46 protein-coding genes and 4 tRNA genes are annotated in these 56829 nt (G+C 57.6%); 25 read left to right on the top strand and 25 right to left on the bottom strand.

Going from position 1 to position 56829, the window contains the following annotated elements:
* Positions 1–183: 183 nt before the first annotated feature.
* Complete coding sequence (locus ACSQ87_RS23630; protein WP_223433101.1) at positions 184–1143, top strand: DMT family transporter; 960 nt, start codon at positions 184–186, stop codon at positions 1141–1143.
* A gap of 122 nt (positions 1144–1265) precedes the next feature.
* Here the strand turns inward: ACSQ87_RS23630 and ACSQ87_RS23625 are convergent, their stop codons facing one another.
* Complete coding sequence (locus ACSQ87_RS23625; RefSeq protein ID WP_123368995.1) at positions 1266–2660, bottom strand: class II fumarate hydratase; 1395 nt, start codon at positions 2658–2660, stop codon at positions 1266–1268.
* A gap of 192 nt (positions 2661–2852) precedes the next feature.
* Here ACSQ87_RS23625 and ACSQ87_RS23620 point away from each other — a divergent pair, with 192 nt between their 5' ends.
* From ACSQ87_RS23620 to ACSQ87_RS23600, 5 genes are all read left to right on the top strand, one after another.
* Positions 2853–3377, top strand: a complete 525-nt coding sequence (locus ACSQ87_RS23620; protein WP_134419115.1) for a DUF2059 domain-containing protein — start codon at positions 2853–2855, stop codon at positions 3375–3377.
* Positions 3378–3389: 12 nt separating this feature from the next.
* On the top strand, positions 3390–3689 hold the full coding sequence (locus tag ACSQ87_RS23615; RefSeq protein WP_008151216.1) for a BolA family protein: 300 nt from the start codon (positions 3390–3392) through the stop codon (positions 3687–3689).
* 102 nt (positions 3690–3791) lie between these two features.
* A complete protein-coding gene (gene trhO / locus ACSQ87_RS23610) occupies positions 3792–4733 on the top strand; it encodes an oxygen-dependent tRNA uridine(34) hydroxylase TrhO (RefSeq protein ID WP_436274502.1) in 942 nt (313 codons plus the stop codon).
* 39 nt (positions 4734–4772) lie between these two features.
* Positions 4773–5375: a DsbA family protein gene (locus tag ACSQ87_RS23605; protein ID WP_191623581.1), complete on the top strand. Its 603-nt coding sequence runs from the start codon at positions 4773–4775 to the stop codon at positions 5373–5375.
* Positions 5368–7185, top strand: a complete 1818-nt coding sequence (locus ACSQ87_RS23600; protein WP_223433099.1) for an ABC transporter ATP-binding protein — start codon at positions 5368–5370, stop codon at positions 7183–7185. The genes ACSQ87_RS23605 and ACSQ87_RS23600 overlap by 8 nt, the downstream gene beginning before the upstream one ends.
* Before the next feature lie 66 nt (positions 7186–7251).
* Here the strand turns inward: ACSQ87_RS23600 and ACSQ87_RS23595 are convergent, their stop codons facing one another.
* Positions 7252–11946 (bottom strand): deaminase domain-containing protein, encoded by a 4695-nt coding sequence (locus tag ACSQ87_RS23595; RefSeq protein ID WP_436274501.1) that lies wholly within the window; start codon positions 11944–11946, stop codon positions 7252–7254.
* 224 nt (positions 11947–12170) lie between these two features.
* Between ACSQ87_RS23595 and ACSQ87_RS23590 the strand changes: the two genes are divergently transcribed.
* Entirely contained in the window at positions 12171–14630 is a 2460-nt protein-coding gene (locus tag ACSQ87_RS23590) for an EAL domain-containing protein (RefSeq protein ID WP_436274500.1), read from the top strand.
* Between the two features lie 78 nt (positions 14631–14708).
* Positions 14709–15470, top strand: coding sequence for a TenA family transcriptional regulator (locus ACSQ87_RS23585; RefSeq protein WP_436274499.1), 762 nt, complete (start codon positions 14709–14711; stop codon positions 15468–15470).
* Positions 15471–15555: 85 nt separating this feature from the next.
* Here ACSQ87_RS23585 and sugE read toward each other — a convergent pair whose 3' ends face one another.
* From sugE to rdgC, 3 genes are all read right to left on the bottom strand, one after another.
* Entirely contained in the window at positions 15556–15870 is a 315-nt protein-coding gene (sugE, locus tag ACSQ87_RS23580) for a quaternary ammonium compound efflux SMR transporter SugE (RefSeq protein WP_008151200.1), read from the bottom strand.
* Between the two features lie 119 nt (positions 15871–15989).
* Positions 15990–16955 (bottom strand): bile acid:sodium symporter family protein, encoded by a 966-nt coding sequence (locus tag ACSQ87_RS23575; RefSeq protein WP_223433095.1) that lies wholly within the window; start codon positions 16953–16955, stop codon positions 15990–15992.
* Positions 16956–17029: 74 nt separating this feature from the next.
* Entirely contained in the window at positions 17030–17950 is a 921-nt protein-coding gene (gene rdgC / locus ACSQ87_RS23570) for a recombination-associated protein RdgC (protein WP_008151195.1), read from the bottom strand.
* A gap of 160 nt (positions 17951–18110) precedes the next feature.
* On the opposite strand from rdgC, the gene ACSQ87_RS23565 reads away from it, so the two are divergent.
* The 4 genes from ACSQ87_RS23565 to ACSQ87_RS23550 all read left to right on the top strand — a co-directional run bounded on the left by ACSQ87_RS23565 (position 18111) and on the right by ACSQ87_RS23550 (position 18654).
* Positions 18111–18186 (top strand) — tRNA-Val (locus ACSQ87_RS23565).
* A gap of 19 nt (positions 18187–18205) precedes the next feature.
* A tRNA-Asp gene (locus tag ACSQ87_RS23560) sits at positions 18206–18282 on the top strand.
* A gap of 200 nt (positions 18283–18482) precedes the next feature.
* Positions 18483–18558 (top strand) — tRNA-Val (locus ACSQ87_RS23555).
* Between the two features lie 19 nt (positions 18559–18577).
* Positions 18578–18654, top strand: a tRNA-Asp gene (locus tag ACSQ87_RS23550).
* 92 nt (positions 18655–18746) lie between these two features.
* Here ACSQ87_RS23550 and ACSQ87_RS23545 read toward each other — a convergent pair.
* Together ACSQ87_RS23545 and ACSQ87_RS23540 are read right to left on the bottom strand one after the other, a co-directional pair.
* On the bottom strand, positions 18747–19880 hold the full coding sequence (locus tag ACSQ87_RS23545; protein WP_436274498.1) for a catalase family protein: 1134 nt from the start codon (positions 19878–19880) through the stop codon (positions 18747–18749).
* Positions 19877–21685: a di-heme-cytochrome C peroxidase gene (locus ACSQ87_RS23540; RefSeq protein ID WP_436274497.1), complete on the bottom strand. Its 1809-nt coding sequence runs from the start codon at positions 21683–21685 to the stop codon at positions 19877–19879. Before ACSQ87_RS23540 ends, ACSQ87_RS23545 begins: the two co-directional genes overlap by 4 nt.
* Positions 21686–21954: 269 nt before the next feature.
* Between ACSQ87_RS23540 and ACSQ87_RS23535 the strand changes: the two genes are divergently transcribed.
* The 5 genes from ACSQ87_RS23535 (at position 21955) to ACSQ87_RS23515 (ending at position 24663) form a co-directional block, all read left to right on the top strand.
* The gene (locus ACSQ87_RS23535; protein ID WP_046049137.1) at positions 21955–22671 is read left to right on the top strand and encodes an FKBP-type peptidyl-prolyl cis-trans isomerase; all 717 of its coding nucleotides are present in this window, start codon (positions 21955–21957) and stop codon (positions 22669–22671) included.
* 293 nt (positions 22672–22964) lie between these two features.
* On the top strand, positions 22965–23420 hold the full coding sequence (locus ACSQ87_RS23530; RefSeq protein ID WP_223433092.1) for a YkvA family protein: 456 nt from the start codon (positions 22965–22967) through the stop codon (positions 23418–23420).
* Positions 23421–23533: 113 nt separating this feature from the next.
* Complete coding sequence (locus ACSQ87_RS23525) at positions 23534–23875, top strand: helix-turn-helix domain-containing protein (RefSeq protein WP_150657001.1); 342 nt, start codon at positions 23534–23536, stop codon at positions 23873–23875.
* Positions 23872–24243, top strand: coding sequence for a hypothetical protein (locus tag ACSQ87_RS23520; RefSeq protein ID WP_046049139.1), 372 nt, complete (start codon positions 23872–23874; stop codon positions 24241–24243). Before ACSQ87_RS23525 ends, ACSQ87_RS23520 begins: the two co-directional genes overlap by 4 nt.
* The gene (locus ACSQ87_RS23515; RefSeq protein ID WP_436274496.1) at positions 24244–24663 is read left to right on the top strand and encodes a sel1 repeat family protein; all 420 of its coding nucleotides are present in this window, start codon (positions 24244–24246) and stop codon (positions 24661–24663) included.
* Between the two features lie 35 nt (positions 24664–24698).
* On the opposite strand, the gene ACSQ87_RS23510 is transcribed toward ACSQ87_RS23515, so the two are convergent.
* Positions 24699–26483 carry a bifunctional diguanylate cyclase/phosphodiesterase gene (locus ACSQ87_RS23510; protein ID WP_436274495.1) on the bottom strand — a complete coding sequence of 595 codons (1785 nt, stop codon included), beginning with the start codon at positions 26481–26483 and terminating at the stop codon, positions 24699–24701.
* 149 nt (positions 26484–26632) lie between these two features.
* A complete protein-coding gene (locus ACSQ87_RS23505) occupies positions 26633–28714 on the bottom strand; it encodes a carboxy terminal-processing peptidase (protein WP_436274494.1) in 2082 nt (693 codons plus the stop codon).
* Positions 28715–28896: 182 nt separating this feature from the next.
* On the opposite strand from ACSQ87_RS23505, the gene ACSQ87_RS23500 reads away from it, so the two are divergent.
* On the top strand, positions 28897–29859 hold the full coding sequence (locus ACSQ87_RS23500; RefSeq protein WP_436274493.1) for a zinc-binding dehydrogenase: 963 nt from the start codon (positions 28897–28899) through the stop codon (positions 29857–29859).
* 113 nt (positions 29860–29972) lie between these two features.
* On the opposite strand, the gene ACSQ87_RS23495 is transcribed toward ACSQ87_RS23500, so the two are convergent.
* The 6 genes from ACSQ87_RS23495 to ACSQ87_RS23470 form a co-directional block, all read right to left on the bottom strand.
* Complete coding sequence (locus ACSQ87_RS23495) at positions 29973–30626, bottom strand: HAD family hydrolase (RefSeq protein ID WP_436274492.1); 654 nt, start codon at positions 30624–30626, stop codon at positions 29973–29975.
* Positions 30627–30660: 34 nt separating this feature from the next.
* The gene (locus ACSQ87_RS23490) at positions 30661–31650 is read right to left on the bottom strand and encodes an ABC transporter ATP-binding protein (RefSeq protein WP_223431693.1); all 990 of its coding nucleotides are present in this window, start codon (positions 31648–31650) and stop codon (positions 30661–30663) included.
* Positions 31647–32447 (bottom strand): ABC transporter permease, encoded by an 801-nt coding sequence (locus ACSQ87_RS23485; RefSeq protein ID WP_436274491.1) that lies wholly within the window; start codon positions 32445–32447, stop codon positions 31647–31649. Before ACSQ87_RS23485 ends, ACSQ87_RS23490 begins: the two co-directional genes overlap by 4 nt.
* Positions 32434–33270, bottom strand: coding sequence for an ABC transporter permease (locus ACSQ87_RS23480; protein WP_162247448.1), 837 nt, complete (start codon positions 33268–33270; stop codon positions 32434–32436). Before ACSQ87_RS23480 ends, ACSQ87_RS23485 begins: the two co-directional genes overlap by 14 nt.
* Positions 33271–33275: 5 nt before the next feature.
* Positions 33276–34082 carry an alkaline phosphatase family protein gene (locus ACSQ87_RS23475; protein ID WP_223431695.1) on the bottom strand — a complete coding sequence of 269 codons (807 nt, stop codon included), beginning with the start codon at positions 34080–34082 and terminating at the stop codon, positions 33276–33278.
* 176 nt (positions 34083–34258) lie between these two features.
* On the bottom strand, positions 34259–35329 hold the full coding sequence (locus tag ACSQ87_RS23470; RefSeq protein WP_046049149.1) for an ABC transporter substrate-binding protein: 1071 nt from the start codon (positions 35327–35329) through the stop codon (positions 34259–34261).
* A 349-nt stretch (positions 35330–35678) separates the two neighbouring features.
* Between ACSQ87_RS23470 and ACSQ87_RS23465 the strand changes: the two genes are divergently transcribed.
* Positions 35679–36392, top strand: coding sequence for a UTRA domain-containing protein (locus tag ACSQ87_RS23465; RefSeq protein WP_223431696.1), 714 nt, complete (start codon positions 35679–35681; stop codon positions 36390–36392).
* Positions 36393–36423: 31 nt separating this feature from the next.
* Here the strand turns inward: ACSQ87_RS23465 and ACSQ87_RS23460 are convergent, their stop codons facing one another.
* A complete protein-coding gene (locus tag ACSQ87_RS23460; RefSeq protein ID WP_436274490.1) occupies positions 36424–37191 on the bottom strand; it encodes a DODA-type extradiol aromatic ring-opening family dioxygenase in 768 nt (255 codons plus the stop codon).
* Positions 37192–37294: 103 nt separating this feature from the next.
* Here ACSQ87_RS23460 and ACSQ87_RS23455 point away from each other — a divergent pair, with 103 nt between their 5' ends.
* A complete protein-coding gene (locus ACSQ87_RS23455; RefSeq protein ID WP_436274489.1) occupies positions 37295–37948 on the top strand; it encodes a thiopurine S-methyltransferase in 654 nt (217 codons plus the stop codon).
* A 175-nt stretch (positions 37949–38123) separates the two neighbouring features.
* On the opposite strand, the gene htpX is transcribed toward ACSQ87_RS23455, so the two are convergent.
* Entirely contained in the window at positions 38124–39011 is an 888-nt protein-coding gene (htpX, locus tag ACSQ87_RS23450) for a protease HtpX (protein WP_436274488.1), read from the bottom strand.
* A 315-nt stretch (positions 39012–39326) separates the two neighbouring features.
* Positions 39327–40538 carry a pyridoxal phosphate-dependent aminotransferase gene (locus ACSQ87_RS23445; RefSeq protein WP_046056560.1) on the bottom strand — a complete coding sequence of 404 codons (1212 nt, stop codon included), beginning with the start codon at positions 40536–40538 and terminating at the stop codon, positions 39327–39329.
* Between the two features lie 225 nt (positions 40539–40763).
* Here ACSQ87_RS23445 and msrB point away from each other — a divergent pair, with 225 nt between their 5' ends.
* The 3 genes from msrB to ACSQ87_RS23430 all read left to right on the top strand — a co-directional run bounded on the left by msrB (position 40764) and on the right by ACSQ87_RS23430 (position 42207).
* Positions 40764–41162 carry a peptide-methionine (R)-S-oxide reductase MsrB gene (msrB, locus tag ACSQ87_RS23440; RefSeq protein WP_223431699.1) on the top strand — a complete coding sequence of 133 codons (399 nt, stop codon included), beginning with the start codon at positions 40764–40766 and terminating at the stop codon, positions 41160–41162.
* Positions 41163–41263: 101 nt separating this feature from the next.
* Positions 41264–41749 (top strand): glutathione peroxidase, encoded by a 486-nt coding sequence (locus tag ACSQ87_RS23435; protein ID WP_007983498.1) that lies wholly within the window; start codon positions 41264–41266, stop codon positions 41747–41749.
* Positions 41746–42207 carry a MarR family winged helix-turn-helix transcriptional regulator gene (locus ACSQ87_RS23430; RefSeq protein ID WP_008145868.1) on the top strand — a complete coding sequence of 154 codons (462 nt, stop codon included), beginning with the start codon at positions 41746–41748 and terminating at the stop codon, positions 42205–42207. The genes ACSQ87_RS23435 and ACSQ87_RS23430 overlap by 4 nt, the downstream gene beginning before the upstream one ends.
* On the opposite strand, the gene ACSQ87_RS23425 is transcribed toward ACSQ87_RS23430, so the two are convergent.
* Positions 42191–44512 carry a response regulator gene (locus ACSQ87_RS23425; protein WP_436274487.1) on the bottom strand — a complete coding sequence of 774 codons (2322 nt, stop codon included), beginning with the start codon at positions 44510–44512 and terminating at the stop codon, positions 42191–42193. The genes ACSQ87_RS23430 and ACSQ87_RS23425 overlap by 17 nt on opposite strands.
* Positions 44513–44678: 166 nt before the next feature.
* Here ACSQ87_RS23425 and ACSQ87_RS23420 point away from each other — a divergent pair, with 166 nt between their 5' ends.
* Complete coding sequence (locus ACSQ87_RS23420; protein WP_436274486.1) at positions 44679–45569, top strand: ATP-binding protein; 891 nt, start codon at positions 44679–44681, stop codon at positions 45567–45569.
* Positions 45566–46048, top strand: a complete 483-nt coding sequence (locus ACSQ87_RS23415; protein ID WP_436274485.1) for a GAF domain-containing protein — start codon at positions 45566–45568, stop codon at positions 46046–46048. The genes ACSQ87_RS23420 and ACSQ87_RS23415 overlap by 4 nt, the downstream gene beginning before the upstream one ends.
* Here ACSQ87_RS23415 and ACSQ87_RS23410 read toward each other — a convergent pair whose 3' ends face one another.
* The 6 genes from ACSQ87_RS23410 to ACSQ87_RS23385 form a co-directional block, all read right to left on the bottom strand.
* Positions 46049–48994 carry an HD domain-containing phosphohydrolase gene (locus tag ACSQ87_RS23410; RefSeq protein WP_436274484.1) on the bottom strand — a complete coding sequence of 982 codons (2946 nt, stop codon included), beginning with the start codon at positions 48992–48994 and terminating at the stop codon, positions 46049–46051. It lies immediately after the preceding gene.
* A gap of 49 nt (positions 48995–49043) precedes the next feature.
* A complete protein-coding gene (locus ACSQ87_RS23405) occupies positions 49044–52688 on the bottom strand; it encodes a transporter substrate-binding domain-containing protein (protein WP_436274483.1) in 3645 nt (1214 codons plus the stop codon).
* 8 nt (positions 52689–52696) lie between these two features.
* Positions 52697–53323 (bottom strand): response regulator transcription factor, encoded by a 627-nt coding sequence (locus ACSQ87_RS23400; RefSeq protein ID WP_150656985.1) that lies wholly within the window; start codon positions 53321–53323, stop codon positions 52697–52699.
* A gap of 255 nt (positions 53324–53578) precedes the next feature.
* Positions 53579–53971: a response regulator gene (locus ACSQ87_RS23395; RefSeq protein ID WP_223431704.1), complete on the bottom strand. Its 393-nt coding sequence runs from the start codon at positions 53969–53971 to the stop codon at positions 53579–53581.
* 183 nt (positions 53972–54154) lie between these two features.
* A complete protein-coding gene (locus ACSQ87_RS23390; protein ID WP_150656983.1) occupies positions 54155–55483 on the bottom strand; it encodes a deoxyguanosinetriphosphate triphosphohydrolase in 1329 nt (442 codons plus the stop codon).
* A 69-nt stretch (positions 55484–55552) separates the two neighbouring features.
* A complete protein-coding gene (locus ACSQ87_RS23385) occupies positions 55553–56716 on the bottom strand; it encodes an EAL domain-containing protein (protein WP_223431705.1) in 1164 nt (387 codons plus the stop codon).
* Positions 56717–56829 lie beyond the last annotated feature (113 nt).

Raw genomic sequence — 56829 nt, 5'->3', positions numbered from 1 at the left:
GCGAATCCCATGAGCTTATGCATGAACCACTTGCAACGCCTGGCCAACCGATCGACGGCAGAGCGCCAATTTAATGGTGCGACCTGCACAGTTTCATTCGCGGCCAGCGCCCAACTGTCCCTGTGTGCCGAACGGCTCTAAGCCTAGAATGACCGTTCTCGCCACTTGGCTTCGGGGTTCGCAATGCACATTTCATCGGGTCGCTGGGTTTACGGTCTGTTCCTGGCCTTGGTGACCGCGCTGCTGTGGGGAATCCTGCCGATCAAACTCAAGCAAGTGCTGCTGGTGATGGACCCGGTGACAGTGACCTGGTTTCGCCTGATCGTATCCGGCGGGTGCCTGTTCATTTATCTGGCGGCGACCAAACGCCTGCCGAGCCGCAAGGTACTCGGGCCGCGTGGTGGCTGGTTGGTGTTGATGGCGGTGCTCGGTCTGGTGGGCAACTACGTACTGTACCTGATGGGCCTGAACCTGCTTAGCCCCGGCACCGCGCAACTGGTGGTGCAGATGGGCCCGATCATGTTGCTGATCGCCAGTCTGTTTGTGTTCAAGGAACGGTTCAGCGTGGGGCAGGGGATCGGCCTGCTGGTGCTGTTGATCGGCTTTGCCCTGTTTTTCAATCAGCGGCTGGCCGAGTTGCTGACCTCGCTGACCGAGTACACCACCGGCGTGCTGTTGGTGCTGTTGGCGTCCACGGTCTGGACGTTCTACGCCTTGGGCCAGAAGCAATTGCTCACGGTGTGGAATTCGCTGCAGGTGATGATGGTGATCTACCTGTTCTGCGCGCTGTTGCTGACGCCGTGGGTGCATCCGCTGGAAGCGCTGCAACTGAGTCCGCTGCAAGGCTGGCTCCTGCTGGCGTGCTGCATGAACACCCTGATCGCCTATGGCGCGTTTGCTGAGGCTTTGGCGCATTGGGAGGCGTCGCGGGTCAGTGCGACGCTGGCGATTACGCCGTTGGTGACGTTCGCTGCGGTGGCCGTGGCTGCGTGGTTGTGGCCGGAGTATGTGCATGCCGAGACGATCAATGGTCTGGGGTATGGCGGGGCGGTGCTGGTGGTGCTGGGGTCGGCGCTGGTGGCGTTGGGGCCGTCGCTGATTGCCGGGCTCAGGGCCCGAAAGGTGCGGATGGCGGCAGGTTAGACCGCGTCATCGTTCTTCGCGAGCAAGCCCGCTCCCACATTTAACCGAGTTCTATCAGAAGAATGCGGTCCCCTGTGGGAGCGGGCTTGCTCGCGAAGACGGAGTGTCAGGCGCTACAAAACTCAGCCCTTGGCACCGGCCTCCAGCATATTCTCCGGCCTTACCCACGCATCGAACTCTTCATCCGTCAGATACCCCAATTGCAACGCCGCCTCACGCAAGGTCAGCCCTTCGGCATAAGCCTTCTTGGCAATCTCCGCCGATTTGTCGTAGCCGATGTGCGGATTCAGCGCTGTCACCAACATCAACCCACGCTCCAGATGCTCAGCCATTTTCTCTGCATCCGGTTCCAGGCCGGCGATGCAATGCTGCTGGAAGTTGCTGCAGCCATCGCCCAGCAGGCGGATCGATTGCAGCAGGTTGTGGATGATCACCGGTTTGAACACGTTCAATTGCAAATGGCCCTGACTCGCTGCAAACCCGATGGCGACGTCGTTGCCCAAGACCTGACAAGCAAGCATCGATAGCGCTTCGCACTGAGTCGGATTGACCTTGCCCGGCATGATCGAGCTGCCCGGCTCGTTGGCCGGCAGTTTGACTTCGGCGAAGCCTGCTCGCGGCCCGGAGCCCAGCAGGCGCAGGTCGTTGGCGATTTTCATCAGGGTCACGGCGAGGGTTTTCAGCGCGCCGGACAGCGTGGTCAGCGGCTCATGGCCAGCCAGGGCGGCGAATTTGTTGGGTGCGGTGACGAACGGCAGGCCGGAGAGGGCGGCCAGCTCGGCAGCGATGGCTTCGCCAAAACCGTGGGGCGAGTTCAGCCCGGTGCCGACCGCAGTGCCGCCCTGGGCCAGTTCACAGACGGCCGGCAGCGCGCTGCGGATCGCCCGCTCGGCGTAATCCAGTTGCGCGATAAATGCGGACAGTTCCTGACCGAAGGTAATCGGCGTCGCGTCCATCATGTGGGTGCGGCCGGTCTTGACCAGTTTCATGTGCCGCGCGGACAGCTCGGCCAATCCGCCCGACAGTTCGTTGATCGCCGGCAGCAGTTGCTGTTGCACGGCCTGGGCTGCCGCGATGTGCATGGCGGTCGGGAAACAGTCGTTGGAACTCTGGGAGCGGTTGACGTGATCGTTGGGGTGAACCGGCGACTTGCCGCCGCGAGCATTACCGGCCAGTTCGTTGGCGCGACCGGCGATCACTTCGTTGACGTTCATGTTGCTCTGGGTGCCGCTGCCGGTCTGCCAGACCACCAGCGGGAACTGGTCGTCGTGGCTGCCATCGAGCACTTCGTCGGCGGCCTGTTCGATCAGCCGGGCGATGTCGGCGGGCAGGTCACCGTTGCGGTCATTGACCCGCGCCGCGGCTTTCTTGATCAGCGCCAGGGCATGCAGCACGGCCAGCGGCATTTTTTCGTTGCCGATGGCGAAGTTGATCAGCGAGCGTTGCGTCTGAGCGCCCCAGTAGGCTTCATCCGGGACTTCCACCTGGCCAAGGCTGTCGGTTTCGATACGGCTCATCATGCACACTCCTGTAGGTCGATAGCGCAGTTTAGGCCGTGATCGCCGGCCGTGGTTCCATCAGTCTGGTTTTTGACCATTCAACCCCTCTAAATCAGGCCCGACAAGGCTTGGGGTTGAGCGACACACTTTTTTAGGTGCAGAATGGTCGCCCTTGGGGTAATGACCTCGCCTGCTAGAAAAGGAAACTCGATGACTCGTCTTCGTGCCATCTGTACCGCGGTTGCACTGGTTTGCGCCAGCGGCCCTGTTTTTGCCGATACCGCCAGCCACAACGCCAGTGCCGAAGCTTTCCTGACTCTGGCGCACGCTGACAAATTGGGCACTCCGGTGTACATGCAAGTGCAGCAAATGTTCGCTCAGCGCTTTGCTCAGACCAAAGCCCCTGAATCGAAAAAGGCCTTGCTGGAAACCTACCAGGCCAAAGCCAACGCCGCGCTGGACCAAGCCATTGGCTGGAACAAGCTGAAGCCGGACATGGTCAAGCTCTACACCACCAACTTCAGCGAATCCGAGCTGAAAGACCTGGTCGCGTTCTACCAGTCGCCACTGGGCAAGAAAGTCCTGGAAAAAATGCCGCAGCTGACTCAGCAATCGGCCCAGATGACTCAAGCCAAGCTGGAAAGCGCCGTGCCTGTGGTCAACAAACTACTGGCTGACATGACGGCCGAGCTGGAGCCTAAAGGCGCCGCCGCTCCAGCCAAGAAAAAGCCTTAAGCGGAGTTCGGTATGACCATGCAACAACGCATCGAATCGACGCTGGGCCTGTTGCAGCCGCAGCATCTGCAAGTGCTGGATGAAAGCCACATGCACAGCCGTGGGTTGCAGACCCACTTCAAGGCCGTGGTGGTCAGCCAGCAGTTCGAAGGGCTCAACCGCGTCAAGCGTCACCAGAAAGTCTACGGCACGCTCGGCGAGCTGATGGGCGAGTTCCATGCGTTGGCGCTGCATACCTACACGCCAGAGGAATGGGCACAGATCGACGCGGCTCCGGCCTCGCCGACCTGTGCTGGCGGCAGCAAGCATTAAGCATCGGTTTTTTGCTAGAATCCGCAACGCGCCGCTCACCCGGCGCGTTTTTTTTCGCATCCGGTTCACCCCTTACGAGGGTAGCCACCTGGAGAATCACCCATGACACAACAGATTGTCGTGGCGGCACTGTATAAGTTCGTCACTCTGGAAGATTACGTCGCCCTGCGGGAGCCACTGCTGCAAGCGATGGTCGACAACGGCATCAAAGGCACGCTGCTGATCGCCGAAGAAGGCATCAACGGTACCGTGTCCGGCAGCCGCGAAGGCATTGACGGGCTGATGGCCTGGCTCAAGAACGACCCGCGCATGGACGACATCGACCACAAAGAGTCGTATTGCGACGACCAACCGTTCTATCGCACCAAAGTCAAACTCAAGAAAGAGATCGTCACCCTCGGCGTCGAAGGCGTGGACCCGAACAAAAAGGTCGGCACCTACGTCGATCCAGAAAACTGGAACGCGCTGATCAGCGATCCGGAAGTGCTGTTGATCGACACCCGCAACGATTACGAAGTATCGATCGGCACCTTCGAAGGCGCCATCGACCCGAAGACCACCAGTTTTCGCGAATTCCCCGACTACATCAAAGCCAACTTCGACCCCTCCGTGCACAAGAAAGTCGCGATGTTCTGCACCGGCGGCATTCGTTGTGAAAAGGCGTCGAGCTATATGCTCAGTCAGGGCTTCGACGAGGTCTATCACCTCAAGGGCGGCATTCTGAAGTACCTCGAAGAGGTGCCGCAGGAAGAAACCAAATGGCAGGGCGACTGCTTCGTGTTCGATAACCGCGTGACCGTGCGCCACGACCTCAGCGAAGGCGACTACGATCAATGTCATGCCTGTCGTACACCGATCAGCGTCGAAGACCGCACATCCGAGCACTACGTGGCCGGCATCAGTTGCCCGCATTGCTGGGATAAGCTGAGCGAGAAGACCCGTCGCAGTGCCATCGACCGGCAAAAGCAGATCGAACTGGCCAAGGCTCGCAACCTGCCTCATCCGATCGGCTACAACTACAAGCAAACTCCTTCCGAGGTTTGAACCATGTCTGCGCAACGCCTGCTCTATGTGATGGACCCGATGTGTTCCTGGTGCTGGGGCTTCGCACCGGTGGCCAACGCGCTGGTCGAGCAGGCGCAAGCAGCGGGCGTGGACGTGCACCTGGTGGTGGGCGGTTTGCGTACCGGCAGCGGTTCCGCGCTGGAGCCGACCACCCGGCGCTACATCCTTGAGCATTGGCAGGCGGTCAACGAGGCGACTGGCCAACCGTTCAAGCTGGAAGGCGCGTTGCCCGACGGGTTTGTCTACGACACCGAACCTGCCTGTCGGGCGCTGGTGACTGCACGCAGCCTGGCGCCGGATTGCGCGTGGAAACTGCTCGGGCTGATTCAGCACGCGTTTTATGCCGAAGGTCGCGATGTCACGCATGCCAGCGTTCTGGTGGAGCTGGCGGAGCAAGCCGGTCTGCCGCGCATCGAGTTCGCCGCCGCGTTCGACCGTGCCGATCAGCACGCCGCGACGGCGGCCGATTTCACCTGGGTCCAGGACCTGGGCATTGCCGGTTTCCCTACCTTGCTGGCTGAGCGTAATGGTCAATTGGCGCTGTTGACCAATGGCTATCAGCCGCTCAGCGCATTGTCTCCGTTGCTCGGCCGCTGGCTGGAGCGCGCTGCCTGTGCATGATCTGCCCGACGACGAGCCAACTGTTTCACGTGTCGACCGTCTGAGCTGGGCAGAAATCCGTCGCCTGGCGCTGCATCACAAGAAATCCCTGTGGATCGCCAACGGCGTGGCGGTGTTGGCAACCCTGTGTAGCGTGCCGATTCCCTTGCTCCTGCCGTTGCTGGTGGACGAAGTACTGCTGGGCCACGGCGACGCCGCGCTGAAGATCATGAACCACGCGCTGCCAGACGACTGGCAAAAAGCGACGGGCTACATCGGCCTGATGCTGCTGGTGACCTTGTTGCTACGCTGTGGCGCCTTGTTCTTCAACGTGGTTCAGGCAAAGTTGTTTGCGGCACTGGCCAAAGACATCGTGTATCGCATTCGCACACGGCTGATCGAACGGCTCAAGCGTATTTCCCTGGGCGAATACGAAAGCCTGGGCAGCGGCACGGTCACCACGCATCTGGTCACCGACCTGGACACCGTAGACAAATTCGTCGGCGAAACCCTCAGTCGTTTCCTTGTGGCCATGCTGACCCTGGTCGGCACCGCCTCCATCCTGATGTGGATGCACTGGAAGCTGGCGTTGCTGATCCTGCTGTTCAACCCACTGGTGATCTACGCCACGGTACTGCTGGGCAAACGGGTCAAGCACCTGAAGAAACTCGAGAACGACAGCACCTCGCGCTTTACCCAGGCACTGACCGAAACCCTCGATTCCATTCAGGAAGTGCGTGCCGGCAACCGTCAGGGCTTTTTCCTAGGGCGCCTGGGGCAGCGCGCCCGGGAAGTGCGCGATTACGCGGTGAACTCGCAGTGGAAAACCGATGCCTCGAACCGTGCCAGCGGCTTGCTGTTCCAGTTTGGCATCGATATTTTCCGTGCGGCGGCGATGCTCACCGTGCTGTTTTCCGACCTGTCCATCGGCCAGATGCTGGCGGTGTTCAGCTACCTGTGGTTCATGATCGGTCCGGTGGAACAGCTGCTGAATCTGCAGTACGCCTATTACGCGGCGAGCGGCGCGCTGTCGCGGATCAACGAGTTGCTGGCCCGGGCCGATGAGCCTGAATACCCGGGCGGTGTCGATCCGTTCAACGGTCGCGAAACCGTGGGCATCGAAGTCCAGGGATTGAGTTTCGGTTACGGCGACGAGCTGGTGTTGAACCAGATGAACCTGTCGATCGCCCCCGGCGAAAAGGTCGCGATTGTCGGCGCCAGCGGTGGTGGTAAAAGCACCTTGGTGCAGTTGCTGCTGGGTTTGTACACGCCGCTCGCCGGGACGATTCGCTTCGGCGGCTCGACCCAGCAAGAGATCGGCCTGGAAACCGTGCGCGAAAATGTCGCCGTGGTCCTGCAACATCCGGCGCTGTTCAACGACACCGTGCGCGCCAACCTGACAATGGGCCGCGAACGCAGTGACGAAGCCTGCTGGCAAGCGCTGGAAATCGCGCAATTGCACGCCACGATTCGAGAGTTGCCCAATGGCCTGGACAGCATCGTCGGACGTTCCGGTGTGCGCTTGTCCGGCGGCCAGCGTCAACGCCTGGCGATTGCACGGATGGTGTTGGCCGAACCCAAAGTAGTGATCCTCGACGAAGCGACCTCAGCGCTGGATGCCGCCACTGAATACAACCTGCACCAGGCGTTGGCGCGGTTCTTGAGCAACCGCACCACGCTGATCATTGCGCACCGGTTGTCCGCGGTGAAGCAGGCCGACCGGGTGCTGGTGTTTGATGGCGGGCAAATTGCCGAGGATGGCGACCATCAGCAGTTGATTGCTGATGGTGGTTTGTACGCCAAGCTGTATGGGCATTTGCAGCAGCATTGAGCGGGTTGAACTTAGTTTGGGTTGCTCGAAGAGCTGCCAATGCTGCAGGATTTGTTGCTGAGGTTGTCAGGATTGTGCTTGGCGTCCATTAGGGCGCTTGCCCCATATCACGTTGAGCGCATCGACCCCATGGTCATAACCGAACCCTTTCAGAATGATTGAGCATGAGTCGCACGGCGGCAGGGTAGTGACAACGTTGATCGATTTGATGTCACCAGTGTTTGGGTATTTATCACTGATGTAAGCGATCAATTTACTTTCGCTGTCTACGGATGTTGCCCACTTGATAACGTTGGGTCGGGTCGGATCGGTAATTGGGTGAGGGATCGATAGCAACGCCTCACCACTCGATAGTGTTAAGGAGTCAAGGGTTGTCGACTTCCTCAACTGGTCGACGTTGAAATAGACCGAGTCACCGTACTCAACTTGACTTTTATTGCCCGCGAACAGGGGGAGGTGTCTGGTATTGTTCCTGGTTCCAGAAACGCTGACGTAAACTTCACTCTTTCCTGTAGCGGTTCTGACTTCGGCAAAAGCGATATTACGCAACTTTTTCCGATGATTGGGTTGAATGAGCTTTTGTAGATCCTCCATCGCATTGTCAATCTTCGTGCTGTTGGATGCCACACTTGTAGCCCTTGAAAAAAGGGTGTCGAATCTATTCGCAACGTCTTGCTGTAATTCGATGGATGTCATAGTACTTTTGGCCCATAAACTCGCGCCATCTGAAAGTGTGGCGGCCATTGCCCTTGTTGGGCCATCAAACAATAGTGATGTTGCGGAATAGGCTGTCACGTTCACCCACTTCAATTCATCGATAGGGTTCGCCGCTACTCCAATGTCTACCGCGTATTCATCAAGTTTATCCAGCGCCTGATGAACCTTGTCTTTTCCATGAATACACACCATGTTGTTCGCATTCAAGGATCCTATGTATATGCGTCGTAACTCTTTTTCGACCGTGTCTTCCAAAAGTTGTTGTTCGGACACCTTGCTCATTTGCAACGGCCCTTGGACGCTGTCGCTGGCTGAAAGCTTGACCATGTAGTAATCATCCATATGCAGCTTGGCGAATACGTACCGATGGCTTTTGTCCTTGGAATAAACGACGAGCGCGCCGACTTCATGTACATCATCGATTTTTTCGGCGCTGCCGGTCACTTTCAAGCCTCCATAGATTCCCTGCTGAAATTCGAGGCGGGCGTTGATGGTTTTCTTGGGTATAGGCTTTTTTTTGGTAAGACCGATCCATTTAGGCATGCCCTTGTAAGTAATGAGTTTACCGTCTATGACCTCGTAAATTTTCTCTTCAAACGCCAGTAGTTGACGGGATTGGGTTGATGTCGATTGAGAGGGGGTGAATCTGCCGTCCCCGAACCATGGAGCCCAACTATCCTCAACATCCATAAAAGTGCCTGCGGTGGGGCGCTCAGCAGGATGGTCGGTGATGACGTACCTGGTTTTGCAGACTCCTTCGGGGGCCCTGCGAGAACGACAAGGAACAGTTTTTAGACTCTCGCTTGCATCGAGGCTGTCGACTCGCGACAAAGCATTTTCATGATTTCGGTATGGCACGTTGTCGATGAACACAGTTGTTCTACCATCAACCTCTAATGTCGTTCTAACTAGAGCTGTTTCGGCAATTACATACAGCTCCTCATTATCTGCAATGCCTATTTTCTGATATGTCGAAGAGCCCATTGATATGTCATGCGCGGGCAAACTGGGTCCGAACGGTTTGCCTGAAACGGGATCGACTGCATGGAAGGCTGGCGATACAGCAGAACCGGTATTGCGTACAGGTACATCTTCCAAGCCTTTGACTGACGCTAGTCGATCACCGGTCGACAAAGGCCTCCAGCGGCCCGCACCGCCGATTTGTGGCAGGCTCTGAGCAAATTCGTAGTGGCCGGCCTTGCCCGCCATAGCTTTGATTTTGAAAATGCCGGATCTACCCAGCTTTACCCCTCGGGATCCCAGTGCCTTGAGCAGCGAGCCGACTCCGTCAACCGGATTCAATGCTTGCAGGGTCAAAATCGACACCTCTTTAGTCAGTGACGCAAATGCGGTGAGCCTGGCGAGTATTGTCAGCCGGCTTGCATTGCCCAGCAGTTTTATCGAGCCGGAGACCAGTTTGCCGATGGGCAGGCCAAATGAAGCCAGGTCCATCGACAGGCCGAATGCACCGTTCACCTTACGTTCTGTATCATCGGAGGTTATGTCTTCGATAGACGTCCAGAACGGTACAAGAGTCTTGGCGAAATTCTCGAAGCGTTTCTGAGAGGCCGCGGCGCGGTCAAACTGTGTCTGACCATAAGCAGCGTGGTGAAGCACTTCCGGATCAACGAACAGCAGTTCGGTAGCGATGAAGTGACTGATTTCCTGGCTGCGTTTTGAGTTTATCGTCAGGGCTAGTCCGTCGGCGCTCTCCATAGTGCTGCCGGGGGGCATGAACGTGTGGCCCAATTGTTCGATGATGGCCTCGCAATGCGCTACATCCAGCGGTTTACTGCCTGTTGAGTGAGCTTTCCAGTCAAAGTTTAATGTCTTATGGCGCAAGACTTCGACGGGGTAGGGGTTCATGCCTATGTGCCAGGTCTCGGACTTGAGTAGACCGCCAAATAGCTCCGTGTCTAGATTGCCGATGCGACGTATGACTCCGGCTCTTGGCAGCAGTTCAAATGTGCTGGTAACACCTTGGTATGTAGTCAGCAACAGCAGGCCATTACGGGCGCGGAGCGGTAATATTTTTTCAGGCGTTTCGTACTTGGCCTCTACTTTATACGTTTCCTTTCTCAGGGTGTATATCTTGAGCGTTCCCAATTCCAGCGCCTGCCGGTCAGAGAATGTAAGTGATGACAGCAAGCTTTTTATTAGTGTTTTATAGGCGCCAGTCTGCGAAATTATATGGTCTTTGAAGTATTGTTCAAATAGTTCTTTGACATTGCAGATGGTGGTGTATTTTTTGCTGGATGAAGTGTCTCCGGTGCGTAGTTTTCTATCTTCATCTAACCAAATATAAAAACTGATGGCGTTGCTATTTTTTTTGATAACTGCCCATGTTTTTTTGCCGTCAAAATTATTGTCCGCGACGACGTCAATGGTCGAGTGTCTTTTCATCCAGTTAAGGTATCGGGCGGGCTCCGCCAGTTCATGATCACTCCAGAAGGAATTGATTACAGAATCTTTGTCAGATACTTTAGGGAAATCATGATCGATGACGGATTTTGCAATGGACAGGCGTTCGGGCGTCGCTTTATTGAGTTTGCTGAGCGCGTCGCTCAAAGCATTGGTGTATGTGTCCAGTTCTAATATCGCTAAGTCAATTTCGGTCTGTGTATATTCTTCATGTTGTTTTTGTGGAATTAAACCCTGGGTTGTCGCCCACTCCACTGTCGGCAGTAGCCTCGCGAGAGCTACAGCACGCAGTTGCTCTTTTTTCGCGCCCTCGTTTATTTTCAAGGGTGTATTGACCAGCTGTTGGAAGGTTTTTCTGTACAGCACCTTGGAGTCGGTAAAATTTATGAAGTTTACGCCGCTCACAAAGTTGACCCAAACAACGGAGCTTCTATAAGGCAGATCTTTCGGAATGTCGCTGATGCGGAATTCGGTGGGGAACTCGTGGAGGAACAGCCTTGCCATGACAGTGGCTTCTTTTTTTGAGATGGCCCGTCTTGATGTGAATAAATGATCTTTAAATTCCCTCCATATATCTCTGTAGCTTTTTCCCCAGTTTAAATTGGATTTCAGGTCGTAACCGGCGATCCTGTCAGGGTATTCAATAGTTTGCGATTTGAACCAGATTTGCAGCGCTTGGGCTACCACTTTGGTGCGTACATGAGGCGAGGTTTCTTCACCCACTTTTCCGCCGTACCAATCCATCGTTGTCAGCAAAACGGTTCCTAATTTTTCGGCTTCCGGACTTTGCAGGATCTTTTGAAGAAAAACTGTTGGCTGGACATCAACCGTTTCAGGCATGGCTGACGCAAGAATGTCGTTGGCTAAATGGGTCAGCGGGGATGTAACTCCTTCAGGTAGAAATGATTGGATGACTCTTTTGATTTCGCCTGTAATGAACTGCCCTTGCAATTCATCACGGGATTCGGTTGTCAGGACACCTTGAAAAGAAACCTGTCGATCTTCTTTCTTAAGAATTGGTTTGAGGTCCAGTATGTTGAAATCGTCCTCGAGCCCCAATTGAAAAGTTGCGTTCTTTTCTTCAAGGGTATCGATGGCGGCTTGATGTTCAGCGGTGTTGGCCGGATCCCAAGGGTGTAACCCGTAAAACGTGGCAATCCTGGGTGCCGAGATCAGGCGGTCATAGCGAATTTGTCCGCCCAGCAAGGTGGCAGCCTTTTCGATCCGGGTTCGAAGTGCTTGCCAGTTTTCGTTTCCTGTCAGGGGCAGTTCGATCTTGTTTGCACCTTCGCGATTTGAAGTCTCATAAACAAAGCCCCGTTCTTTCAAGGTGACGATCAGATAGTGCGGGGAGACATTGTTTTTTTTGCACAGTGCACGGTAGTCGGGATCCACAAGCAACTGCTGTAACGCTTCCTGGCCAGATTCGTTTTCATGATTCAAGGGTGAAAAAGATCGTGGCCTGAGTAGCGTTTGGGAAAAACCAGATAGTGAACCCACCTCCTCACGTAAAACTGATCGCAACAGTTCATAGTCCTGGAGTTGACCCTGATGGACCTGAGCGGTGGTCGGGGATGAAGTGCCTGGGGCGTTTGAAGCGCCATTTGAAGGGGTTGTTTGCATGATGCGGCTTCTCTTGTCTTGCTTCGGTTGGTTCCCTGCGGTTCAGCAGGGGGATCGGTACCGATTACAAGGACCTGGAAGAGAGTCCGTGCGGTATATATGTATCGCGAGGGGACCGCAGTGTGTTTTTTGTTGATCACTTGCCGGGACTTAGAACGCACCCTAGTCTAGCTGTAGCGATCACGTCGGGATGCTGATCTGGTAGTGCTAAAACAAGGGACCTCATGAATCAAACGCGGACTCACGGAACGCCACGGTTGTTGGGCATCGTCTGGCCATTTATCGCTGTCGTGCTGTTTCAGGCGATGCTCGGTGGCGTCAGCCTGTACGTGCTGTCGGCGGTTCGCGGCTACGTTGCCGGTGAAAGCCTGTGGTCCAAAGGCCAAAAAGACGCCATCTATTACCTCAATCTCTACGCCGACAACCGCGACGAGACGATTTTCCTCAAATACCAGAACGCCATTGCCGTACCTCAGGGTGGCCACGAGTTGCGTGTGGCGCTGGATCATCGGCCACCGAATATCGAAGCGGCACGGGTGGCGATCCTCAAGGGAGGTAACCACCCGGATGACATCAATAGTGTGATCTGGCTGTACCTGAATTTCCGGCACTTCAGATACCACGAGAAAGCCATCGACCTCTGGAAGGTGGGCGATGCGTATCTGGTGCAACTCGATGCCATTGCGCGGGAGATGCATCAGCGCATCACCACCGATCAGGCCACCGATGCCGATATCAAGCGCTGGAAGGATCAGATATTCGTCATCAACGAAAGTGTGACACCGGCAGCGAAGGCCTTCAGCGATGCCTTGGGCGAAGGCTCGCGGATGATCCTGCGGGTATTGCTGGTGACCAACCTCGCCACCGCCCTGGGCTTGATTGCATTAGCACTGATGCGCACCCACAAACTGCTCAAGCACCGCAATGCGTTCGCCGAGGCCCTGCAGTTGGAGAAGGACCGGGCGCAGATCACCCTGCAATCAATTGGCGATGGCGTGATCACCACGAATGTCGACGGCGCAATCGCCTACATGAACCCGGCCGCCGAGGCGTTGACTCACTGGAAGGCCGAGCAGGCGACGGGTTTGCCGCTGGCGGCGCTGTTCAATCTGCTGGACGAGAACGCTCAGGCCGATGGCTTCACGTTGATCGAGCACATTTTGAGCGGACAGCTGAGCGGTGGCAGCGAACACTCAAAACTGATCCAGCGCCTGGATGGCAGCACGGTTTCGGTCACCCTGGTCGGTGCGCCGATCCGCAACGCCGGCAAGGTCAGCGGTACCGTGCTGGTATTGCACGACATGACCCAGGAGCGGCAATACATTGCCAATCTGTCCTGGCAGGCGACCCATGACGCCTTGACCGGGCTCGCCAACCGCCGCGAATTCGAATATCGCCTGGAACAGGCGCTGCATAACCTGGCGCGGCAGTCGGGGCGCCATGCCCTGATGTTCCTCGATCTGGATCAGTTCAAACTGGTCAACGATACCTGCGGCCATGCGGCGGGTGACGAGTTGCTGCGGCATATCTGCGCTCTGTTGCAATCCGGTTTACGCGAAGGCGATACCCTGGCCCGGTTGGGTGGCGACGAGTTTGGCATCCTGCTGGAGAACTGCGCCCCGGAAGCCGCCGAGAAAATCGCCGAGGGCCTGCGTCAGACCGTGCAGAACCTGCACTTCGTCTGGAAAGGCCGACCGTTCGTGACCACTGTGAGCATCGGACTGGTTCACATCGCTCAGAATCCGACCACTCTCGAAGCCTCGCTGCGCGCTGCCGACATGGCCTGCTACATGGCCAAGGAAAAGGGCCGCAATCGGGTTCAGGTCTATCACCCCGATGATTCGGAACTGTCCCTGCGCTTCGGCGAGATGGCTTGGGTGCAGCGCTTGCACATGGCGCTGGAAGAAGACCGCTTCTGTCTGTACGCACAGGAAATCGCGCCCCTTGGTCATATCGAGAAGGGCGGTGGACATATCGAAATTCTGTTGCGCCTGCATGACGAAGCCGGACGCATGATTTTGCCCGACAGTTTTATTCCGGCTGCTGAGCGTTATGGTCTGATGACGTCCCTTGACCGCTGGGTTGTACAGAACGTTTTCAAAATTATTGCCCAATGCATAGCCGAACAGCACAAAGGACCATTGGCCATGTGTGCGATTAATCTGTCAGGCACAACTATCGGAGATGAGGCGTTTCTGCACTTCCTGCGTGAACAGTTTGTTACTTACTCCATACCGCCTGAAATGATTTGTTTTGAAATTACTGAAACCAGTGCTATTTCCAATCTCGCAAGTGCAATCAGATTTATTAATGAACTCAAAGGTTTAGGTTGCCACTTTTCACTGGATGACTTTTGCGCCGGAATGTCCTCATTCGCATACTTGAAACATTTACCTGTAGACTTCTTGAAGATCGACGGGAGTTTCGTAAAGGATATGCTGGACGACCCGATTAACCGCGCCATGGTCGAAGTGATCAATCACATCGGTCATGTTATGGGTAAGCGTACGATTGCCGAGTTTGTTGAAACACCCCAGATCGAGCAGGCATTGCTGGAGATCGGGGTGGATTACGCTCAAGGGTATGTTATTGAACGCCCGCATTTGTTTACCCGCGACAGTTTACAAAGTCGTCCAGCCAGGCCTCAGCCTTTGTTATTCAAGGCGCCTGGCACGTTCCGTTGAAATCTCTTGCTGATCCTTATAATCACAATCAAAAGGAGCTCGACAGTGATCGACACATTCAACCGAACCGGACCGCTCATGGACGCTGCAAGTTATCCCGCCTGGGCTCAAAGCCTGATCCAGGATTGCAGCGAGAGCAAACGCCGGGTTGTCGAACACGAACTGTATAAGCGTCTGCGTGATAACAAACTCAGCGCAAAGACCATGCGCCAGTACCTGATTGGTGGCTGGCCGGTAGTCGAACAGTTCGCGTTATATATGGCACAGAACCTGAGCAAGACTCGTTTTGCCCGCCACCCAGGTGAGGACATGGCGCGTCGCTGGCTGATGCGTAACATACGCGTCGAATTGAACCATGCCGATTACTGGGTGCACTGGAGCCGTGCTCACGGTGTCAGCCTGGAAGATCTGCAAGCGCAAAAGGTTGACCCTGAACTTCACGCCTTGAGCCACTGGTGCTGGCACACCAGTTCGTCGGATTCGCTGATCGTTGCCATTGCCGCCACCAACTACGCCATTGAAGGTGCGACCGGGGAGTGGTCGGCGCTGGTCTGTTCCAGTGGCGTCTACGCGGCATCATTCCCTGAGGAAGATCGCAAGCGGGCCATGAAGTGGTTGAAGATGCATGCCCAGTACGACGATGCCCATCCGTGGGAAGCCCTGGAAATCATCTGCACGCTGGCGGGGATGAACCCAAGCAAATCCCTGCAAGTGGAATTGCGTCAGGCCGTCTGCAAGAGCTACGACTACATGTTCCTGTTCCTGGAGCGCTGTATGCAGCTTGAGCATGCGCAAAAGGCCCCGGTCGCGCGTGAACGCATGGAGCTGGCCGAGAGCTGATCGGTTAATACACACCATTGAAAAAGCCCGCTCCCCCTGTCTATATCAATAGGGGGGCGGGTTTTTTCGTAATGGCAGCAAACCGTCAGGCGCTGATCTTCAGCCCGACCAGCCCGGAAATGATCAGCGCCACACTGGCGAGCCTGAACAACGCCATGGATTCACCGAACAGAATGATCCCGGCAATTACCGTCCCGACCGCACCGACACCCGTCCAGATCGCGTAGGCCGTGCCCAGCGGCAATTCCTTCATGGCAAGGCCCAGCAAGCCAAGGCTGATGGCCATGGCGGCAACGGTCAATGCGGTGGGGAGAGGGCGGCTGAAGCCATCGGTGTATTTCAGACCGACGGCCCAGCCTACTTCGAACAGGCCGGCGAAAAACAGAATGATCCAGGACATGAGAGACCTCCATCGATTGACGGGGTCGTCCCCAGATTAATGACTCGATCGAGCCGCGAGGTCGTCCTCGCGTTTTGCAATAGAGTGCCCATCATTAACCCAGGGATCAAGTTTTCGGATCAGTCGGTGGCCTGTTGAGCCGCCACCTCCCGATCTTCTTTCTCGCTCATCCGGCGGAAATACGTCGAAAGCAGCGCCCCGGAGATGTTGTGCCAGACACTGAACAACGCACTCGGCACCGCCGCCAGCGGCGAGAAGTGCGCACTGGCCAGGGCCGCACCCAGCCCGGAGTTCTGCATGCCGACTTCCAGCGCCAGGGATTTACGCTGGGCCAGTGGCAACTTGAACAGCCTCCCGGTGAAGTAACCCAGTAGATAGCCGAAGCTGTTGTGCAGCATCACCACGGCCATGATCAGCAGGCCGGATTCGGCAATCTTCGCCTGGCTGGCGGCCACTACGGCTGTGACGATAATAACGATGCTCACCACCGAGATCAGCGGCAGCACCTCCACCGCATGGCGAACCCGATCACCCAGCAAGCGCTGGGCAACCACGCCAAGCACGATCGGCAACAGCACCACTTGCAGGATTGACCAGAACAGCTCCATGAACGACACCGGCAACCAGGCTGAGGCCAGCAGCCAGATCAGCGCCGGGGTCAGTAGCGGGGCGAGGAGGGTGGTGACAGCGGCGATGGCCACCGACAGCGCCAGATCGCCGCGGGCCAGCCAGGTCATCACGTTCGACGAGGTGCCGCTAGGGCAGCAGCCGACCAGGATGACGCCGACAGCGATCTCCGGCGGCAAGTGAAAAGCCTGGCAAAGCAACCACGCCACACCGGGCATGATCACGAAATGCGCAACCACGCCCAGGGCCACGCGCCATGGATGGCGAGCGACTTCGGCGAAGTCTTCAAGTTTGAGGGTCAGGCCCATGCCGAACATCACCAGGCCCAACAGCGGCACGATCGCGCCCTTCAGGCCGATGAACCAGGTCGGTTGCAGGAACGCCACGACGGCGAAAATCAGTACCCAGTAAGCGAAGGTGTTGCCGACAAAACGACTCAATGCAGCCAGTGCGCGCATGGCCTGATCCTTGTTATGTGAAAACGCCACCGAAGCGGTGGCGTTTGAAGGTAACCCAATACCTGCAGAGAGGTTTAGATCCCCTGCGGAGTCTCTTCGCCACCCAACGCTTCAACCAGCGCCGGCAGGAAGTCGCCGAAGGTCAGCATCATCAGGGTGAAGCTGGCGTCCAGTTGGCCGAGGGCTTCTTCGCCACCGTCCTGTTCCGCCTGGTCTTGCAGCAGGTCTTCGAACTTCAGGCGCTTGACCACCATCTTGTCGTCAAGCACGAAAGACAGCTTGTCTTGCCAGGCCAACGACAGCTGAGTGACCACTTTGCCGGTGCTCAGGTGCAGCTGGATTTCTTCGCTGGTCAGGTCCTGGCGCTTGCAACGCACGATGCCGCCGTCTTCGTGGGTATCACGCAGCTCGCACTCGTCCAGCACGAAGAAATCGTCCGCGGCTTTCTGGGTGGTGACCCATTCAGTCATGGTCGCGGTAGGGGACATCTTCACGGTCAGCGGACGTACTGGCAGTGTGCCGATGACTTCACGCAGGGTGGACAACAGGTCTTCGGCACGTTTCGGGCTGGCCGAGTTGACCAGGATCAGGCCCTGTTTTGGCGCGATGGCGGCGAAAGTCGACGAACGACGAATAAAGGCGCGCGGCAGGAAGGCCTGGATGATTTCATCCTTGATCTGATCGCGTTCCTTTTTATAGACCTTGCGCATTTGTTCGGCTTCGATCTCTTCGACCTTTTCCTTCACCGCGTCGCGCACGACGCTGCCCGGCAGAATGCGTTCTTCTTTACGGGCGGCGATCAGCAGGAAGTCGCCACTGACGTGCGCCAGCGGAGCATCTTCGCCCTTGCCGAATGGCGCGACGAAACCGTAGGTGGTCAACTCCTGGCTTGCACATGGACGCGCCAGTTTGGTGGCCAGTGCAGTTTCCAACGCCTCGGCATCAAAAGGCAGATCTTGGGTCAGGCGATAGATAAGCAGGTTTTTGAACCACATGGGGCGAGTCTCTCCTTTATACAAAGGGGGGCATTATTCTCTTCGCGGCGCCATAGGCCAACCCTTCTCTAAGCCTTTGGAAGGCCTGAAAAAATTAATTAAAAAAGTGCTTGCCAGAGGTGTGGTCGCTACGTAGAATGCGCGCCACACCGAAAGTGAAGGGTGATTAGCTCAGCTGGGAGAGCGTCTGCCTTACAAGCAGAATGTCGGCGGTTCGATCCCGTCATCACCCACCATTCGCTTCCAGTGTTACGCGCAGCGGTAGTTCAGTCGGTTAGAATACCGGCCTGTCACGCCGGGGGTCGCGGGTTCGAGTCCCGTCCGCTGCGCCATATTCGGTTATCTGGAACGCTGAACGCCAGGTCACCACGGAAAAGCCCGCTTAACGCGGGTTTTTTTCTGTCAAAAGTTTGTACGTTGTTCCTGCAGGTCGCGTCGTTTTATGGGTTTTCAGATTTTTTTGAAAAATTATTCAATTAAATCAACACTTTATGAAAATCTGTGGCACAATGCGCCCCGCAACGAAGGTAAAGGGTGATTAGCTCAGCTGGGAGAGCGTCTGCCTTACAAGCAGAATGTCGGCGGTTCGATCCCGTCATCACCCACCACTTACTTTCAACGCTACGCGCAGCGGTAGTTCAGTCGGTTAGAATACCGGCCTGTCACGCCGGGGGTCGCGGGTTCGAGTCCCGTCCGCTGCGCCATATTCGGTCACCTGGAACGCTGAACGCCAGGTCACCACAGAAAGCCCGCTTAATGCGGGCTTTTTGCTGTCTGGGGTTTGGCTTCTGCCTTCTTATCGTTCGGCGTTGCGGCTGTGTCGGTAGTCGCTCACGGCTTCGTATACAGCTTTGCGTAACCGGTTGATGCCGCCAATGGGGCGATGAGCCTCAAGGCCAAACCACGGGTTGAACGACTGGTTATCGCATTGCACGTTCAGCGCAGGCGTATCGAAGTCCTGGGCGGGTACGTTGATCCGCGCCACGGTCTCGAACAGAGCATCGCTTTGCTGCCACTCAATGCTCGTGTCTTCGATCGGCATGTACTTGGCCGGGTCCTGGCGTTGTATCTGCAGGACGAAACAGGCCGGCATCCGGTCGGTCGACAGTTGCTGGTTCAGCGCATTGCGCAGGAAGTTCGGCAACTTCTGGTTTTGCGCGGGCAGGGTGTAAGTCGGGCAGCTTGCCGGATCGGGCATGACACGGAACTTGGCATTGGCTTCGCCGAATTTGTAGGGCGAAACCGAAAAGTAAGTCGTCTGGGTCGGGCTTTCCGGGGCGGGTGAAAGTGTCGCCAGCGCGATAAACAGATGGCGAACCTGCCAGGTCCGCGGGTCCCAACCCGGAAAGAATGCCAACACCTTCTTGCCATCAGCCTGTGCGGCTACATTCTGACGGTACTCGGCGACATCGCTGACGAAGAAATTCGGATGGCTAAACATCACGAAATCCTGTTCGCCACGACTCTGTTGATCGTTCAGCAGTTGTTTACCGGGCACATCGAGCAACTTGATTGCCATGCCCCGTGCATCGCGGATGCTGTCGAACTGCGGGTAGGCATTGCCGTTGGACAGTCGCATCGTCGCTTGCCAGGTTTTGCCGGGTTCGCTGAACACACCCTGACGCAGTTCGTCCGCCAGATCCGGCAGCACCTGAACCTCGGCCTTCACGCAGCCATGGGCCTTGGCATGGGCGTCGCGCAGGTAGCGGGTGCTTTCACGGTGCTGATCGACGATGCGCACGGCCGTCTGGATGATGTCTTGAGTCATCGCTGACTCGCCATCCGGGATCAGTTCTTCAGCCGAGACCGGGCCGCTGTGCTGCCAGGCGAACCACGCCGTGGCCAGCGCCCAGCCGAGCAATCCAAGGCCAAGCGACCACAGCAGGGTTTTGCCGAGAAAGGCGCCAAAACGCATCCAGAGTCTACTCATGGCAATTGCGCCTCTAACGGGCCGCCCAACACTTTCAGATACTCCAGCAGCGCCCAGCGCTCTTCTGGTTGCAGCAGACGACCGATGACGCCGTTGCCACGCTTGCCTGCCCGAAATTCGTGGCCGCTGTTGTGATTGCCGGTGATGCGTGTGTCGAACATGAAGCCATTGGTGAAGGCCTCGGTGCGATAACCCAGGTGCCTGGGGTCGTACTCGAAAGTGCCTTTGTAGAAGGTGGTTGCGCGTTCATCCTGGGGCGAGAGCAACTGATAAATGTTCGGCACCGAACCGTTATGCAGAAATGGTGCGGTGGCCCAGACTCCCGCCAATGGTCGCGCCTTGTAGGCGCGCAATTCGCGCACTCCAATCGGCAGGCCGAAGCCATCCATGTCCGGTCGTTCGGCCGCAGGAATTTTTGCTTCACGGTAGGCCTGGTTTCCGACGAAAGCGGTGATGTAGGCCAACCCTTTAGCCGATGAGAGCTTGCTCAAATCCAGCGATTCAACGGGCGTCGGCTGCAATTGCACATCCAGTTGCGCCAGCTCTGCCGGGTCCCATTTCAAGGCTGTGAGGTCGAAGCGATGGTCGGCGATGTTATTGGCCGCGCCCGGGTCTGTGCCGACGTACTCCACGGGTAGCATTTTCAGATGTTGCACCCAGCGCCCGTCGCTTTGGACCGATCGAGGTACATGGCAGCCGGCGCAGTTCTCGGTGAATAATTCGCGACCTTTTGCGGCCTGGGTTTTGTCGATGGCGCCCAGCAGTTCTTCCGGCCAGGCTGGTGGTTTGAGCCGTTGCAGGGTTTGTTCGATCAGGTGCAGATCGCGCAAGCGGACACTGGACGGATAACGGGCGTCTCCTTTGAGCGGTTGGCCGTTAGCGTCGAAGAAATTCAGCGTCGCACCCACACCCAAGGCCTCACCGATGTTGCGGGCCATCGGTTGCTGCGCCGAACCGTTCCACTGCACCCAGTCGAAGGTCCACATGTCCCACAGTTGCGGATAGTCGACCGGTGCGTTGGCTACACGGTAGTTGGCGGGGGAAATAGCATCGCCGAAACTGGCGTTGGCAATGCGCCCGAAAGCGTCGGTGCGGCCGGGGCCTTCTTCGGTCGGGTAGAGCCCGCGATGGGTGTCGTTCCAGGCCACCTTCAAGAAGGTGTCGAGAGAGACTTTGACGTCTTTGCGCAGTTGTTGATGCCGGGCATCGTAGTCCTGGCCCAATACGTTGCGTGCGAAACGTTCGAATTTCCACGGGTTGTAGTAAGTCGAGGTCAGACTCGCTACCAGCGCTTGTCCGAAACTGCCGCCGCGCAACGTAGGAACGCTGGATGGCAGAACGTGCTGCGCCGAACCGCCATCGATGCGCACGGCCTGGCCGTTAAAGCGCAGTTCGCCGGTGTGGCAGGCGGCGCAGGTAATGTCCAGAAACTCGTCCTGGCTTCCAGGGTTCTGATGACGGGCAAAGCCCACGGGCAGATTGCCGGGGTTGTTCGGCGTGGGTCGCTGGCTGGGGTCGATCAGAAAACCGAAGCGGGCGAGGTATTCGGGGGCGGCGAATCGCTGTTGCGAGAACGGCAGTTCGAGGGCCTTGAACCAGTCATAGCGCAAGCCTTTGACCTGAGTGCCCTGGGGCGTGAAGTAGTAAGTCTCGCGGTCACTGGCGCTCCATTGCTCCAGGTAATGCACCTGCTGCACGGGTGACCAGACCGGCAGTTTCGGGTTGGCGACATAGTACAGAACCACGGCGAGGCCCAGCCCCAGCGGGACTGCGAACAGAACCAGCAAGCGAAAGAAGAGGCGCAAGATAAACATCCTTGTCGATTTGAAGCTTCCTTATGCCTCAGTGCCTGAGGTGCGGCAAGTGGCCATTACGCCAGACGTTGGGGGATCCGGTATCGGTCTCTGTGAGCGCAAGATGACAGAAGCTTCATCAGTCCGTTCCCGAAATGCGTTAAAACACCTGAACTTATCAGAAGTTTCCTGCTCTCATGCCGGTAGCCATTGGTCGTGGCCGCCTGATAAGCTCGCGGCTTTACTCGATTGCCCTTTAGGCGCATGAACAAGGAAATAGCATGAAACAGCATCGGTTGGCGGCGGCGGTGGCCCTGGTTAGCCTGGTACTTGCGGGTTGTGATTCGCAGACCAGCGTAGAGCTGAAAACCCCGGCGCAAAAAGCTTCCTACGGGATTGGCCTGAACATGGGCAAGAGCCTGGCTCAGGAAGGCATGGATGATCTGGACTCCAAAGCCGTAGCCCAAGGCATCGAAGATGCCGTCGGCAAGAAAGAACAGAAGCTGAAGGATGACGAACTGGTCGAAGCCTTCGCAGCACTGCAAAAGCGTGCTGAAGAGCGTATGGCCAAAATGAGCGAAGAGTCGGCAGCTGCCGGCAAGAAATTCCTCGAAGACAACGCCAAGAAAGCCGGTGTAACCACCACCGCTTCGGGCCTGCAGTATGAAGTGGTCAAAAAAGCCGATGGCGCACAGCCTAAGCCGACCGACGTAGTGACCGTTCACTACACCGGCACCCTGACCAACGGCACCGTTTTCGACAGTTCCGTCGAGCGTGGCAGCCCGATCGATCTGCCGGTCAGCGGTGTGATTCCGGGTTGGGTCGAAGGCCTGCAACTGATGCACGTTGGCGAGAAGTACAAACTGTACATCCCTAGCGAACTGGCTTACGGCGCCCAAAGCCCAAGCCCGGCGATTCCAGCCAACTCGGTGCTGGTATTCGACCTGGAACTGCTGGCGATCAAGGATCCAGCAAAACAAGACGCTCCTGCCAAGTAATCAGCGTCTGCTCTAAAACAACGCCTCGCTTATGCGGGGCGTTGTTGCATCTGGCGTTCAGCAAAGGTTAACAAAGCGAACGGATGCTGTAGGCTGGAGTCATAGCCATTGAGGGCGCCCGTGCTAGCCGCGCCAGAGCGCCAAGTCAATGAAATCTTGGGTTTTTTTATGTGAGTAAAAAACGCCCGATCTGAGTTGGGCCCTTATGAAACGGGGCTTTCAGCCGTGAAAAGCAGCTCTGTTCACAAGGTTATCCACAATTTGTGTGGATAACATTTCAGTGGGAGGAATAAATGAAAACACCCTGGAATTTCGCTCGTTTCCTGCCTCTGGCCGGACGCCTGCTCGCGCGTGGACGTTTGCCGACCTTGCTCTTCGCGGTAGCCAGCAAAGGTGCCAGCCAGGGTAACCGGCTGGGCAAGCTCAAGGATGATCTACGCCTGTTGCAGGCACTCTGCCTGGCTTACTGGCGCGGTGAGTATCGGGCTATCAGCCCCAAAGCGTTGATTTCGGTGGTGGCAGGCCTGATGTACTTCCTCAGTCCGCTGGATGCCATTCCGGACTTCATTCCAGTGTTCGGCATGCTCGATGACATCGCGGTGCTGGCCTGGCTGATGAAAGTTCTCGACGATGAGCTCAACGCCTTCCGCGCCTGGCGCAAGCGTCAGTTGCCGGAAAAGCTTGCAGTGGTTGAACGCCTGCCCGATACCCCGGATCAACTTCAACTTCAGGGTCCGAAAAAAAACTGAACTGATTCAGTCTCATCCATAGATTGATACCCCCGCGACCTTGGCCGCTGTTAGGATTACACTTCTAGGGAAAAGTGCCGACTCGCTAAGTGTTGTTGTCCTACGGGGTAGTCATGGATATTCAGATAATTACACGCGAAGGAGAGCCCGAGTATGCGGTTCTGCCATGGGCTCAATATCAGGCTCTACTGAAAGCAGCAGGCATCAATGAACAACCGCCGCAGGTCGCCCCAGAGCGTCAGGCGGCAACACCAGACCAGATTCTTCCGGGTCTGGATCAACTACGCAGTTTGCGCGAAGGGAAGGGCATCGCCATCGAGGCGTTGGCCCGCACGGTAGGCATCAGCCCGTCTTATCTGGCCTTGATCGAAAGTGGCGAGCGTCTGCCCGACGCTGCGATTCGCCGCAGCCTGGCCTGGGAATTGACGGTGCCAGGGTGGAGGGATGAATCGTGAGCGTACGCATCAGTCGTCAACATTGGGACGGGTTGCTGGGCGAACTGGATCAGGCGCGCCGTCAGCGACATCTTTTGACCTATCGGGCGCTGCTGGAGCGTTTGCAATTGCCGACGCCGGCCATGCTGACCCTCACAGCGGCCCTGGAGCATCTGGCCGCGCTGGACGCCAAGGCCGAGCAGCCACTGCGCAGTTCGCTGGTGATCAGCCAGGGCGCCAGTCGCCTGCCGCGTACCGGGTTCTTTGAGTGTGTCGAGCGTCTGGGGCGTTTCTCCGGGCCGTCCGATGGGGTGGCCGCAGCGTCCTGGCATGCCTCGGAAGTGGTGCGGGTGTTCGAGTATGAGTACCCGGAATCTGCGGAGGCCTGAGTGTTTTTAAAACTCAAGGCGCGGGCCAGCTACTGGCTGGCTCGCCGCTTGTTTCACTGGTCATGGTTTGTGCGTCAGCCGCGTGGCTGGAGCTGGCTCGAAGGCCAGTTCGCACGCATGGCGAACCTGGGTGATGTCGGCGCCCAGAGCTTCTATGGGCACATCCTGACCTTTCGCGGCGTCGGTCTAGGGGCTCGTGAGGAAGGTGTTCGATTGCTGCGCCTGGCGGCGTTGGCGGGGGATGGCAAGGCGGCGTATCAAGTTGGCATGATCAGTCTCGCCGGAACGCCGAGCAAGGCGCCGGATGCGGTTGAAGCTGCGCGGTTTTGGGAGATGGCTGCGAAGGCCGGGCATCCGTTGGCTGAGCTCAAGCTGAAAGAGTTGGCGGCTCGCGGTTCCGAGGCACCGCCCTCAATCTGAGTTGGCAGAACTTGCTCGTGAAGGCGTCAGATCAATCACCGCTGTCCTACGAGCAAACCCTCACCCGGCACCGCCAGACTATCAATCACATGCACGCTATACCCCGGCACATTCTTCGCGTGATGCTTGGCTTGCGATGCCATCTCCGCCAACTGGCTTGCATCGAGTTGTCCACAGGCCTGTGGATGTAAATGCACCACGCCGATCGACAGTGACAGCAACGCAAACTCCTGGCGCACACCCTGACGGTTTGGAGCAATGAAGCAGCCGGCTTCCAGATGTTCGCTGCGATAAAAGCGTCGGCATTGGCTCTGGAAGTCGTCCAGCAGTTGGTTCAAGCGTTTGCGCCAGTCTTCCGGGCCGAGTACCAGCAGGAAGTCATCGCCGCCGATATGGCCGACAAAGTCGCGGGACGGGTCGACGCGATCATTCAGGCATTGCGCCAGGCACAGCAGGACTTCGTCACCACGGCCGTAGCCGTAGATGTCGTTGAAGGGTTTGAAACTGTCGATGTCGACGTAGCAGATCACCGATTCCCGTTGCTGTTGCAGCAGTCGCGTCAGGCATTGCTGGATCGGCACGTTGCCTGGCAGCAGGGTCAGCGGGTTGGCGTAACGGGCTTGCTGGATCTTCAGTTCGGTAATCAGTTTGAGTACGTCGATCACTCGGCCCAATCCCAGGTAACTGCCGTTGAGAGTGATGATGAAGTCTTCTTCGATGCGCTGTCGTGCGCGGCTGGTGATCAGGCGACTCACTTGTTGCAACGACTGGCTCATCTCAACGGCGAGGAAGTCATCGCTCATCAAGCGGCTGATCGGCTTGCGGGCGAACAGGTCGGTGGCAAAAGGCTTGAGCAGTGCATCGGAGAGCGAATGCCGGTGGACGATGCCGCAGGGCTGACCTTGCTCGTCGAGTACTGCCAGGGAGTTCAGGTTGGCCTGGCGGCGAAAGGCTTCCAGCACCGTGGCGGTCGGTGTATCGCGACCCACTGCCGGTTGGTCGTTGAGCAAAGCGCTAAGGTCGCTGACTTCATCATTTAACGCCACCGCTGTGCTTTCCCGTTTGGGCATCAGGGCTCGGGCATCACGAGGTGGATGTTCCTGGGGGCGGCAGAGCAGATAACCCTGAACCAGGTCCACGCCCATCTCGGTCAATACCGCGAGTTCTTCCGGCAGCTCGATACCTTCTGCGATCACTTGTGCCCGTGAGGCCTTGGCAATTTGCAGGATCGAGCCGACGAATTCGCGCTTGAGGGCGTCCTGGTGAATGCCGTCGATGAAGTGTCGATCAATCTTCACGTAGTCCGGGCGCAATTCAGACCACAGCCGCAAACTCGAATAGCCCGCGCCCAGATCATCCAGAGCAATGGAAAACCCCATCGCTCGATAGTGATGTAGAGCGGTTTGCAGCAGCTCGAAATCGTCGGTCGGGGTCTGTTCAGTCAGTTCGATCACCACCTGACTTGGCGGTATGCCGAAATCCTGCAGCAGTTGCAGGGTGCGACCGGGTTGGTGGGCGGCTTCGAGCAGGGATTCAGGGGAAACGTTGAGGAACAGTTTGCCGGGCAGTTGCTGCTCATTGAAACGTCGGCAGGCGCTTTGACGGCAAGCGATTTCCAGCTCGCTCAGGCGGCCGGCCTGGCGGGCCACGGCGAACAGTGCGAGGGGGGAGTGCAGCGGACTGTTGGAGGGCCCGCGACTGAGGGCTTCGTAACCGACAATACGTCGCTCAGAGAGGGAAATGATCGGCTGGAACAAGCTGTGCAAACCGCTTTGAGCCAGTATGGAACTCAAGGCACTCAGCTGTTCTGTGGTGGTCATGGCTTTCTCTGGCGATAAAAAAAGGACTGGGAGCACTCTCTTGGATAAAGAGGGGCTCCCAGTCCTTTATTTCACGACAGAATGATGACTGTATGATGACGCTCCGGAGAGCGTCAGCATTAAATTGCCATCATCTTGCTTGTAACAACTTAGTGCTTGGCTACCGCGGTATTGAGTTTCAGGTAGTCCAACAGAATCCGCCCGGTCTCGCTCAGATAAGCATCGTCTTCTGGTTTGGTCTTGTCTGGCTCGGCCGCGATGGCGTCTTCGTCTTCTTTCTTCAGCTCTTTGAGCGGCTCTTCACCCTTGGCCTTGCGACGGATGTTTTCCATGACAAGTTGCTTGGCTTCGATATCGGCGTGTTGGGCACGACGATCAGCTTCATTGAGGCTGACGGTTTTTTCCGTCATCAGTTTCTGCGCCAGGGCCAGTTTGTCGCGGATGAACACGAACTCCGCGTCTTTGGCCGAGCGTACGTCATGCTCGGATTTGAGCTGCGAAATGTACGGCTTGAACGGGTCAACCGCAGGCTTGATGGCCGCGCGGATGGTGTCCCACGGCATGGCCTCAGGCAGTGCGCTTTCGCCGATTTCCTTGGTGTCGATGATCGACGGATAATCGATGTCCGGCAGTACGCCCTGATGCTGGGTGCTCTGGCCGGAAACCCGGTAGAACTTGGCCAGGGTCAGTTTCAGTTCGCCATGGTTCAGCGGCTGAATGGTCTGCACGGTGCCTTTACCGAAGGTCTGGCCGCCGATGATCAACGCGCGGTGATAGTCCTGCATGGCGCCGGCAAAAATCTCCGAAGCTGAAGCAGACAAGCGGTTGACCAGCAACGCCATAGGCCCTTTGTAGAAGGCCCCCGGGTTCTCATCTTCCAGCACATCGACCCGGCCATCGGCATTACGCACGAGAACGGTCGGGCCTTTGTCGATGAACAGACTGGTCAGCTCGGTAGCTTCCTGCAGGGAGCCGCCGCCGTTGTTACGCAGATCGATGACCACGCCGTCGACCTTGTCTTTCTGCAACTCGGTCAGCAGTTTCTTGACGTCGCGAGTGGTGCTCTTGTAGTCCGGATCGCCAGCACGGAAAGCCTTGAAGTCCAGGTAGAAGGCCGGGATCTCGATGACGCCGAGCTTGTAGTCCTTGCCGTCCTGTTTCAGGTTGAGGACCGACTTCTTCACCGCCTGGTCTTCAAGCTTCACCGCTTCACGGGTGATCGGGACGATCTTGCTGGTCTGGTCGTTCGGCGCATTGCTGGCCGGGATCACTTCCAGGCGCACCACGGTGCCTTTCGGCCCACGGATCAACTTGACCACTTCGTCCAGGCGCCAGCCGACCACGTCGACCATTTCCTTGTTGCCCTGGGCAACGCCGATGATCTTGTCGGCCGGTGCGACCTGTTTGGTCTTGTCGGCCGGGCCGGCAGGCACCAGGCGCACGACTTTCACCTGGTCGTTGTCGCTCTGCAACACGGCGCCAATGCCCTCGAGGGACAGGCTCATGTTGATGTCGAAGTTCTCCGCGTTATCCGGCGACAGATAGTTGGTGTGCGGGTCGTAGGACATGGCGAAGGTATTGATGTACGCCTGGAAAATGTCTTCCGCACGGGTCTGGTCCAGGCGCGCCAATTGGTTCTTGTAGCGCTTGGTCAAGGTTTCCTGAATCTGTTTGGAGTCCTTGCCCGCGATCTTCTGCCGCAAGACTTCGTCCTTGACGCGTTTGCGCCACAGGTCGTCGAGCTCTGCGGTGTTCTTGAGCCAAGGGGCGTCCTTGCGATCGATCAGCAAGGTTTCCTTGGCGGTGAAGTCGATCTTGTCGACGCCTTTGTTCAGCTCGGCAAGGGCGAAGTCCAGACGCGCTTTGACGCGGTCCAGGTAGCGCTTGTAGATGGTGAACCCGGCATTCAGGTCGCCGCTTTTGAGGAAGTCGTCAAACTGGGTTTTCCACTTGTCGAATTCGGCAATGTCGCTGGCCATGAAGTAGCTGCGCGACGGGTCCAGCAGTTTGAGGTAGCTGTCATAGATGATCACGGAGCGCGCGTCATCGAGCGGGGGCTTGCTGTAGTGATGGCGCTTGAGCAACTCGACGACGTTCAGGCTGGCGATCACTTCGTCACGATCAGGCTGAAGCTTGTCCCAGCTATTGGCTGCAAACGAATTGGTCGACATCGGCAACAGACCGATACCAATGAATAGGGCTAGGGCGGTGCTGGGGAAAAAATGCTTCATGCTGATTCGACGCGGGGACAATTGATCACGCATATTAGGCCGTCTTTGAAGTCGCCGGTACCACCAGGTTCTATACGAAAACTGCCTGCTAGATTTCGTATAGGCCCCAGGGCCGGTCGCATAATGCAAGAAAGCCCGGCGCTACAGCTACGGGCTCAGTCCAGACTCACTATGGAGGCACTGTGAAAGCATTGCAAGGCGTTGAAGGTCGAGTGGAGTGGCTTGAAGAGCCCAGTCCTACATGCGATGTAGGACAAGTTCGGATTCGAGTGGCGGCTGCGGGTCTCAATCGCGCCGATTTGTTACAGAAGGCGGGTCTTTATCCGCCACCGCCGGGAGCCAGTCAGGTACTGGGTCTTGAGTGTTCGGGGGTAATCAGCGAGGTGGGGGCTGGTTCGTCCTGGCAAGTCGGGGATCGGGTTTGCGCCTTGCTGGCCGGGGGCGGGATGGCCGAGGAGGTAGTTGTCGACGGACGGCATGTGTTGCCGGTTCCCGAAGGTTTGTCCCTGGCTGAGACGGCAGCGTTGCCAGAAGTGTATGCAACCGTTTGGCTGAATTTGTTTCAATTGGCTGCGCTCAAGCCGGGTGAGAAAGTTCTGTTGCACGCCGGAGCAAGTGGAATCGGTTCAGCTGCCATTCAGCTGTGCAAGGCGTTTGGTAACCCGTGCTGGGTCAGCGTCGGCTCTGCCGAGCGTCTGGCTTACTGCGAAGCGCTGGGGGCGCAAGGTGGGATCGTGCGCAACAGGGATCTGGACAGCTTGAGTGACCTGGGGCCGTTCGATGTGATTCTCGACCCGGTGGGCGGCAACTACGCCGCGCTGAATCTGAAACTGATGGCGCTCGATGGCCGTTGGGTGCTGATCGGCCTGATGGGCGGTCGTGAGGCGCAGCTGGATCTGGCGCAGGTGCTGGCCAAGCGTGTGCAACTGCTGGGTTCGACTTTGCGCAGTCGCGACGAGCAGTTCAAGGCGGATCTGTTCAGTGATCTCAGCCAGCATGTCTGGCCGCTGTTTGCCGAAGGGCGTTTAAGCCCGCAATTGGCCAAGACCTTCCCGATCAAGGACGCCGAAGCGGCGTTTGCGGAGTTGGCGACTAATAAGGTGTCGGGAAAGTTGGTGTTGGTAATCGACGAAAGCCTGACCTGAAATCGGGTTGGCTGTCAAAAGATTGCAGCCTCGCTTCGCTCGACAGCTCCTACAGGTGTAAGTAATCCATTTGTAGGAGCTGTCGAGCGAAGCGAGGCTGCGATCTTTTGCTTTTACTTCCAGAGATGGATCGGCCAGCCGGATTTTTCGGCGTGTTCGAGCAGCACCGGATCCGGGTTCACCACATGCGGGAAATCCACCTTCAGCAGCAACGGCAAATCATTGCGTGAGTCGGAGTAGAAACTGGCGCCCTCGAGGTTTTCCTCTTCCGCATCCAGCCACTCCAGCAAACGCGTGATCTTGCCTTCGCGGTAGGTCAGCGTGCCAACGGTGTTGCCGCTATACACCCCGTGTGCAACTTCCAGCTCGATGCCGAGAATCTCGTCAATGCCCAAACGATCGGCAATCGGCCTCACCAGGTGCGTGCCCGACGCTGAAATCACCAAAATCCGGTCGCCAGCCTTGCGATGGGCCGCAATGGCTTTGGTGGCGTCACTGAAAATGATCGGCTCGATGAAGTCTTCCACCCAAGGCCCCACCAAATGGTCGACCTCTTCGGGTGTGCGCCCGATCATCGGCTCCAGACTGAAGGTCATGTACTCCTCCATCCGCAGTTTGCCGTGGCTGTAGGCGTCCATCAGTTCGTTGTTCTGACGCATGAACGACTCGGGATCGACCCAACCCAGGCGGCCCATTTGCTCGCTCCAGAGGGTGGCGCAGTCGCCATGGATCAGGGTTTCGTCCAAATCAAAAATTGCCAGGGCCATCAGTGCGGTTCTCTCTTCAACATCAGCAAAGTCATCAGGCTACCTCACACAGAGCCGTCGGATCGATGGAAAGCGCCAGACGCTGACCATCGGGATGCAAATCGGCCGCCGAGCGGTTCAGCACATCCACCACCAATTCCACGCCCCGGGCTTCGACCCGGTAGCGAATCACGTTGCCCAACAGGCTATGGCTGCGGATTTGCGCGTCGAGTTCGCCGTTCAGGCTCAGCTCGATGGCTTCCGGGCGAATCGCGATGCGGTGGGTAATCGGTCGCTGCAGCAGCTTTGTGGCGCTGTCGGCGTCCAGCAGGTTGTAGTTGCCGATGAAACCTGCGGCAAAGAAGTCGATGGGCGCAGTGTAAAGGGTCTGGGCGTCACCGCTTTGTACGATCTTTCCCTGATTCATCAAGAAAATCCGGTCGGACATGGTCAGGGCTTCTTCCTGATCGTGAGTGACGAAGATCGTAGTCAAGCCGAGTTCGCGCTGGATCTGACGGATCTGTTCGCGCAAGTGCTTGCGAATCCGCGCATCCAGGGCCGACAGCGGTTCATCCAGCAACAACAGACGAGGCCGGGTCACCAACGAGCGGGCGAGGGCGACTCGTTGGCATTGGCCGCCGGACAGTTGATGCGGATAACGCGCGGCAAAGTCGTTGAGCTCCACCAGTTTCAGTACTTCGGCAACACGCTTGTGGCTATCGTCGGCATTGACCTTCTGCATGCGCAATCCAAAGGCGACGTTCTGTTCAACGGTCATGTTCGGAAACAGTGCGTAGCTCTGGAACACCATGCCGATCCCGCGCTTCTGCGGGCTCAACGGCACGAGGTCGACGCCATCGAGCAGGATTTTGCCGCCATCCACCGAGGTCAGTCCGGCGATGCAACGTAGCAGTGTGGACTTGCCGCAACCGGACGGGCCGAGGAGAGTGACGAACTCGCCCTTATGGATTTCACAGTTGATGTCGCTGAATACAGTGGTGCCTGAATAGTTTTTTTGCAGGTGTTGGACGCTGACATAGCTCATTCGCTTTTGTCCTTGTTCAAGATATTGGCAGCCCAGGTCAGAACCAGCACAAAGAAGAAGTAGGAAATCACCACCGCACTGGTGAAGTGGCCGCTGCTGTTGCGCATGTTGTTGAGGTAGACCTGCAGGGTTTCGTAGCGGGTGCCGACGAGGATGTTGGCGAACACGAACTCACCGAACAGGAACGAGAACGACAGCAGCAACGCCACCATCAAACCTTTGCGCAAGTTTGGCAGCACCACCAGGAACGCCGCTTGCCAGGTGCTGGCGCCGAGCAGTTGGGCGGAGTCCATCAGGTCGCGCAGGTTGATCGCTTGCAGGTTGTTGGTGATTGCCCGGTACATGAACGGCAGCGCCACGGTGAAGTAGCAACCGATCAGAATCCACGGCGTCCCGACCATCGCGAACGGCCCGGAACCGTAAAGCTGCAACAGACCCACCGACGACACCACCGGCGGCACCGCGAAGGGCAACAGGATCAGGATGTTCATCAGCGCATCGAGTTTCGGGAAGTGGTAATGCACCACAAACAGCAACGGCAGAATCAGCACCACCGACAGAATCAGCGCGCCGACGCAGACCAGCAGCGATTGGCCGAACGAATGGAGAAACCGCGGATCGCTCCACAGCTCCACGTACCATTTAACGGTGAAGCCGCTGGGCATAATGGTCGCTGACCAACTGCTGGCGATCGAGTAGATCAGCGTCCCGAGCAACGGCAGCAACAGTATGGCAAACAACAAATACACCACCACCCGGTGGTAGATGCCGACGGGGCCCAGTTCAGCGCGAGACATGGTAGCTCCTCTTCAACAGCAGCTGATGCACGATGGTCACCAGGGTCATCAACGCCACCAGCACCACAGCCAGGGCACTGGCGAGGTTCGGGTCAAGGGAAATGTCGCCGGAAACCATCGCCGCAATGCGGATTGTCAGCACGTTGAAGTTGCCGGTGGTCAGGGCATATACCGTGGCGTACGCGCCCAGGGCGTTGGCCAGCAGGATCACAAAGGTACCGAGCAGCGCCGGGGTCAGCACTGGCAAACCGATGTACCGCCAGTACTGCCAGCCGTTGGCGCCGAGCAGCGCGGCGGATTCACGCCAGTCTTCGCGCAGGGCATCAAAGGCCGGGTAGAGCAGCAACACGCCGAGCGGAATCTGGAAGTAGGTGTAGAGAATGATCAGCCCGGTTTTCGAATACAGGTTGAAGTCCTGAATGATCCCGGCCTGCTTGAGCATGATGGTGAAGCTGCCATTGAAGCCCAGCAGAATGATGAACGCGAAGGCCAAAGGCACGCCGGCAAAGTTGCTGGTCATGTTGGCGAAGGCGTTGACGAAGTTGCGCAGCTTCGAGTCGACCCGGCGCAGGGAGTAGGCGCCGAGTACCGCGATGATGATCCCGAACACGCTTGACCAGAAGCTGATCTCGAGGCTGAACTGGATCGCCTGCAGATAGAACTTCGAATTGAAGATCCTGGTGAAGTTGGCGATGCCCCAGCCGAACTCTTCCGATTGCAGGCTGTTGATCATCACCCAGGACAGCGGTGCGATCTGGAACACGATAAAGAACAGTGCAAAAGGCACCAGACACAAGGCTGCCAGCCATTTGCCGCGCGTCATGGTGTTCACTTGAGCAGCTCCCGGCACACAGGTTTGTCGTGGGCCACGCCCAGCAGTTCGCAGACGGTGCCGCAGATTTCAGTTTGTTTCGGTGCTGCGTTGGCATTGAAGCTGAAAGCGTCGCCGAGGACGAACAGCGGTACTTCGCGTTCTTCCTGCAGCAGGCCGTTGTGGGAGCGGTCGTTGTTCATGCCATGGTCGGCGGTCACCAGCACCTGATACCCGGCGTCGAGCCAGGTGTGCAGGTAGTCGGCCAGAATAATGTCGGCCGAGCGGGCGCTGTTGCGGTATTGCGGAGTGTCGAGGCCGTGCTTGTGCCCGGCGTCGTCGATGTTCATGGGGTGGACCAGTAAAAAGTTCGGCGCATGACGCAGACGCAGGTTTTCGGCGTCGGCGAACAGGTGCGAGTCCGGGTAGTGATCGCTCCAGTAGAAATGACCGTGCTGGATTGGCAGGTCCGGGGCGTCGGTGTGACGATCCCGCGCGGCCACAAACGGCGAACGGTTATACAACTCACTGACCCAGTGATAGGCCGCGGCCGCGGTTACAAGGCCGGCATCGCTGGCGTAGTGATAGATGCTGCGCTGGTTGGACAGGCGTGAGACGTTGTTGTGAACGATGCCACTGTCGATCGGCGTGACGCCGGTCAGGATGCACTCGTAAAGCGGTCGGGACAGGGCCGGCAGTTCGCACTCCAGTTTGTAGAGCGCCGCGCGTCCTGCGCCAACGTAAGCCTGCAGGTGCCCCATGGCGTGACGGGCGACCTCGTAATTGAGGCCGTCGAGCACGACAAGGATGACGTTGTGCTTCATAGGGCGATGACTCCGCAAACAGATGATTCAAGAACGCAACCAACCCCCTGTGGGAGCGGGCTTGCTCGCGAAGGCGTTGCAACAGTCACCACGGATGGTGAATGTTATGGCCCCTTCGCGAGCAAGCCCGCTCCCACATTGGATCTCCATCAGATCTCCAAATGGGATCTACCGCATTACTGCTTCATATTGACGATGACTTCTTCCTGCCACTTCTGAGGAAGGGCTTTGGAGGTCTTTTCCCATGCGTCGGCGTCTTTGATCGGCGTGACCTTTTTGTACTGCTCGTTAGGCAGCAACTGGGCCTGAACCTCAGGCGGCAGTGTCAGATGCTCGGCGCGGATCGGACGGGCGTTGCCGCGTGCCAGATTGGTCTGGCCGGCGTCGCTGAAGATGTATTCGCGGGCCAGTTTGGCGGCATTCGGGTGCTTGGCGTACTTGTTGATGATGGTGGTGTAACCGGAGATCACCGAGCCATCGGATGGAATCAGCACGGTGTAGTCATCCGGGTTGACCATTTTGGCCTTGTAGCTCAGACCGTTGAAGTCCCAGACCACGCCGACTTCGATTTCACCCTTTTCCATGGTGGCAATTGTCGGGTTGGCCATCGACAGGCGGCCTTGCTTGGCGATCTCGGAAAACAGATCCAGCGCCGGTTGGAGGTTTTTCTCATTGCCACCATTGGCAAGCGCGGCAGCCAGAACGCCATTGGCCGCTTGGGCCGCGGTACTTACATCACCGATGGAAACTTTGTATTTGCCGTCCTTGAGGTCAGCCCATTTGGTCGGAGCGTCGGAGCCGTGCAGCAACTTTTTGTTGACGATGAACGCGATGGTGCCGGTGTAGGCGAGCGCCCAGTTGCCGTCCTTATCCTTTGCCCAGCTCGGGATCTGATCCCAGGTGCTTGGCTTGTAAGGTTGTACAACGCCTTGTTTCACCGAGATCGGACCGAACGCGGCACCGACATCACCGATATCGGCAGTGGCGTTGTCTTTTTCAGCGGCGAACTTGGCGATTTCCTGGGCCGAGCTCATGTCGGTGTCAATGTGTTTCAGGCCGTAGTTCTTGGCCAGGTCATCCCAGGTGCCTTTCCAGTTGGCCCAGTTGTCGGGCATGCCGACGCTGTTGACCTCACCTTCCGCTTTCGCCGCGGCTTCCAGGGTTTTCAAATCGGTATCAGCCGCCATCGCGGCGGTGCACATGGCAATGGTCGAGCCTAACAGTGAGGCCAGGAAAAGCTGTTTCATCCGAAGCTCCTTTGGGCGTTTTCAACGCTGCGATTGCGGTTGTGTTGGTCTAGGTCAGCAATACCTGAGCCAATTTAGGCGCCCCTGATGACATTTTGATGTCGACGACTGGTCGGCCTATATTTTTTGAGCTGCAATGCTCAGGCTTCGGAGTAAGCGTAGACCATGGCTAATAGGCTGATATAAAAGGACTTGGCCGTGAAATTGCAGGCGTCTGGATCAACCGTTCGGCGGCTTTGTCATCTGTCAGTCATGTGCAGTGCCTAGGCTTGTCGGGAGTTGAGGGAACCGATTTGAATCGCGGTTCCGCCCCGAAACAGTGCTGGTCTAGTCCAGATAGGTAACGTTGATGCGCATCGAGACAACCAAAGCGGTGACAGCCATCGGGCAGGTTCTGCAGGAACAGCTCGACCATGGCCTGTTGGCGCCCGGGAGCAAACTGCCGGCCGAGCGCAAGCTCAGTGAGTTGTTCGGGACCACGCGCATCACCGTGCGTGAAGCGTTGTTGCAGCTGGAAGCCCAGGGGCAGATCTATCGGGAGGAGCGCCGTGGCTGGTTCGTGTCGCCACCGCGCCTGGCCTACAACCTGATGCAGCGCAGTCACTTTCACGCGATGGTCAGTGCACAGGGACGGGTGCCATCCACCGAGGTGATTTCAGCGCGGTTGCAACCGGCGTCGGCGTCGGTCTGTGCCTGGTTGCAGTTGCCGGCGTTGTCGAGCGTGATTCAGATTTGCCGGGCACGGCGGATTGATGAGCGGCTGGTGTTGTATGTGGAGCACTATTTGAATCCGCAGTTTTTTCCGGGGATTCTGGATTTCGATTTGAATCAGTCGATTACCGAACTGTATGCGCGGCATTACGATTTGCATTACGGGCGGGTGCGTTTCGAGATTGTGCCGACGGCGTTGTCGGTGGATGCGGCGGCGGCTTTACGGGTGTCGGTGGGGAGTCCGGGGTTGCGCATTGCTCGGGTCAATTACGATCAGCATGAGCGGTTGATCGATTGTGATCTGGAGTTTTGGCGGCACGACGCGATTCATGTCGGGGTTGATGTCGTCTGAACCTGGCCGCCACACACTGTGATTTTTTACGTTATCCGAAGCGGTAGATGTCCATGCCCAAGGCCCCCATGGTGAATCCCTTGTGGGCCACGCTGAAATGTCCTCCGGCGCCGCGGGCAAAATACAAAGGCAACAAATGTTCATCACTCGGATGGTTGCGCACGGCATTCGGTGCTTGCTGACGGTAATCGTGCAACGCGGTTTCGTCGTTGGCAGCGAGTTTTTCGATCATCCAGTCACGAAATGCCTGGGCCCAGGGTTCGACGCTTTCCGGACCTGCGTGCCAGTCCAGTTCGCGCAGGTTGTGGGTGATGCTCCCGGAACCGATCAGCAGCACGCCGTGTTCACGCAGACTGGCCAGGGCATGACCGACGCGGGTCTGCAGGGCCGGACCGCCGCGGGTGGGCAGCGAAACTTGCACCACGGGGATGTCGGCTTGTGGATACATCAATGACAAGGGCACCCAGACACCATGGTCGAACGGCCGTTCGGCGTCGATGCGTGCGGGCAGGCCATCGCTCTTCAGCAGTTCGACAACCTCTGCGGCCAATTGTGGATTGCCGGGCGCCGGGTATTGCACGTCGAACAACGCCTGCGGAAAGCCGCCGAAGTCATGCCAGGTTTCAGGCTGGGGATTGCCGCTGACGATCAACTCATTGCTTTCCCAGTGCGCAGAAACAATTACGATGGCGTTGGGTTTCGGCAATTCTGCAGCCAGGCGAGCGAGGGCGGGCCCGCTGGCGCCCGGTTCCAGTGCCAACATGGGCGAGCCATGGGATATGTACAGGCTGGGGAACATGAATGAGCTCCTGAGGGGTAAGATGGCATCATCTTCAGTCAGATCATTGATCTAAATCTAATATAAGTTTTAGGGTCTTTTGATCGAATTTTCGGGATTAATTATGCAGCCGGAGTTTTGGCACAAGCGGTGGACGTCGAATCAGATCGGCTTTCACCTGCCGGAAGTGAATCCATATCTGCAACGGTACTGGCCGCAGCTAGGCCTGGAAGAGGGCTCGCGCGTGCTGGTGCCGCTATGTGGCAAAAGCCTGGATCTGCTGTGGCTGGCGAAATGCGGTCACGAGGTGCTGGGCGTCGAGTTGTCGGAAAAAGCGGTGGAAGACTTTTTCCACGAGCATCAATTTGATCCGGACGTCAGCGACCAAGGCCCCTTTACTGTCTATCGGGCGGGCTCGATCGAGATCTGGTGTGGTGATTTCTTCGCGTTGACGGCCGGCGATGTCGCCGATTGCAGTGCGCTATACGACCGCGCTGCGTTGATCGCCTTGCCACCGAAGATGCGGGAGCAATACGCCGAGCATCTGAAGCGGATTGTGCCGAAGGATTCGCTGGGGCTGCTGATTACCCTGGATTACGACCAGGCACAAATGGAGGGGCCGCCCTTTGCAGTGCTGGATGACGAAGTGCAACGGTTGTTCGGTGCTTCGTGGGAGTTGAAGGTTCTGGAGGACCAGGACGTTCTGGGCGAAAGCTGGAAGTTCCTGGAAAACGGTGTTACGCGGCTTGAAGAGCGGGTTTATCGGGTTTCCAGCTAACAGGTTTGTATTGTTTGTGCCGGCCCCTTCGCGAGCAAGCCCGCTCCCACATTTGAAATGCATTCCCCTGTGGGAGCGGGCTTGCTCGCGAAGAGGCCCTGAGAACACCGCAACAATCAAGCAGACAAAAAAAGGCCCGCATCACTGCGGGCCTTTTCTTTTAGTGCGGAACCTCTCAGCCCCGACGACGCAGTGCGTCGATGCGCTCTTCCAGCGGCGGGTGGCTCATGAACATGCGGGCGAACCCCTGTTTGATGCCACCGTTAATGCCGAAAGCCGTCAGGGTGTCCGGCATGTGCACCGGCAGCCCCTGTTCGGCACGCAGGCGTTGCAGGGCGCCGATCATTGCGGCGGTACCAGCCAGGCGTGCACCGGCTTCGTCTGCACGGAATTCGCGTTTACGCGAGAACCACATGACGATGGCGCTGGCCAGAATGCCCAGAACCAGTTCGGCGAAGATGGTTGCCACGTAGTAGGCGATGCCCTGGCCTTCTTCGTTCTTGAAGATCACCTTGTCGACAAAGTTGCCGATGATCCGTGCGAAGAACATCACGAAGGTGTTCACCACGCCCTGGACCAATGCCAGGGTGACCATGTCGCCATTGGCTACGTGGCCGATTTCGTGGGCCAGAACGGCCTTCACTTCATCTGGCGAGAAACGCTCGAGCAGCCCTTGGCTGACCGCGACCAACGCGTCGTTCTTGTTCCAGCCGGTGGCAAAGGCGTTCGCCTCGTAGGCCGGGAAAATACCGACTTCGGGCATCTTGATCCCGGCTTCCCGGGACAATTGCTCGACGGTTTTCAGCAGCCATTGCTCGTGACGTGTGCGCGGCTGGCTGATGATTTGGGTGCTGGTGCTCATCTTCGCCATCCACTTGGAGATGAACAGCGAGAACAGCGAACCGGCGAAACCAAAGACCGCACAGAAAATCAGCAGCTGATTGAGGTTGAGATCAACCCCGTTGGCCGCCATGAACCCGTTGAAGCCGAAAAGGCTCAGGGTGATGCTGGCAATCAGCACGACCGCCAGGTTAGTGGCCAAAAACAGCAGGATGCGCATCATGGTTGTAGAAATCTCCTCATGCTAAAGATGTAGCGTACTGCGGGGTATATAAGGTGCTGACCCGGGCTATTCAACCAGGTGACTATTTCAAACTGTGTCCTACGGCAACAGTCTAGCTGTTTGAAGGGCATTTCCGACGTCGATGCGGGAAGCGTTTGTCAGCCAATTAACGTCATAGGCCCCGCCGTTGTTAGACGCGAGCACTCAACGGTCATCAGTCAGCGATTGAAGAAGCGATGTTCGGCAGGGCGCAAAGAAATATTGCTGAATCAATCACCGTGCGACTTGCGCAAGCGTCGCACGGTGACAGGCAGGTTACTGGCGATAGGACTTGAGGAAGTTGCCGATACGTCCGATGGCCATGTCCAGGTCGTCCACACGCGGCAGCGTCACCACACGGAAGTGGTCCGGCCATGGCCAGTTGAAGGCGGTGCCTTGAACCACCAGCAGCTTCTCCGACAGCAGCAGGTCGAGCACGAATTTCTCGTCGTTATGGATCGGGCAGACTTTCGGGTCGATCCGTGGGAACGCATACAGCGCGCCCATTGGCTTGACGCAGCTCACGCCGGGAATGTCGTTGAGCAGTTCCCAGGTGCGATTGCGCTGTTCCAACAGTCGTCCGTTGGGCAATACCAGATCATTGATGCTCTGGTAGCCGCCGAGGGCGGTCTGGATCGCATGCTGGCTCGGCACGTTGGCACACAGACGCATGTTGGCCAGCATGTCGATGCCTTCGATGTAGCTCTGGGCGTGGTGTTTCGGGCCGGAAATGGCGATCCAGCCGGAACGGAAACCCGCCACGCGATAAGACTTGGACAGACCGTTGAACGTCAGGCACAGCAGATCTGGCGCCAGGGAAGCCGTGCAGATGTGCACGGCATCGTCGTACAGAATCTTGTCGTAGATCTCGTCGGAAAAAACCACCAGGTTGTGCTGACGGGCCAGTTCCAGCATGCCCAGCAGGACTTCTTTCGAATACACCGCGCCCGTCGGGTTGTTCGGGTTGATGATCACCAGTGCTTTGGTGTTCGGGGTGATCTTGGCCTTGATGTCGGCCAGATCCGGCCACCAGTTGGCCTGCTCGTCGCACAGGTAATGCACCGGATTGCCGCCCGACAGGCTCACCGCGGCGGTCCACAGCGGGTAGTCCGGAGCCGGCACCAGCACTTCGTCGCCGTTGTTGAGCAGGGCCTGCATCGACATCACGATCAGCTCGGAAACGCCGTTGCCCAAATAGATGTCTTCAATGCCGACGCCTTCTACCTGCTTTTGCTGGTAGTACTGCATCACGGCCTTGCGGGCGCTGAACAGACCTTTGGAATCGCTGTAGCCCTGAGCAGTCGGCAGGTTGCGGATGACGTCCTGAAGGATTTCATCCGGCGCTTCGAAACCAAAAGGCGCCGGGTTGCCGATGTTCAGCTTGAGGATGCGATGGCCTTCCTCTTCCAGGCGTTTGGCGTGCTTGAGCACTGGGCCGCGAATGTCGTAGCAGACGTTGGCGAGCTTGTTCGATTTGCTGACCTGCATGGCGATGTGTTCCCGAAAATGAACGATCCAGGCGGCGTATGAACGACCGTGCTGGGAATCCTGCGTATTCACACAGGCCTGGCGCCTTGAGAGGCAGCACCCATAATCCGTTTGAATGCGCGTGGTCTGGCTGCCAGACTGGCGTTTGACGAGGCGCAATCATACGTGCCGCCCGATCCGTGGAAAAGGTACAGATCGGGCTTTTTCAGCTGCTGAGGTGTGATGATGGAAAAGTTGGAAAAAACCCTGGAAGAATGGCGGGCGATGCTCGATCCGGAGCAGTACAACGTTTGCCGCCTCAAAGGCACCGAACGGCCGTTCTCCGGCAAATACAACGACAGCAAGGTCGATGGCATTTACCACTGCATCTGCTGCAACGAGCCGCTGTTCGACTCCAAAACCAAATTCGACTCCGGCTGCGGCTGGCCGAGCTTCTATGCTCCGATCGGCGACAGCGCCATGGTCGAGATTCGTGACGTCAGCCACGGCATGATCCGCACCGAAGTGGTCTGTGCCAAATGCGATGCGCACCTGGGGCACGTGTTCCCGGACGGCCCGCCGCCGACCGGCCTGCGTTATTGCATCAACTCGGTGTGCCTGGACCTGGTACCCCGCGGGAAATAAACCAGAGGGCGATCCGATGATCGCCCTTCGGATATTTAAATTGCACACAATTCAATTGCTCGCTATGTTTGTCTTGTCTTCCCTCATTTAGAGTCCGAACCATGAGCGACAACCTGCTGAGCATCCCTTGCACCACCATCAAGGGTGAGCAAAAGACCCTGGCGGATTTCGCCGGCAAGGCCGTGTTGGTGGTCAATACCGCGAGCAAATGCGGCTTCACTCCGCAATACAAAGGCCTTGAAGAGTTGTGGCAGACCTACAAGGATCAAGGTCTGGTGGTGCTGGGTTTTCCGTGTAACCAGTTTGGCAAGCAAGAGCCGGGTAACGAAGGGGCGATTTCCGAGTTCTGCGAGTTGAACTTCGGCGTCAGTTTTCCGCTGTTCAAAAAGATTGAAGTCAATGGCGCCGACGCCCATCCGCTGTTCGTTCAACTGAAAAAACGCGCGCCGGGTGTGCTGGGTTCCCAGGGCATCAAGTGGAACTTCACCAAGTTTCTGATCGGCAAGGATGGCCAGCTGGTCAAGCGCTTCGCCCCCGCGACCAAGCCGCAGGACCTGACCCGCGAGATCGAAGCCCTGCTCAAATGAACACCTTGTCAGTCGATTCCCTGAAGCTTGACAGCCAGCTGTGCTTCAAGCTGTACGCCGCTTCCCGGGCGGTGATCCGCGCCTACAAGCCGATGCTCGATCAGCTCGGCCTGACCTACCCGCAATACCTGGCGATGCTGGTGTTGTGGGAATGGCAGGAGGCAGCCCCGGAGCAGCCGACGGTCAAGGCGTTGGGCGAACGCCTGGCGCTGGATTCCGGCACGTTGACACCGTTGCTCAAACGTCTTGAGCAGCTGCAATTGGTTCAGCGTCAGCGCTCGGCGCGGGATGAACGTGAAGTGCATTTGAGCCTGTCGCCAACCGGCAAGGCCTTGCGCGATCAGGTCGGGCCGCTCAAGGCCCGTCTGTTATGCGACAGCGGTGTGGATCTGGATCGCCTGAATGATCTGCGCGATGGTCTTGATCATCTTTTGGGGCAAATCAAAGCGCTGTCGTAGTAGGGACCCACAAGTCCAGCAGGGCAGCCAACTCTTCCCGGCGGAAGGGTTTTGCCAGGTAATCGCTCATGCCTGCCGCACGACAGCGTTCGCGCTCTTCGGACATGGCGTTGGCGGTCAGGGCGACGATGGGCAGCTGTGGCCAGCGTCCGCTACGACGGATTTGCCGACTGGCCTCGTAGCCGTCCATCACCGGCATGTTGCAGTCCATCAGCACCAGATCGAATTCGCTCTGCTCCAGCTGATCCAGCGCCTCACCACCGTGACCGGCGACAATCACCTCGCAACCGAGTTTTCCGAGCATCCCCTTGGCCACCAGTTGGTTGACCGGATTGTCCTCCACCAGCAGCACGCGTCCGCGTCGTTGTGGGGAGAGGGCGTCGAGCCGGGCACCGTTGATCGTGTTGAGTTCCGGCTGCAGGGTTCGCCGCAGCGTCTGGTACAGCGCGTTGCGTGCCAGAGGCCGCGCCTGTTGCTGTAAGGGGGCGAGGGCAAGTGCTTGTTCGCTGGGCATGAAACTGCCATAAGCGGTGACCAGCAGAATGGGCGCTGTACACGAAGGACGCAGGCCAAACAGGCATTCGGGGCAATCGGTAATCAGTACATCCGGGTTCAGGCCCAGCAACGAGTCATCGAGGGAACGCTGCTCATAGTCGAGCCCCCAGCCGGGTAACACACTTTTCAACAGTTCTGCCAGACCGCTGCGGGCGGCGGTGATTGCGATGACCTTGCCCTGTAAAGAGGCCGGGGGAAGGGCGCGAGTGTGGCTGGGCAGCGGCAGATCCGCACAGAACTGGCTGCCGAAGCCTGCTTCCGAGCTGATGGTGAGGCGCCCTTGCATGGCTTCGCAGAGGTTGTAGGTCAGTGCCAGGCCCAACCCGGTCCCGCCGAATTGTCGGGTAATGCCGGCACCCGCCTGCGTGAATGGCTGGAAGATCTTGACCTGGGCGTCCTGGGCGATACCGATGCCGGTGTCGCAGACTTCGATTCTGACGCCGTCCTCGAACGTCGACAGGCGCACATCGACGCGACCGAAACGGGTGAACTTGAGGGCGTTGGACAAGAGGTTGCTGACGATCTGTCGGACCCGCGTCGGATCCCCAAGCACCAGGGCCGGAAAGTGCGGGTCGATCAGGCAGCTCAGCTCGACACTCGGCGCGGCGTTTTGCGATAGCAGGTTAGCGGTGTCCTCGATCAGCGAACCGAGGTCGAACGGAATATGTTCGAGCTCAAGTTGGCCGGCATCGAACTTCGACAAATCGAGAATATCGTTGAGCAGTTCCACCAGTACTTTGCCCGAGTCATGGGCGATGGACAGCTGTTGCTGTTGCTCGGCATTGAGCGGGCCGTCCAGGGAAAGCGCGATCATCCCCAGCAGGCCATTGAGCGGCGTGCGGATCTCGTGGCTCATGTTGGCCAGGAACACCGAGCGCGCTTCGGCCATGTCCAGGGCGGTTCTGCGGGCGACTTCCAGTTCCTGATTGGATTGGCTGAGCCGCGAGTTGATCGCCTTGAGTTCCGCCGTGCGGGCCGAGACGATGTTCTCCAGTTGCTCGAGGTAGTCGGTCAGGCGGTTTTCGGCGTTGCGTCGCTGCTGGATTTCGGTGGCGATGTTTTCGAATTGTTGATTGGCAACCTTGACCAGTACACCGATTTCATCGTTTTCATGGTCCGTCGGACACTCCAGCGACGTCGACTCCGTGCTGCGCGGGTCGCGACTGCTGAGTTCACGGATGACCCGCACCAACGGCTTGGTCAGCATCACATAGAACAGCGCCAGCAGGATGCCGGTCAGCAGCAGGCTGCGAGCGAAGCCGTTGAGCAGGGTCACCTCGGCCCGGCGCAGGAACCGGTTGCCGAATGAATAAGTGTCGACGTCCAGACGCAGGGTGCCGAGGGATTCGGTCGGCAAGTGATCCAGGTAGAGACGGTCTTCGAACTGTCGGTTGGCGCCGAACAGGAAGTCGCTGATCACCCGATAACCGCTTTGCACCTCCGGGCGTTTGACGCTGGCGAGCACGGTACTGTTGTTGTCGATCAACTGCGCGCCGATGATCGCCGGCGAGCGCAACAGGCCCAGGGTCAGTTCCTGAGCGAGTTCGGCGTCGATGTTGTAGGCGATGCGGGACGCGGGGTTGTGGCTGATTTCCAGCAAAGACAGGATTTCGCGGTTGATGGAGGCGTCTTCACTGGCATAATCGATGCCGATTTGCAGCAGACTGAGCAGCGTGCCCAGAATGAAACCGACCAGCACGGTAAGCCTGGCTTGCTTGTAGGACAGCCGGTTGGTGAACTTGATATCCATGGGGTGTCGAACCACTTCCGTTTCCCTTCGCTGCTCAAGCATAGTCGATCATGCATGGATACCGATGTTCTCGCGAGCCCTTGTGCAAAGGGATGAACCGGACACCGAACGCTGTGTTTTGTCGCTTTATCGCCATCATTACTGTGAACGTGCCCGAGGAGAAGACGTGGATTCCCGATTAAATGCTTTTCTTGAACGCGCCGATGCCGTTTTGGCCCGTATCGAACCGCTGCTGCCTGCCTCTCGGCAAGCTATCGACTGGAATCATTGCCTTGCCGCGCGCTGGCAACGCGAGGGGCGCAGCGGGTTTCTGTTGCCGCTGGAAGTCAGCCTCGACATGCGTTTGTCCGACCTGATCGGTGTCGACCGGCAACTGGAGCAACTGGGGCGAAATACCCAGCAGTTCCTCGATGGCATGCCGGCCAACCACGCGTTGCTCTGGGGCTCGCGCGGCACCGGCAAATCGTCGTTGATTCGTGCCTTGCTGGCCGAACACGCCAAGGCCGGATTGCGGCTGATCGAGATCGAACGCGATCACCTGGCGGACTTGCCCCGAGTGGTCGAGCAGATCGCCAAGCTGCCCCAGCGTTTCGTGCTGTTCTGCGATGACCTGTCATTCGAGTCGGGCGAGGGCGATTATCGCGTACTCAAAAGCGTGCTCGACGGCTCTCTCGAACAGGCCCCGGATAACGTTTTGCTGTACGCCACGTCCAACCGTCGCCACCTGGTGCCGGAAAAGGAAAGCGATAACGAAAACTGGAAACGCGTTGACGGCGAACTCCATCCCAGCGAGGCGGTGGAAGACAAGATTGCGCTGTCGGACCGTTTCGGATTGTGGCTGTCGTTCTATCCGTTTACCCAGGAACACTTTCTCAACGTCGTCGAACACTGGATCGGTCAACTCGCCGACAAGGCCGGCCTTAAGTGGCAGCGAGACGAAGCATTGGACATCCTCGCGGTGCGCTGGGCCACGGGCCGCGGCAATCGCAACGGACGTTGCGCGTATCAATTTGCTCGCTATTGGGTCGGGCTGAAGCTGTTGGAGCACAAGGCATGATCGATTTACAAAAGAGCGGCCAGGGCCTCGAAGGCTACGGCATGCTGTGGGCGCAATTGGAGTCACTGCTGGCGGACGAGCGGGATTTCATTGCCAACGCCGCGCAGTTTTCTGCGTTCCTGTTCAACCAGCTCGATGACCTGAACTGGGCCGGGTTCTACCTCAATCGCAATGAAGAACTGGTGCTTGGCCCGTTTCAAGGGCAGATCGCTTGCGTACGGATTCCGTTCGGTCGGGGTGTGTGCGGAGCGGCGGCGGCCACCTTGCAGACCCAGTTGGTCGAGGACGTGCACGCGTTCCCCGGGCACATCGCTTGCGACAGCGCGTCGAACAGCGAGCTGGTGGTGCCACTGGTCAAGGACGGTCGCCTGATCGGCGTGCTGGACCTCGATAGCCCGAAACTGGCGCGTTTTACCGCTGCAGATCAGGCCGGTATCGAGCAATTAGCGGCGATTTTCCTGCGCCTCACCGACTGCTGATCATGCCAGGCCTGCCTTGACCAGCAGGCTTGCCGGATCAACCGCATCGATCTGTTGGGGATCGAGGAATCGATCGGCGTACTGCGAGTAGATTTGCGCGTTGATGAACAGTGCGAACAACTCAGGATCGATGTGGGCATCCCGGCACATGGTGGCCATGATGCCCAGCGCTTCGCTCAAAGACTTGGCTTTCTTGTAGGGGCGATCGGCGGCGGTCAGTGCTTCGAAAATATCGGCAATCGCCATCATCCGCGCCGGCAGGCTCATTTCTTCGCGCTTCAACTGTTTGGGATACCCGGTGCCGTCCATTTTCTCGTGGTGGCCGCCGGCGATCTCCGCGACATTGGTAAGGTGGCCGGGGAAGGGCAGGTGGCTGAGCATCAGAATCGTCTGCACCATGTGGTGATTGATGATGTAACGCTCCTCGCGGGTCAGGGTGCCTCGGGCAACGCTCAGGTTGTAGAGTTCGCCCCGGTTGTACTTGTAGCGCGGCACATCGAGCTTGAACCCCCACGGATTATCCTCCGGAATCAGTTCGGCTTCGGGCCGTTCGAACAGGTGCTCGGGTTTGTCCGCCAGCAATGGCTCGCTGACCGGCAGTGTCGGTGCCGGGGTCCGCGCCTGACGCCGGTTCTCTTCCCAGGAAACGCCCAGCCGGTCATCCAGGGTTCGGGTCCAGGTGCGTTGGGCGATGCTGCGCAGGCGTTGCAGGTCGGACTCGGCCATCGCTTCGCCCCCCAGGTTGCAGCGGGCAATGAACGCGAAATCATCGTCCAGCCCCGCCAGCGTGGCGTTGCGCAGTTCGGCCAGGCGCTGCTCGTCACCGCCCAGGGCCATGGCTTGCCAATAGCTGATCCAGGCATCGCGCTTGAGCACTTCGAAGCGGGTGCGGATTTCGTGAATACGGTCGTTAAGGGTTTCCAGCTTCGTGGCTTTATCGACCACATATTCCGGAGTGGTGATCTTGCCGCAGTCGTGCAGCCAGGCGGCGATGTGCAGCGCTTCCCATTCATCGTCGGTGGGTTGATAGCCACTGAAGGCCGGGTCCTGGCTGGCAGCGGCAGCTTGAGCGAGCATCAGGGTCAGCGCTGGCACTCGCTGGCAGTGACTGCCGGTGTAGGGGCTTTTGGCGTCAATCGCACCCGCCAGCAATTGAATGAAGGAATCCAGCAGTTGTTTTTGTTTGGCTTGCAGGCGCTGGCTTTCAATACTCACGGCGGCCGCGCCGGACACAGCCTGGAGGAACGCGATGCGGTCGGGACGAAGTTTCTCCAGATCGCTCAGGTTGCCGGTATCGGCCAACAGCAGGACCAGCAGGCCCACGGTTTCGTTATGACGATTGTGCAGCCGAATGCCGATCAGATGAACGCGGGGACATTCCAGCGCATGCAACACCTTCTGCAAATCCCCGGCCTGTTCAAAACCAAGCGTGGTGACGACGTTGTCGGCATTCGACAGCTGCTGTAGCCATGCAGGGCTTTGCGGAGCCTGGAGTTCGTGTCCTCGAAGATCAAATGACGGCAATGCCTGTGAGGTGCCGTTGACGATCAGACCATGGGGTTCCATGCGATCGCCATCACTTTCGCGCAGGTAGATCAGGCCGGCCTGGGCCTGGCCGATTTTCACGGTTTCAAACAACACCCGTTCCAGCAAGGGGGCGAAGCGGGTCTCGGCGCTCAGGCTGTCGGTGATCTGGAAAAAACTCGCCAGGGTGTCTTTCATACGCGTCATCGACACACTCAGTTGGTCGACTTCGAGCACGGGAGAGCGACGTGAGGCTGGAAAGTTGAAGTCAAAACTGCGAACCGCATCCGCCTCGCGCACTAGCGCGCGCAGGGGATTGACCAGAACCCGCGAGGTCAGCCAGCCCAGCGGCAGGCACAGCAACAGCGTGGCCAGGGTAATCAGCGCACCTTGCCAGCGCATGCGGTAGGCATCGACAAGTAACTCATCTTCCGGCACCAGCAGTGCCAGTTGCAGTCCCTGGGGGCCGCCCTCCTGCATGCGGCTGCGGGCAACGATCCACTGACGACCGGCGACATCCAGGCGATTACCTGCGGGGGGATTGTTGAGCAATGCGCCGAGGCCGGGGCTCAGGTCGGCGGCTTTGATCAGGCGGGCAGTCTGATCGTCGATGATCAGTTTGCTGCTGTCGGGATACGCGATGGCATTCCCTTCAGCATCGAACAGCACAATGTCGGTACTGGGCGTCACGACATGTTTGGCCAGGGTTGCGGAGAGTTCCGCCAGGGTCAGATCGGCACCCATGATGGCCTGTTCGCCGCTGCGCCGGGCCAGGGTAGTGCCGACATTGTGGGTGGAGAAAAAGATGTAGGGTTCGGTAGTGATCTGATCGCTATCGCTGCGGGCGTTGCCATACCAGGCGCGGATTCGCGGATCGTAGGTTTCGTCGGGGTTGTCCTGGCGGCTGATGAGGGTCAGATCCTGATCGAAAAACAATGATTGGGAGCGGACCTGACCGCTGTTGCCTGTTCGCTCAATGCTCCACACCTGATAAGCCGCAGTATCCGGTGCCTTGAGGAGCGTTTTCAGATCGCGGGTTCGCAAGGGCCGAACCATGAAGAAATCACCGTTGCCATAGCCCAGATACAACGAGGCCAGGTTGGGGTTGTCCTTGAGCGACTGGCTGAAGGGTTTGAGCAGCGCCAGGCGTTGCTCCAGGTCAGGTGCCTGGGTCGCCGGGTATTCCGCCAGCAGGGTCAGCAGATGGCGAATCGGTTCATAAGTGGCGTGCAGGTCGAGACGCACGTCCTGCTCGATGCGGTTGAAGAGCTTTTCACTGCTGGAAAGAATGATCTGCGTGGTTTGCTGGTAGTTGAAAAGGCCCAGCACCACGCCAGTCAGCAACAGCAGGAAAGTGAACATCACGCTGATATGGACGTGCAGGGGAAACCGCCGTTGATCCGGGCGCAGTGGGCTGGGCATTGCAGGTCTCTCCATGATGGTTAACACACTGCTCAGCGTCCAAGCATAGTTAAGGCTCTGTCATTCTGCTTTTGTCGTTTTGGCCGATCTGTTGCTGCAATGCTTGCTCCAATTCGAGCATGGCGCGCTCTATAGCCTTGCTGCAATCGGCAACTTCGTCGTGATGAAATACTTCATGGCAGGCCTTTTCCAGCGCCTCGCAGCTGTCGATCACCCGGGACGCCTGGACGATTCGGGCGGCGCCCTTGATTTTGTGGGCGACGTCGAGAAATGGCTGAGGCTCTTTGGAGGGGGACAGCGCCAGCAGTTCTTGTCGGTCCAGACGGTTGCTGTTCAACAGTTCGGTTAACAGTCGCTGGTCCAATACCGGATCTGCGCCGGTCAAAAGACGCAGACCTTGCAGGCTGAACGCCGGATCGCGGACGGTTGGCCTGATACCTTCAACCCACTGACTCAAGGCTGTCAGGGTAAGGGGCTTGAACAGGCAATCGTCCATCCCGGCTTGTTTGCAGCGTTGTATTTCTTCCGGTTGTGCGTTGGCGGTAAAACCCAGGACGGTACAGGGCGGGCGATGGGTTTTTTGTTCATGTCGGCGAATGGCGCGGGCCAGTTCGTATCCGTTCATGATCGGCATGTTGCAATCGACAATCACCAGATCGAACGGCTCGGCTTCCCATGCCTGAAATCCTGCCTGGCCATCCGGTGCGACGCTGAATCGGTGGCCCAGAAACTCCAGTTGCTGACACATGAGCAAGCGATTGGCGGGGTGATCGTCGACCACCAAAACATTCAAGGGGGGCGTCGTGGTGTGGATTTGCGCTTCAACAGTCTCTGGCTTCTGCTCGAGTGGCAGTGTTGCCAGGTGCAACGTCACCTCGACTTGAGTACCGACACCCGGCTGGCTGCTCAATTGCAGGCTGCCGCCCATCATTTCGCACAGGCTGCGGCTGATTACCAGTCCAAGCCCCGCACCGCCTCTGGCTGACTGCCCGGAGTGATCGGCCTGGGCGAAAGGTTCGAACAGCCGCCGCTGATCCTGTTCGTTGATCCCTATGCCGCTGTCGTGAACCTGCAACAGCATCCGGACCCGCTCAGGCTCGGCGGTCGAGTGCAAGTCGACGATGATCCTGACTTGGCCTTGCTCCGTAAACTTGATGGCATTGCTGACCAGATTGGACAAGACCTGCTTGAACCGCATCGGGTCCAACAGGACATCAAACCCCGGATTGGCAGGGCGGAATTCCAGCAGCAACTGGAGGCTTTTCTGGCGCGCCAGTCCATCGAAGACCCGCACCACCGAGGCCACGATTTCACTTGGATTGACCCGTTCAGGGCTCATGCTCAAGCGTCCGGATTCAATCCGGGCAATGTCGAGAATGTCCCCGATCAGCTCCAGCAGGTCCTTCGCCGAGTTGTACGCCACATCGATGGCCGGGCGATCCGGGTGCTCATGATCGATGCGTTTCAGCGTGAGTTCGAGCATTCCGATGACCGCATTCATCGGGGTGCGGATCTCATGGCTCATGGTCGCCAGAAAAGTGGTTTTGGCTCGGTTGGCTTCATCGGCGCACTCTTTGGCATAGCGCAGATCATCGAACAGTTGCCGCCGTTCGCTGATGTCGATCCAGCCGCCGATGATGCCTTGCACTTCACCGCTCGAATCACGGTAGGGAAGAATCCAGTGGTAAATCGTCAGTCTGCGGCCGCCGATGTGCAACGCGCGATCGAGAATCAACGGTATCCCCTCGGCCATGACGCGCTGGTAATCGGCCTGATATTCCCGGGCTTCGAACGCATTGCTCATGTTTGCTTGCATGACGCCTTTGCCGATGACGTCTTCACGTTTTGCGCAGAAGGCTTCCAGGTAACTGTCGTTGCAGCTTTGCAGAAGTCCCTGACGATCTCGGACGTAGATGGGATGAGGCGTCCCGTTGACCAGTGATCGCATGAATTCGAATTGATCGTTCAACGCGCGCTCGGCCGCCTGACGCTGCTTTATCTGGCGACGCATGTAAGCGTTCCAGGCAACGGAAATCAGCAGCAGCACCCCGGCACCGATAACGATTTGGTAGAACAGTCGGTGATAGTTGCGCCAGGTACTTTGCGAGGACGCCGAATAGCCGCGCCAGCGGCTGTTGATGATGCCCAGTTCTTCCGGCGCAATACTCAGCAGCGCCTTGTTGAGGATGGCGTTCAGCTCTTTGGCTTCCCGGCTTGTGGCCAGGGAGAACGCGGCCTGCCGGGTACCGATGGTGGTACTGATTTGAAGGGTTTGCTCGAAGAGTTGCGATGAGATGAAGTAGTTGGCAATCACCAGTGAGTTCACCGCACCTTCTGCCTTGCCCTCGGCCAGCAACTCCACGGCGCTGAACGTGTCCGGGGTTTCAATCAGCCTGATCCGCGGGAACTCGCTGCGCAGGTAATCCACCAGGGGATTGCCTTGGGCGATTGCCAGGCGTTTGTCCCGCAACTGCAAAAGGCTTGTCGGGCTGTCGGCGGCCTTGCGAGTCAACAGGACAAAGGAGTTTTGCAGGTAGGGGCGGGTGAAGTTCAACGTCGTTTCACGTTGGGCGCTGGGGAGCAGGGCGGCGATCAAGTCGGCCTTTTGGTCCCTGATCTGCTCGATCATCTCGTCATCGCTGCGGCTGCGATGGACGTCGAAGCGCAAACCGGTGCGCAATCTGATCAGCTCGAGCAAGTCCGCGGTAACCCCACGAAAGTTGCCATCACTGTCGAAAAACGTCAGCGGCGCAAAAGCCTCATTGACCACCACACGCACTACCGGGTGTTGCGCCAGCCAGCGTTCTTCGTTGTGGGTGAGCTGCAGTTTTTGATCGGTGAGCAGCATGTCACTGCCGGCACTCCAGCGCTTGGCAATGTTGTCTCGTTCGCTGGTGGGGATGGCCATCAGCATTGCGTTGATGATCCCGAGCAGTTGCGGGTTGTCCTTGTGCACGGCAAAGCTGAAACCGTGGGCTTCGTGTTTGCCGAAGTTGGCCATGCGGATGTTGTTCAGATACCCCTTGTTGATCATGTAATGGGTAGAAATGGTGTCACCCAGAAAAACGTCAGCCTGGTCGAAGGCAACGGCATTGATCGCATTCTGGTAGGACGGAAAGGACGTGATGATCGCCCCCGGATACATGGCCTTGACCTCCTCCAGTGGCAAATAGTGATACACCATGCTCAGCCGTAGACCGGTCAGGCCATTGGTCAAGGATCTGGTTTCACCTTCGCGTGTCACCAGAACCGGCTGGTCTACGGCGTAGGGGGTGGAAAGTACGATGTCAGCGTTGTGAGCTTCGAATCCATTGGCGGTACCCAGCAAATCGATCTCGCCGTTTTCGAGTGCTTTGATCGCGTCCTCCCGGGATGAGAAGCGCAGAACCTTGATTGGCAAACCGGTGGTTTTGCCAAGGATACCTGCGTAATCGGCGGTAAAACCTTCGTAGTCGTGACCACTGAGGGTCAGGTCGAAAGGGGGGTAGTCCGGGGCTGAAGTGCCAAGGATCAGTTCCCGTTTATTCTCGATCCATTGTCGTTGTGATTTATCCAGTTGGACTTCCTGGTGTCCGGCCATCGAGCGACTCATCAGGGTGTAGTTCTCGCTGACGGTCTGCGCAGCGGCCACTGAGGCGGTCAGGCATAAACCTGCGGCCATGAGTGTCAGATAATCCTTTATACGACTGGGCATCCTGTCTCTCACACTAACGCGTTACGTTTTGCCATATCGATGAGTTCAACCAGGGATTTGGCTTTGAGTTTCTGCATGAGGCGTTTTTTATAAGTGCTAACAGTCTTGTTGCTCAGGAACATGCCTTTGGCTATTTCCTTGTTGGTGCGGCCTTGGGCAAAGAGTTGCAATACCATCAGTTCCCGGTCATTGACTGATTTGAACAGTTCCAGGTCGGCGAAACGCGCGTCATCACCGCGAACAGGATTCAAAGCCTGGCTTGGGAAGTAGTTGTAACCTGACAATACCGCTTTTATAGCACTGACCAGTTCACTCAGGTCTTCCTGTTTGCACACATATCCCGATGCGCCGGATTGCATGCAGCGAATACCGAAAAGTGTCGGGCATTGTGCTGTTAAAACCAATGTTTTCAGGCGGGTACTCATTGCGTTGAAACGGGCGAGAACTTCCAGCCCATCCAGTTTGGGAATACTGATGTCGAGAATGACCAGGTCAGGCATGCATTCGCGAACCATCTGCATGGCGTCGACCCCATTATCAGTTTCGCCGACGACTTTGTAACCTTCATGTTCAAGCAACATTCTGACGGCAAGGCGGATAACCGGGTGATCATCGACAATAAAAACGGAGTTCATAATCAAATCCCATGCGAGCTCAAATAAAGCGCGCACCTTAGCTCAGATAGTTGAGGCGACGCATGAGCTGACGGACCTGCAGCGGCAATATAGGAACAATCCTACAGCTGAAGAAGAATGGGACTACGTATCAACTAGGTTTTTTATGAAGAAGGGTGAAGATTGTTGATGATTAGTCGAGAGGTTGGAAGTATTTAATTATAAGTTGTGAGTGGTGTTTTGCCTGAATTTTTAGTGTGTTTGGTGTGCCATTTTTTACAATGATGCCAAGGTCAACAAGTTTCTAAATTCGGATTGTTTCAGCGGTTTGATCAAGTACCCCAATAATGGCAGTCCGTGTTCGTTGGCCTTTTTTTCAAGTTTATCCAGTTCAGCGGATGTCAGGCTACTTAACAGTATTGCCTGTCTAATCATCCCCCGGTGGCTGGCGAATTCGACCAGATCAAGACCGCAGAGGTCGGGCAGACATTGATCGCACAAAAGAATATCAAATGGTTGTACAGCCTTGAGCATTTGTTGCAAGGCGCCATCGGCACTGTCGGTGGTGGTCAGTTGGGTGAAACCGTAACTTTCAAGCAGGTATTGAGTCGCCCGGAGTTGGAAGGGGTGATCCTCCACCAGCAAGATGCGCAGATCGTCTTTGAACATAGGATTATTCACGCTTCTTCTGTCGAGCTGAAGGAAGCGAGATTATTTCGCGAGGTAACCGAATAATCGATCAGTTAGCTCAGCGCATGTTGTAGGGGGATTCGGTGAACGTTGAGTGCACTTGGGGTTTGAGAGGCAAATCAACCATTGCAGGCGGCGTAATGGCTGATCACCCAGGTCTCATCAGTGGCTCGAACGACCCGTCATCTCCAGCGCCATTTCGCTTGCGTAGCTGTCGGTCATGCCGGCGATGAAATCAATCATCCGTAGAAACGAGGCGTGCAATGAGCCGTGAGGATCGGGCGCATTGTTACCCAACAGGTCGAGGACTCGGCGACTCTTGAAGGACGGCGTTCGCCCGTTATGCTGTTCCAGTGCCGCGCCGCAGAAGGCGTTGAGCAGGATTTCCAGCGTGGTGTAGGCGCCGATTTCATGCAGGGTCTTGCGCTTGTCCTGGAAGATTTTCTTCCGCGCCATGTCCTTGGCATTCAGGACGCAACGCTTGGCAGGGCCGTGCATGTGCTCCACCAGATCACCGGGCAGCGTGCCGGCCAGCAACGCGTCCTGTTGCTCGACAAAGGCCCGGGCTGCGGCGTTGGTCAGGTGTTCAATGGCTTTGCCTCGCAGGATCGCCAGTTTGCGCCGGCGCGAATCCTGTGGACCGAGCTGGCGATAGGTTTCCGGCAGATCGTCACCCACAAGGTCCAGCAACAGGGACTCGACCTCGGCGTACTCCAGCAACTCCATTTCCAGACCGTCTTCCAGATCGATCAGCGCGTAGCAGATGTCATCGGCAGCCTCCATCAGATACACCAGCGGATGGCGCGCCCAACGCTGTTCCTCGAGTTGCGGCAGGCCGAGTTTATGGGCGATTTGTTCCAGAAGCGGCAATTCGCTCTGATAGCAGCCGAACTTGTGTTTTTTGTAGCCCAGAGAATCCGCGTGTTTTGCCGTCCATGGGTACTTCAGATAAGTACCCAGCGTGGCGTAGGTCAGCCGGGTGCCGCCGTCGAACTGGTGATATTCCAGCTGGGTGAGTACCCGGAAGCCTTGGGCATTGCCTTCGAAATTGAGGAAGTCATTGCGTTCGACTTCGCTCATTGCATCCAGCCAGCCACGGCCGGCGGCTTGCTGGAACCAGTGGCGAATCGCGTCTTCGCCGGAATGGCCGAAGGGTGGATTGCCGATGTCATGGGCCAGGCAAGCCGATTGCACCACCATGCCCAGGTCGCTGGGCTCGCACCAGTCAGGCAGGGCGCTGCGGATGGTTTCGCCGACGCGCATGCCCAGCGAACGGCCGACGCAGCTGACTTCCAGCGAGTGGGTCAGGCGCGTGTGGATATGATCGTTGCTGGTGACCGGATGGACCTGGGTCTTACGCCCGAGACGGCGAAACGCGCCCGAGAAAATGATCCGGTCGTGGTCTTTGTGAAAAGGGCTGCGGCCGAGTTCTTCCGGGCTGTGCAGAGGCTTTCCGAGGCGTTCGCGGGTAAGCAGGGTTTGCCAATCCAAGGCGGGTTCTCTCCGTCAGGTGTTTGATTGCTTAAGCTTCCGGGTTCGCGTCCGGACCTGCAAGCGGAACTACAGCCCGGCGGCGTCGATATCGATGAGCAGCAGTCGCTCGCCGTTGTCGAAAAATTGCCCTGCGGTGAGGCAATACTGGTTGCTGGTGGCATCGCGGTAAGTATTGGAGAGCGTCAGTCTTCGCTCATCCCAGCCTTCGGCAAGCAGATGATAGAAGTAGGGACGCCATGACCAGTTGTGGCCCAGGTAGCGATTGTCGGCCTCCCAACCGTTGTTGCGCCACTCAAGGTTGGGCGTCAGCTGCGTGCCGTGGCGGTCGCATTGGTAGAAGCGCAGCAGCCAGGGAAATGCATCCAGTTGTGGCAAGGCGCTGAGCGGCGCGCGGGCCTGAGCCCATGCTTGCAGGATGGTCATCAGCTCGCTGAGTTGCTGGCGCATGATCATCAGGCGACCGCGCTCGTCCAGCTTCTGCTGGACATAGCGCTGACGCAGTTGCGCGAAGCGCTCGACAAAGGCGTCCGAGGCAAAGAAACCGGCTTGTGCCCGGGCGAACAGAAAACCCTGAACGTAGCGCGAACCGCACTCCAGGGCAAAACTCAGTTGAGCCTCGGTTTCCACCCCTTCGGCGATGATCCAGCAACCGGTTTTCTCCGCCATTTGCGCCAGAGCCTTGACCACGTCGCTGCTCGGTCCACCTAACGCAGCGGCCTGGAACAAGCGCATGTCGAGTTTGAGGATGTCCGGTTGCAGCGCGAGTACGCGATCAAGCTGAGAGTATCCGGCACCGAAATCATCGATGGCGATCCGCGCGCCGGCCTGTCGGTAGCGCGCCACGACGTCGGTCAGGCGCTGAATATCGCCCCCCAATTCGGTGATCTCGAAGACAATGCGTTGTGGATCGACGTTGTGCCTGATCAATTGCTTGAGGCTCGGTAGAGCCTGGTCCTGTCGCAAGCGGTTGATCCAGCGTGGCGATATGTTCAGGCTCAGAAACCAGTCCGAGGGCGCTTCATGCAGACGGCTCAGCGCGTTATCGCGGATCTGGCGATCCAGACGACGCAGCGCGATGGCGGGCGTTCGCGGGTCGGCGAACAGTGGCCCCACCGAGGTCATTTGACCGTCGGCCTGGAGCAATCTTCCCAGTGCCTCGACGCCAGCGATACGGCCGGTGGCGGTATCGATGAAGGGTTGAAAACAGGCGAGCGGTTGCCCGTCGATCACGAGGCCTCCTTGGTCAGGTCTTGTTATTGGATAAAACCTGTTCACCGGGTAGGCACGCAGGATTGAACCCCTCGATAAAGAGATTCAATCCCGATGTTGCAAGAATGCAGCCA

This window comes from Pseudomonas sp. LjRoot277 (assembly GCF_964253845.1).
Taxonomy (GTDB): Bacteria; Pseudomonadota; Gammaproteobacteria; order Pseudomonadales; family Pseudomonadaceae; genus Aquipseudomonas.
Note: the sequence above shows the minus strand (reverse complement) of the source record. Positions and strands in the feature narration are given on the sequence as shown.

What these genes read in the sequence shown, in the direction of transcription:
- ACSQ87_RS23630 (WP_223433101.1), top strand. Translation starts at nt 184, where the DNA reads ATGCACATTTCATCGGGTCGCTGGGTTTACGGTCTGTTCCTGGCCTTG.
- ACSQ87_RS23625 (WP_123368995.1), bottom strand. Translation starts at nt 2,660, where the DNA reads ATGAGCCGTATCGAAACCGACAGCCTTGGCCAGGTGGAAGTCCCGGAT.
- ACSQ87_RS23620 (WP_134419115.1), top strand. Translation starts at nt 2,853, where the DNA reads ATGACTCGTCTTCGTGCCATCTGTACCGCGGTTGCACTGGTTTGCGCC.
- ACSQ87_RS23615 (WP_008151216.1), top strand. Translation starts at nt 3,390, where the DNA reads ATGACCATGCAACAACGCATCGAATCGACGCTGGGCCTGTTGCAGCCG.
- trhO (WP_436274502.1), top strand. Translation starts at nt 3,792, where the DNA reads ATGACACAACAGATTGTCGTGGCGGCACTGTATAAGTTCGTCACTCTG.
- ACSQ87_RS23605 (WP_191623581.1), top strand. Translation starts at nt 4,773, where the DNA reads ATGTGTTCCTGGTGCTGGGGCTTCGCACCGGTGGCCAACGCGCTGGTC.
- ACSQ87_RS23595 (WP_436274501.1), bottom strand. Translation starts at nt 11,946, where the DNA reads ATGCAAACAACCCCTTCAAATGGCGCTTCAAACGCCCCAGGCACTTCA.
- ACSQ87_RS23590 (WP_436274500.1), top strand. Translation starts at nt 12,171, where the DNA reads ATGAATCAAACGCGGACTCACGGAACGCCACGGTTGTTGGGCATCGTC.
- ACSQ87_RS23585 (WP_436274499.1), top strand. Translation starts at nt 14,709, where the DNA reads ATGGACGCTGCAAGTTATCCCGCCTGGGCTCAAAGCCTGATCCAGGAT.
- sugE (WP_008151200.1), bottom strand. Translation starts at nt 15,870, where the DNA reads ATGTCCTGGATCATTCTGTTTTTCGCCGGCCTGTTCGAAGTAGGCTGG.
- ACSQ87_RS23575 (WP_223433095.1), bottom strand. Translation starts at nt 16,955, where the DNA reads ATGCGCGCACTGGCTGCATTGAGTCGTTTTGTCGGCAACACCTTCGCT.
- rdgC (WP_008151195.1), bottom strand. Translation starts at nt 17,950, where the DNA reads ATGTGGTTCAAAAACCTGCTTATCTATCGCCTGACCCAAGATCTGCCT.
- ACSQ87_RS23545 (WP_436274498.1), bottom strand. Translation starts at nt 19,880, where the DNA reads ATGAGTAGACTCTGGATGCGTTTTGGCGCCTTTCTCGGCAAAACCCTG.
- ACSQ87_RS23535 (WP_046049137.1), top strand. Translation starts at nt 21,955, where the DNA reads ATGAAACAGCATCGGTTGGCGGCGGCGGTGGCCCTGGTTAGCCTGGTA.
- ACSQ87_RS23530 (WP_223433092.1), top strand. Translation starts at nt 22,965, where the DNA reads ATGAAAACACCCTGGAATTTCGCTCGTTTCCTGCCTCTGGCCGGACGC.
- ACSQ87_RS23525 (WP_150657001.1), top strand. Translation starts at nt 23,534, where the DNA reads ATGGATATTCAGATAATTACACGCGAAGGAGAGCCCGAGTATGCGGTT.
- ACSQ87_RS23510 (WP_436274495.1), bottom strand. Translation starts at nt 26,483, where the DNA reads ATGACCACCACAGAACAGCTGAGTGCCTTGAGTTCCATACTGGCTCAA.
- ACSQ87_RS23505 (WP_436274494.1), bottom strand. Translation starts at nt 28,714, where the DNA reads ATGAAGCATTTTTTCCCCAGCACCGCCCTAGCCCTATTCATTGGTATC.
- ACSQ87_RS23495 (WP_436274492.1), bottom strand. Translation starts at nt 30,626, where the DNA reads ATGGCCCTGGCAATTTTTGATTTGGACGAAACCCTGATCCATGGCGAC.
- ACSQ87_RS23490 (WP_223431693.1), bottom strand. Translation starts at nt 31,650, where the DNA reads ATGAGCTATGTCAGCGTCCAACACCTGCAAAAAAACTATTCAGGCACC.
- ACSQ87_RS23485 (WP_436274491.1), bottom strand. Translation starts at nt 32,447, where the DNA reads ATGTCTCGCGCTGAACTGGGCCCCGTCGGCATCTACCACCGGGTGGTG.
- ACSQ87_RS23480 (WP_162247448.1), bottom strand. Translation starts at nt 33,270, where the DNA reads ATGACGCGCGGCAAATGGCTGGCAGCCTTGTGTCTGGTGCCTTTTGCA.
- ACSQ87_RS23475 (WP_223431695.1), bottom strand. Translation starts at nt 34,082, where the DNA reads ATGAAGCACAACGTCATCCTTGTCGTGCTCGACGGCCTCAATTACGAG.
- ACSQ87_RS23470 (WP_046049149.1), bottom strand. Translation starts at nt 35,329, where the DNA reads ATGAAACAGCTTTTCCTGGCCTCACTGTTAGGCTCGACCATTGCCATG.
- ACSQ87_RS23465 (WP_223431696.1), top strand. Translation starts at nt 35,679, where the DNA reads ATGCGCATCGAGACAACCAAAGCGGTGACAGCCATCGGGCAGGTTCTG.
- ACSQ87_RS23460 (WP_436274490.1), bottom strand. Translation starts at nt 37,191, where the DNA reads ATGTTCCCCAGCCTGTACATATCCCATGGCTCGCCCATGTTGGCACTG.
- ACSQ87_RS23455 (WP_436274489.1), top strand. Translation starts at nt 37,295, where the DNA reads ATGCAGCCGGAGTTTTGGCACAAGCGGTGGACGTCGAATCAGATCGGC.
- htpX (WP_436274488.1), bottom strand. Translation starts at nt 39,011, where the DNA reads ATGATGCGCATCCTGCTGTTTTTGGCCACTAACCTGGCGGTCGTGCTG.
- ACSQ87_RS23445 (WP_046056560.1), bottom strand. Translation starts at nt 40,538, where the DNA reads ATGCAGGTCAGCAAATCGAACAAGCTCGCCAACGTCTGCTACGACATT.
- msrB (WP_223431699.1), top strand. Translation starts at nt 40,764, where the DNA reads ATGGAAAAGTTGGAAAAAACCCTGGAAGAATGGCGGGCGATGCTCGAT.
- ACSQ87_RS23435 (WP_007983498.1), top strand. Translation starts at nt 41,264, where the DNA reads ATGAGCGACAACCTGCTGAGCATCCCTTGCACCACCATCAAGGGTGAG.
- ACSQ87_RS23430 (WP_008145868.1), top strand. Translation starts at nt 41,746, where the DNA reads ATGAACACCTTGTCAGTCGATTCCCTGAAGCTTGACAGCCAGCTGTGC.
- ACSQ87_RS23425 (WP_436274487.1), bottom strand. Translation starts at nt 44,512, where the DNA reads ATGGATATCAAGTTCACCAACCGGCTGTCCTACAAGCAAGCCAGGCTT.
- ACSQ87_RS23415 (WP_436274485.1), top strand. Translation starts at nt 45,566, where the DNA reads ATGATCGATTTACAAAAGAGCGGCCAGGGCCTCGAAGGCTACGGCATG.
- ACSQ87_RS23410 (WP_436274484.1), bottom strand. Translation starts at nt 48,994, where the DNA reads ATGCCCAGCCCACTGCGCCCGGATCAACGGCGGTTTCCCCTGCACGTC.
- ACSQ87_RS23405 (WP_436274483.1), bottom strand. Translation starts at nt 52,688, where the DNA reads ATGCCCAGTCGTATAAAGGATTATCTGACACTCATGGCCGCAGGTTTA.
- ACSQ87_RS23400 (WP_150656985.1), bottom strand. Translation starts at nt 53,323, where the DNA reads ATGAACTCCGTTTTTATTGTCGATGATCACCCGGTTATCCGCCTTGCC.
- ACSQ87_RS23395 (WP_223431704.1), bottom strand. Translation starts at nt 53,971, where the DNA reads ATGTTCAAAGACGATCTGCGCATCTTGCTGGTGGAGGATCACCCCTTC.